Origin of the sequence: Alcanivorax xiamenensis, assembly GCF_009846745.1 — a bacterium.
GTDB lineage: Bacteria > Pseudomonadota > Gammaproteobacteria > Pseudomonadales > Alcanivoracaceae > Alloalcanivorax > Alloalcanivorax xiamenensis.
The window spans coordinates 1-50,227 of the sequence record NZ_AQPF01000029.1; the positions used below are offsets into that span (position 1 = coordinate 1).

Genomic DNA, 50,227 nt, shown 5'->3' on the forward strand with positions numbered 1-50,227 from the left:
CTCTTTCCGCACCCGCCCGCATCCCAATCTGCCCCAACCCCGCACACCGCCAAGCCACACCCCGAAAGGGTGTGGCTTTTTACGTTGCGCCCACGATCTTGATGTCACCAATCACGACCCTGCCCCAGCCCACCAAAGGGCCGACAAAGCCATCAAATGGCGCAAAGGGCCGATACCGGCAAAAGGGCTGACGGGAAGGGGCAAAGCGAAGGGCAAAGGCCCTATCCGAAAGGGCCGCAGCGCCGCCGGCGCTGCATGACAAAAGGCAATGGGCATCGATCTTCACTGCCCACCCCGCGCTCGGTCACCCCGCCAAACCACTGGACTCCGATTCGATAAAATCAACCATGTCTTTATCCAATCTCGCGGATTCCTCATTCACGACCCAGAAGACACTCCCGAAGACCATGATTGCCAATCCAAACAATGACACCAGCCCCTCACCCAAGGTAAAAATAACCCCGATCCCCAAAAATAAAATACCGAACAAACACCCAATACATCTTTGAACCCGAACTGCCCTTTCAATCCCTCTTTTAAAGTCAGTTTTGACATATGTCAAAGTGCAATTCCTGAAACACACATGCTTCCTGCGGTGCTGCATATACCGGATAATCTCAAGAAAATCATCCCTACGAATAAGAGCCAAAATATCGCCATATTTCATACGAACACGATGCAGACGCCAAAACATCATCACCACTGCATGCTTGTCCTCTCGTTCCAAGGCGCCCCTAAATACCTCAAAAAGATCAGATTGAATTTTTCTGCCTAGCCATAATCTATGGGGAGCAGCAACGATGCCAAGAATGATAGTGGACAGCACCCCTGCCAGCTTCAAAGCAATAATAAAATAATCTTCCATGAAACCAAACTCCAGATGTTGGTATAAATTACCACCCAATACTTACTCTATATGTTTCTAATACACTACCTTTTCCCCTCATTGTGCACGCTCTTAGGTTACTCGCTGCTTCATCATGGCAATGATGTTCTCCACTCTGCGCAACAGATCATCGTAGGTCATGATATCAATCATGTTGGCGTATTTTCGGCGGATTATTTCGAAGTCAAAACGCTGCTCGTTAGTAAAATCTTCGTCACGCCCTAGCAGGATCAGCCCCTTGGGGTTGGTGATCTTCAGGTCAATATTGGCAGGGAGTTCACTTTTACGCTTTTTGTATATTTCCTTCTCTCCGGTCCGACCCCACTTACTGAGGTGGAACAGATACTTTTCAGCCTGCATGACGGCTCCAGCCAGTTCGACCCTCGGTGTATGGTTGTTCCGATACTTGTGACGAGTTAGCAGTGCATTTGAGAATGGCTTCTTGACCTCGATAATATCGACGCTTCCGTTGGCATCAACCAGCATCAGATCTATATAGCGGTTGGTCGCCTTGTCCATATTTGAGTAAAAGTCCTTGATGTGGACGTTTTCCAGCACAGCAATGTACTTGGGAAAGATGAAAAGCAATAGATCCAGGACCCTCCTCTGCCAGCCCTTCTCTTGGTATTCGTCAGCCGTCCGCATCATCTCTTTCAGCTCGGCGTGGATATATTCGAACTTCTCCAACTCGAAGGTATTTAGAAAATCCCCCCGAGATGAGGTGCCCAGTCTCGACTTTTTCTCCAAGTATCTGTTGAGGTTCTGCTCTGCATCCGACAGGGTTCCGAAATAATCCTTCAGCACCCGGGCAATACGTGCTCCGGTGTAGTGGGTCAGCTCGGTGCTTGTCGGGAATGTCTTTATAAGTTGATCAAAATCGGCCAGCGGAATCGCGCTTTCATCAGCGCCACCTACCATGATGGGCTCATCGATCAACTCATCAATTTTGCGGAAAATCGAAATACCCCGGTAGGCAACAAAAGTGCGAGGTTCTAGCTTCATTGCCCGGTCGAGCCTCAAATCGTACTTCAACCCCAGAACATCTTTATTAACTTTATAGTAGTCACCCTCAGATACGCCCAGCACGAATACGCGTTCACCGTCGTCGTCGGTCTGGAGCGTCCCGTCTATCGAGGCGAGATCGCCGCTTGTGAAGGTGAAAGTCCGACGCAGAGTCACACTGCCTTCGACCTTGAGCCGTCTATCCACCCAGATGGGACTATCGTTGAATCCATCAGGCCGGTATGTCAGCAGCAAACGGACTTCGTCCTTTGAAATAGTGATCACCGTCTACCTCCTCATTCCGCATTCATGCCGGCACCTTAAAGAACTAGGCCCTCAACGCCCGACAACCCAAAATCCCAACACTGCCCCGTTCCTATTTCCCCTCCCTCCTGGACCGGCAAAAGACTACCGTCCGCCGCATGATGCGGACAACACTCCAACAGGTTCGGCGCTGGTTCCAGGCGCCCAATGACGCCACTGTACCTCAACGGCCTTCCAATGGCCGTTTCGAGGTACAGGGCGCGGAGGCGCTGTTGGCGCCGCACAACGGTCTGATCTCCACGCTGAAGGGCTTGGCCGGCGTCCCCGAGTCGCACTGGCAGCGGTTGTATCAGGCCCTGCTCGATCGCTTCGCGGCTTTGGTCCAGCTGCTCCCCGCCTCGGAAGCCCACCACCACGCTGGGCCAGGCGGTCTGCTGCGCCACGGCCTGGAAGTGGCCCACAACTCCCTTCTTCTCAGACGCGGTATCTTGCTGCCGCCAAACGCCAGTCCCGAGGATCAGGCCAGCCAACAGGATCTATGGACCTACGCCTGTTTTACGGGTGCCCTGCTCCATGACCTGGGTAAGCCGGTGGTGGACCAGGCGATCACGTTTTACCAGACCAATGGATCGGGCCACGCCTGGACGCCCGTATCTGGCCCCATGCCAGAGGGCAGCCAGTATCAAATGACCTTCCGGCACGGGCGCGTCCATCGCCAACACGAACGGATCGCCCCGCTGCTCGCCCCCATCCTGCTGCCGCAACACGGCCTGGACTGGCTGGCCTCGGCCCCCACCCTGCTGGACGCTTGGCTTGCGGCCATTCAAGGCGCGATGGAAGACGCCGGCCCCTTGGGCGCCATCATCGCCAAAGCCGACCGACGCTCCGTTGCGGAGAACCTGGCCGGTGGCGTCACTCCCCAGATGCCCACGACGCGGGTCAAGCCTTTGGCCGAACGCCTGCTCACCGGGCTGCGGCACCTCATCACTTCTGGAGAACTACCCCTCAATCGCCGCGGCGCGGCGGGCTTTACCGATGAGCACCACATCTGGCTGGTATCCAAACGCACCATCGATGCGCTGCTGGTGCATTTGATCGAGGAAGGCCAACCCGGCATCCCCACTCGCAACAGCCGCGTGATGGATGAGCTGCAACAGCATGGGATTGTGGTGCCGAATGAGGATCGGGCCATCTGGCTTTGTGACATCACCATTGATGACTGGCGCCAATCGTTAACCTGCCTGAAGATCGACCTCAGCCGGATCTGGCCCGATCCGGATCAGCGCCCTTCAGGCACCGGCGTCACCGTCCAACCCAGTACCACCAAACCCACGACGGATGTGAATTCCGATGAGGAAGCCGATCAGGAGCACCGCCCATCGGCACCAGACTCACAAACACCGCCGGTGCATGCCAATGAGCCGGACTTACCGCTACCCCCCATACCCGCGTCCACTGGCCATCCGGATAGCCATGACGGCAAAGACATCGCTGACGACCTGGCGTTGCCGCTACCAATGGATATCAACACCGACAGAGGCTCCAGCGAAGGGGTAACCGAGGACCCCGGCAAACAGGTTGAAGCGAACACGAGTTCGCCAACCAGTCCCAGACCTACCACGCCGGCGTCGCCCCCACCGTCACCTATAAAAAACGAAGCTGATCAGGCGTCAGGCGACCCAGGCAAGCAGTTTCTGGCTTGGTTACGCGATGGTCTGGCCACGGGCCGCTTGGCGATCAACACGCCCCAGGCCCGCATCCACGTCATCGAACAAGGCCTTGTGCTGGTCTCCCCCGGGATTTTCAAAGACTTCAGCGCGGCGCGCTGGAACCACGTCCAGAAGCGCTTCCAAAAACTGAAGCTGCACCAGCGCACCCACGACAACATGAACATTTGGACCTGCAAGGCCAGCGGCGCCCGGAAGCAGGCCCTGATGAAGGTGTATTTGATTTCAAAGACCGAGGTCAGCGAGTTGGGGCTGACACTGCCGCCGCCCAATCCGGCGGTCAGATTACTACTAATGACTTAGTCATTTTGTCATTTCAGCCACAAATGAAAAATCGATACCCTTTAGCCCGGGCACTCGGATGTGCCTGTTCACACACAATCCACTCACGGAGGAATACAAAATGCTCCCCTCAAGGATGACTTTTAACGATCTTTGCGCGGCTTATGTTCGCTTCAAGCTGCTGAAGCCCAACACCGTCCTCATGTACCGGACGTCCGTAAAAAGCTGGCTCAACAACTCCGACATCGAATACATCGATGAGGTGACAGAGGATGCGGTCATCGACTGGCGTAACCTGCGCCTACGGACTGTCCGGCGGACGACCTGGAATCTGCACCGCCGACACCTGCGCGCGCTCTTCAATTTCGCCATGCACCCCAAACGCGGCTGGGTCTCGTCCAACCCCTTCAAGGAAGTCCCCCCTGCCCCCGAACCGGGCCGGTTACCCAAGACCGTGGCGGTTCCCCTCCTCGACCAAGTCATGACCCTGCTGACACGTCATCGCGGCACATCAAAGGGCATGGCGCCGCGATGGTTCTGGGGGATCGTTGTCCGGACGTTTTTCTTTACGGGACTGCGGCGCTCTCAGCTTCCGGGGATCCGATGGAAAGACCTCCATCTCGACGAGAAATACCTTCTTCTGCGCTACGAGACCAGCAAAACATTACGGGAATGGCCGGTTCCCCTTCACGATGACTTGATTCAGGACTTTGAATATCTGGAGCGACGCACACGCGATGTATTGGGGCGCGCTCCGCTGCCCGATGAACAAGTCTTCAACGGTACTCTGTTTAATCCGCGGTACGAAGGCTCGGTGCTGACGCCGGATCACATTACCCGCTTTTTCCAGGATCTGACGAAAGAGTTGGGTACGCCCATTTCCGCCCACCGTCTCCGGCATACCATGGCCACACACCTGGCGCCGACAGGTCAGTTGAAGGGCCTTCAGGACGTGCTCGGGCACACCAATATCAAGACAACCATGGGGTATATCCACCCCGATGTCGCCCAGCTCGGCGGATTGGTCTCCCACCTCCCAAGCTTGCGCCCCATTGGTCGGTCATGTTAAAAGCATCCGTGTTGGGCTTTTCCAGCAGCTAACGGTATCCGGTAGGTTTCGTGTTTCGTTAGAGTTGACTGGGAGGAACCTCATCGCGAGGTTATCCAAGACACCATAGGCAAAAAAAAGCCGGGGACGGCATTCCCCGGCGGCTAATTGCCAAGATTTAGAGGTGTCTTGGCGCACCTACGAATCCTGGTGCGGGTAGCCGGACTCGAACCGGCACGACCTAACGGTCGAGAGATTTTAAGTCTCTTGTGTCTACCAATTTCACCATACCCGCTTGATCTCGGGGTGCTCGAGGTAGAGGACTTCCACTGAGAGGGATTGGAGGCGCGGGTCGGAATCGAACCGGCGTACACGGAGTTGCAGTCCGCTGCATAACCACTCTGCCACCGCGCCTGAAATCTTGAAAGAACAAAAAACCTCGGCTGTGCCGAGGTTGAAAATTGGAGCGGGAAACGAGATTCGAACTCGCGACCCCAACCTTGGCAAGGTTGTGCTCTACCAGCTGAGCTATTCCCGCTTTAGCGTCGATTGTTTGTCTCGACGCGGATCAGCATTCTACTCATACCCCTTGTTCTGTCAACCCATTTTCTCTGTTTTTTCAGGGTCTTGGGCGCGAACGCCGGAACTGCGGCGCCGCTGCCTTCAGATACAGGAACATCGACCACAAAGTAAGCAACATGGCTACGTAGAGACAAACATAACTCAACCAGAGGATGGGCGTCATCAGCATCCCCCCGCTGATGTCGTAGCCGGGCTGGACCGCCAGCAGCAAGGTGATGGCCACCATCTGGGTCACCGTCTTTATTTTACCGATGGCACTGACCGCCACCTTAGCGCGCATCCCCAACTCCGCCATCCACTCCCGTAGCGCCGATACGGTGATTTCCCGGCACACGATAACCATGGCCGGGGCGGTGAGCCAGAGCGTGGCATGCTGCTGCACCAGCATCAACAGCGCCACGGCGACGATCAGCTTGTCCGCCACCGGATCCAGAAAGGCGCCAAAAGGACTGGTTTGTCCCAGTTTGCGAGCCAGGTAGCCGTCCAGCCAGTCAGTCAGTCCGGCGGCCAGAAACAGCACGGCGGCCACCATATTGCTGCCTTTGAACGGGAGATAAAACGCCGCCACCAGCACCGGGATGGCGGCGACGCGAATCAGGGTCAGGATGTTCGGCAGATTCAAAATCGGAGAGTGCGCAGGCATGAACCACTTCAACCGGCTGAAAAAAAACCAGTATAGCGGAATCGTTCCGTCTTCTCATTGCCGGACTGCTTTTGTGGGAATGATAAATCGGCCCGGCCGGCCCGCCCGAAGCAGCCGGCCTAGCCGTGGAACCAGTCGTAGATGGTTTGCGCGGTCTGGGCGTTGACCCCCTCCACCCGGGCCAGTTCCTCCTTGGAGGCATTACGCAATTGCTTGAGGCCGCCGAAGTGACTGAGCAGCGCCTTTCGCCGCTTCGGCCCCACTCCGGGAATCTCCTCCAGGCCGGACCGGCGGGCCTTGGCCCGTCGAGCGCGGTGGCCGGTGATGGCGAACCGATGGGCCTCATCCCGGATCTGCTGCAGCAAGTGCAGTGCCGAATCGCCGCCGCCGGGCACCAGCTCGCGGCCGTCGGGCAGGTACAGGACTTCGAGTCCCGGTTTGCGGGTCGGACCCTTGCCTATCCCCATGACCAGAATACGATTATCCAGCTGCAACGACTGGATCACATCGAAGGCACGCCGCATCTGCCCTTTTCCCCCGTCGATCAACAGCAGGTCCGGCAAGCGCCCCTCCTCCTTGACCACGCGCTGATAGCGGCGACGAACCGCTTCCTCCAACGCCTGATAGTCGTCGCCGCCCTGGTCCGGAGTAACATTGAAGTGACGGTAATCGGTCTTGCGCGGCCCATGCTGGTCGAACACCACACAGGAGGCCACCGCCCGCTCTCCCTGGGTGTGGCTGATATCAAAGCACTCCACGTGGCGGATCGGCGCGTCCGCCTCCAACAGGGTCTCCAGGGCGTGGAAGCGACTCTCCAGATGTTCGCGGGCAGCCAGATCCCCGGCGATGGTCTGCTCGGCGTTGGTTCTGGCCATATTGAGCCAGGCGGACCGCCCTGCCCTGACCCGCCAGGCCAGCCGGATCTGCCGTTGATAGCGGCTGGACAGCGCTTCCTGCAAGGCATCGGCACCAGGCAACGCCATCGGCAGCAGGATTTCCTTTGGAATCGACTGTTCGTCCCGCTCTCCGAGATAGTACTGGGCCAGGAAGGCTTCCAGAATTTCCTCCTGATCGTCCTCGCCACGGGTATCCGGACGGAAGCTGCGGTGGCCAAGCACCCGGCCCTGGCGGACCATCAGCACCTCGATCACCGCCAGTCCATGGCGGGTGGCGATGGCCACCGCGTCCACATTGCCGCTGCCGGCTTCCACATTCTGTTTCTGCTGCACCGCCTGTACCGCGGCCAGTTGATCACGTAATTCCGCCGCACGCTCGAACTCCAGCCGCTCGGCGGCGGCTTCCATTTCCCGGGTCAGCCGGCGGGTCACCTCGCGGCTACGGCCAGAAAGAAAATCGATCGCCATGCGTACCTGGGTCGCGTAATGCTCCTCGGACACCAGATCCACGCAGGGCCCGGTACAGCGGTGGATCTGATACTGCAGACAGGGGCGGGAGCGGTTACGGAAGAAGCTGTCCCGGCAATTGCGGATCAGGAACACCTTTTCGATCAGCGCCAGCGTCTCACGGACACTGCCGGCGCTGGGATAAGGACCGAAGTACTGCGCGCCGGGGCGGCGGCTGCCACGGTGAAAGGTCACCCGGGGAAAGCGGTCCGAGGTGGTGATCTTGATGTAGGGATAGGATTTATCGTCCCGCAGCAGAATGTTATAGGGAGGCCGCAGCGTCTTGATCAACGACTGTTCCAACAACAGCGCTTCCGCCTCGCTGCCGGTGACGGTGCTCTCCACCGCTTCGATCTTGGCCACCAGCGCGCGGGTCTTGGCGGAATCCACCCGCTTCTGGAAATAGCTGGAGAGCCGGGCCCGCAAATCCCGCGCCTTGCCCACGTACAGGACCCCGCCTTTGCCATCCAGCATGCGGTACACCCCCGGGGTGCGCGGGCAATGGGCGAGGAAATGCTTGGCGTCGAAACTGGACAAGTTCACTCCGAATTGAGGCGCGACGGGAACAGGCGATAGCCGTTGATGACACGGGCCGGTCGCCCGGAACGCAAAACGCCCGTGCCGGAGCACGGGCGCCACCTAGTTTAGCAAAATCCGGGTTTAAGCAGCCTCTGAAAACGTCATGCCCGGATTCGATCCGGCATCTCCTTCCACGAAGCCACTCACCTTGCGGTGGGAGATCCCGGGTCAAGCCCGGGATGACGGGGTACTTTTTCAGAGGTTCCCTTTTTACAGGGCCACCGCTTCGTGGGCGTTGACCAGGCCATGACGCACCGCGATCAGCGCCATTTCCATGTCACTGGTAATACCGAGCTTGTCGAAAATCCGGTATCGGTAGGTGTTGACCGTTTTGGGTGACAAGCAGAGCTGATCGGCCACGTCCTGCACTTTGAAGCGGTTGACGATCATCGTCATGATCTGCAGTTCCCTTTCGGACAGCACATCCAGGGCCGCCGGCGTCGGCTTGTAGGCACGCAGCGCCATCGCCTGGGCGATGTCCGGGCTGATGTAACGCTGCCCGCTTTGCACCACCTTGATTGCCCGCACCATTTCTTCCAGATCCGCCCCCTTGGTCATATAACCAGCGGCGCCGGCTTCCATCACCCGGGAAGGAAACGGTTCTTCCTCGCACACGGTTACCGCGATGATGCGAATGCCGTCGTCCTGCTTCATCATCTTACGGGTGGCAACCAGTCCGCCCATGCCGGGCATCTTGATGTCCATCAGCACCACGTCCGGCTCCAGGTCGCGAGCCAGCTTCACCGCCTCCTCGCCGGAGGCGGCTTCCCCAATGACACGGATGCCATCCTGGTCACTCAGCATCCGGCTAATGCCGGTACGCACCAACTCGTGGTCGTCCACCACCATTACTTTGATCATCGTCGAATCTCCCCCACGTCGATCCTTGAAGTGTGGTTTTTGTTGTCGGAAGTCACCCCGGTTCCCCCCTGGCATGGCTTCCTCTCCATGACAATCAGACAGAGGCCGGACATCCGAAAAAGTCAGTTAAGCCTAACCCGCGACGGCCGCTCTGCCTAGAGAGCGCACCAACATTGAGCGCTTTGGACTTTGGTCGCATTGACCAGCTTCACACTTTGGAGTTAATTCTGTGGTGGACATGTCTTACCCGACTGCGCAGCGAATAAGGATTAATCATGAGCGCCATCGTCTTATTGATCCTCGGACTGGGCGGCATGGCCGCCGGCTATTTTCTCTATTCCCGTTTTATCGCCGATAAAATCTACAAGCTTGATCCGAATTTCGAAACGCCCGCCCATGCCATGGAAGACGGCGTGGATTTCGTACCCACTAACAAATTTGTCCTTTGGGGCCATCACTTCACTTCAGTGGCCGGCGCCGCGCCCATTGTCGGTCCGGCCATTGCCGTGATCTGGGGCTGGCTGCCCGCGTTTCTGTGGGTGGTGTTCGGCACCATTTTCTTCGCCGGGGTCCACGATTCCGGCGCGATCTGGGCCAGCGTCCGTAATCGGGCACAGTCGGTGGGCAGCCTCACCGGCGAAGTGGTGGGTCCACGTGCCCGCAGCGTGTTCATGATCGTTATTTTCCTGGTGCTATTGATGGTCAACGCGGTGTTCGGCGTGGTGATCGCCCGCCTGTTGATCAACAATCCCGGCGCCGTGGTACCAGTATGGGGCGCTATTGCCGTGGCCCTGGTGATCGGCCAGTTGATCTACCGCTGGAAATTGAATCTCGCCGTCGTTTCTCTGCTCGGCGTGGTGGCACTGTACGCTTTGATCTGGGTTGGCCCGTCGGTCCCCATCGCCTTGCCGGAGACCACCTTCGGCCTCTCCGCCAACGCCGCCTGGATCCTGATCCTGTTCGCCTACGCCGCCATTGCCTCGCTCTTGCCGGTTTGGGTATTGCTGCAACCCCGTGATTACATCAACGGACTGCAGCTCTTTGTTGGTCTGATCCTGCTTTATGGCGCCATGCTGATCGCCAATCCGACGGTGGTGGCGCCGGCCCTCAATGTGAACGTGCCGGATGGCACGCCGCCGTTACTGCCCTTGCTGTTCGTCACCATCGCCTGTGGCGCGATCTCCGGGTTCCATGGTCTGGTCGCCTCCGGCACCACGTCCAAGCAGTTGAACAAGGAAACCGACGCCCGATTCGTCGGCTATTTCGGCGCCATTGGTGAAGGGGCGCTGGCCCTGGCCGCGATCCTCGCCGCCACGGCGGGCTTTGCCTCACTGGCGGATTGGCAGGAGGTCTATTCCAAGTTCGGCGCCGGCAGCCTGAAGGCGTTCGTCGACGGCGGCGCCGCCATTCTCAGCGCCGGCACCGGCATTGACGCCTCGGTTTCGGCCACCATGCTGACGGTGATGGCCGCGTTGTTCGCCGGTACCACCATGGACACCGGCTTGCGGCTGCAGCGTTACATTTTCCAGGAATGGGGTGAGCTGTATAACATCCGCTGGATGCGCCGCCCTGCCCCCGCCACTCTGCTGGCGGTGGGTGCCTGTGTGCTGCTGGCGTTTGGCGCCGGGGGCGCGGACGGTTCCGGCGGCCTGTTGATCTGGCCATTGTTTGGCACCACCAACCAGTTGCTCGCCGGTCTCACCCTGCTGGTGGTCACGGTAATGCTGGTACGGCTTGGCCGCCCCACCCTCTATACCCTGGTACCGCTGGTATTCCTGCTGGTCATGACGCTGGCGGCGCTGTTGATCCAGCTACGCGGATTCTATGAGAAACAGGATTGGTTCCTGTTCAGCCTCGATCTGGTGGTTCTGGTGGCGGCGGTTCTGGTAACCCTGGAGTGCACCGCCAGCCTTCGCCGCCACAAGAAAGCCCGGGAAGCCGAGGTGAAAGGGTGAAAGCCGTGACGATTCTCGGCAACCTCAAGCGCTGGTATCGGCGCGCCGGAGAGCTGGGGGTGGAGTATTACAACGCCCCCTACCGGTCCGCCATTGCCCGCGCCCGCCGGGATGAAGATGATCTGTTCATGCTCATGGTCTTCTCCGAGACCATGGGCATTCCCAATCCGGCCAGTTGGTACACACTGGAGCTGCAGCCGTTGTTGATGGAGCGATTCCATGACTGGCACCGGCGCATGGGCATGCCCCATTCACCACTGGATAATTTCCGTTGTTGCTGAGCGCTGTCGCCGGTAAGTTCGTCAATGAGCCCCATCACCATGCCGGAACTCAATCTGCATGACCTTCTGAGCCAGCGCCGACAACTGATGGTCGGCGGCAAGGGCGGCGTGGGCAAAACCACGGTGGCTTCCGCGCTGGCCCTGGCCGCCGCCAATCTGGGCCGCCGCACGCTGCTGGTCTCCACCGATCCCGCCCACAGTCTGGCCGATGCTTTTGACCGCGAGATCGGTAACCGGGAACAGACCCTGGCGGTTAATCTCACCGCTCTGGAGGTGGATCCCGAACAGGAGGTCGAAGAGCATCTGCAGCGGGTACGCGCGCAAATGGCCCGCTTCGCCAGACCCGAGCAACGCTCGGCCATGGAACACCAGCTCAAGCTCAGCCGCCAGGCGCCCGGTGCTCAGGAGGCCGCGCTGCTGGAGCGTCTTACCACCATTATGGAAGAGGCTCGCGAGCGCTTTGATCTGGTTGTATTCGATACCGCGCCCACCGGTCACACCCTGCGCCTGCTGAGCTTGCCTGAGGTGATGGCGGCCTGGAGCGAGGGGCTGTTACGGCAACACCGCCGCTCCGAACAGTTGGGCAAGGTGCTATCCCACCTGACCCCCGGCCGCGATTTGGATAGCCCGGTCAATACGCCGGAAGAACATCAACTGGCCGGTCTGGATGACCGTACCCGCGACCTGGCGGCACCACTGATCGAACGGCAGCGCCGTTTCCAGAAAGCCCGCCGCTTGCTTTCCGCCCCCGAGCACAGCGCCTTTCTGTTCGTGCTGACACCGGAACGTCTGCCTATTCTGGAAACCGAACGGGCCGTGCACAGCCTGAAGGAAGCCGGCATTCCGGTGGCCGGCGCGGTGGTCAACCGGGTGCTGCCAGACGGCGCCGCAGGGGCCTTCTTCCAGGCGCGGCGCGAACGCGAGCAGAGAATGTTGGTGGACCTGGCGGAACGGCTGGACCCGCTGCCCCGGCGGCAGGTACCCTTATTCGTCGATGACATTCAGGGACTGTCCGCCCTGGAAGCCTTTGGTTCCCGTCTGCTGAGCACACCCTAGACGTATTCAGCGCGTTTTTTGCCCGTTAACGGATATCCCATGGCGCTGCACACCTGGTTCGCTTTCTTCGTGGCCTGCTGGCTGATCTGTCTGTCACCCGGCGCCGGTGCGGTGGCGTCCATGTCCGCGGGGCTACGCTACGGCGTATTACGTGGAGGTTGGAATATTCTGGGTCTGGAACTGGGTCTGGTGTTGCAACTCGCCATCGTCGCCGCCGGCGTCGGTGCCCTGCTCGCCACCTCGGCTCTGGCTTTCGCCCTGATCAAATGGTTCGGGGTCGCCTACCTGCTCTATCTGGCGGTCAAACAGTGGCGCGCGCCCACTCAGGACTACGACACCCTTGGTGACGATCATCAGGGCCGCCGCCGCGGTGTACTGCTACTTCGGGGTTTCCTGATCAACGCCAGCAACCCCAAGGCAGTGGTCTTCCTGCTCGCGGTCCTGCCTCAGTTTCTCGAACCCTCACGGCCCATGGCCCTGCAATACGCGATTATGGGCCTGACCCTGATCAGCGTGGATGTCGTGGTGATGCTCGGCTACACCGGGCTGGCCGCCCGTGCGCTCAAACTGCTGCGCAGTACCCGCCAACAGCGGCTGGTGAACCGCGGCTTCGCCGCCCTGTTCGCCGCCGCCGCCAGCCTGCTGGCCACCGCCCGCCGGGCGGCGGTCTGATCACGCTACTCGTTGCGCATCAGGAAAGAGCCACGGCCGGTAGCCAGCTTGCGGCCTTCCGCGTCAAGCACATCGGCGCTGCCAACCATGACCTTGCGGCCGGCCTTGATGATTTCACCACGGCAGACGATCTCCCCCTGTCCGGTGGGCCGCAGAAAGCTGACGTTGAGATCCACCGTGATCGGGCCGGCATCGCGCTGATGGTAGGCGCGCACGCAGGTGCCCAGCACGGTGTCGATCAGCACGCAGTAAATGCCGCCGTGCACCATGCCATACGCCTGTAGCAGCTCCGGAGTAACCGGCAAGGCAATTTCGGAACCGCCATCGTCGTTGACCCAGTTGATCTTGATGCCCAGATGACAACGGAAGGGGTTGTTATTGGTCCAGTTGATTTCGTCTTCGCGAGTCCAGCTCATTAACCTGCGATCTCCTGTCTGCTTTATAAAAAAGGAACAAAGGCCGTTGCGACCAGCACCTGGCCCGGCGCATTGTATACGGTATACAGTTGACGGGCCACGGCGTCCGTCGCCCCCCTTGCACGGGCCCGAGGCGGGCAAATCCTGTAAACTCCCGCCACTATTCGGGGACACTTTGTCTTAGCGTTTGAGAAACACACTATGCCGCGAACCCAAACCGATCCTTTCGCTCCCGTCCGCCGCCGTTCCATGGAAGAGGAGGTCTATGTGCGCATGCGCGAGGCTATCCTGCGCGGCGACATCGCCGGCGGCGAACGTCTGGTTCAGGAAGACCTGGCCAAACGTTTCGGCACCAGCCGCATCCCGGTCCGTGATGCTTTACGCCGGTTGGAGGCGGACGGTCTGGTGGAGACCGAGGGCCGGGGTGCCTATAGGGTCAGTTCCTTTGGCGTCGATGACGTCAAGGAGATCTACGCCCTGCGCGAGTTGCTGGAAGGCCACATGGTCGCCCAGGCCTGCCCGCAACTCGGTGAAGAGGAGCTGGACGAACTGGAGCAGCTGCAACAGGACATGGACCAGGCCGCCGATGCCGGCGACTCCGCCGCCTATGTAGCGCTCAATCAGCGTTTTCACCGGGTGCTCTACGATGCCGCCAATCAGCCGCGCACCCAGAAAATCATTCTCACTCTCTGGCAGGGAGTGCCACCGCTGACGCCGATCACCATCGAGAACCGCATGGCGGAATCCAGCCAGGAGCATTGGGCCATCGTCACGGCACTGCGCTCCGGCGACGCTGAAGCCGCCGCCGAAGCCATGCGCCGTCATATCGCCGCCGCCGGCGAGGGCTTGCTTGCCCACGTCTCCAACGGCGGCGCCGGGCTGCGCTGAACAGCTCCGGCCCGCCTGACGTAAGTCCCGCCGGTCAGGACACCCGGCGGGAACGGCCCTGCCAATAGGGCTCCCTCAACGCCTGCTTAAGCACCTTGCCGGCACCGGACAGCGGCAGGCCGTCGCGGAATTCCACTGATCGCGGGCACTTGTAGCCGGCCAGATCCGCGCGGCAGAAGTCGGACAGTTCGGCGGCGGACACCTCGACGCCGGATTGCGTCACCACCACCGCATGCACGCTTTCCCCCCAGGTGTCGTGGGGAATGCCGATCACCGCGCAACTGGCCACCGCCGGATGCCGGGCGAGCACGTTTTCCACCTCGGCGCAGTACACATTCTCGCCACCGCTGACGATCATGTCCTTCATCCGATCGACGATGTAGATGTAGCCGTCTTCGTCCATGTAACCGCCATCGCCGGTATGCAGCCAGCCACCGCGCAGGGTCTCCGCCGTGGCCTCCGGATTGTTCCAGTAACCCAGCATGATGTTGTCACCCCGCGCCACCACCTCGCCCACGGTACCCCTCGGCACTTCCCTGTCATTCTCGTCGACGATACGCACTTCCATGCCCCAGGTGGCTTTGCCGGCGGAACGAATACGGCCATTGGTGAGGGCCTCGCCACGGTGATTGCGCCAGGAATTCAGCGTGATCATCGGCGATGCTTCGGTCATGCCATAGGTATGGGTGAACTGGGCTTCCGGGAAGACCGTCAGGGCACGTTCCAGAACCGCCTGGGAAATCGGCGACGCCCCGTAAGCAACCCGTGTCAGGGAGCTCAGATCATGCTCGCCGACCGCGGGGTGATCCACCAGCATCTGAATCATGCTGGGCACCAGAATCACATCGGTGATCCTTTCCCGCTCAATGGCGGCCAGCACCTCCTCCACCCGGAAGGACGGCATCATCACCGCCGTACCACCCACCACGATCTGGGTGATGAACTTGGCGACGCCAGCGGTATGGAACAGTGGCGATGCCAACAGGGTGACGAACGGATCAGGCGGGTCGCTCTCCGCCAGCCGGGTAATGGCACAACTCCAGAGATTGTCGTGGGAAAGCATCACGCCCTTGGGAAAACCGGTGGTTCCGCCGGTGTAGAGCAGCACCGCCAGGTGGTCGCCACCAAAACGGCCATCGTCCACCGGTGTCGCCGAGGCCAGAAACTCCTCGTAATGAATCATGCCCGCCGCCCCCGGTGTCTGGACGGGTGGCGTATCTCCCAGATGCAGAACATGGCGCAGTCTCGGACACTGCGTCTTGAGCGTGTCCACCATTGGCAGGAAGGCGTCGCTGACCAGCAGTATCTCCGCTTCGCTGTCGTTGAGAGAGTACGCCATCTCCTTCACATTCCAGCGGGTATTCACGGCATTGGCCACCGCGCCCATCCACCACAAGCCAAGAAAATACTCAGCATGGTAATCACAGTTGGCGGCCAGTATCGCCACCCGGTCCCCGGCCCGTACCCCCAGGCCGGTGAGCCCACCTGCGAGCCGGGCGCAACGGTCAGCCAGCTCCCGATAGCTGCGGCGACGTTCGCCATCCACCGTGGCCAGGCGTTGCGGTGCTTGCTGCACGGCGCGATGCAAGCCCTGAGTCAGATACATGGTCGAGACTCCCCTGCCCGGCAACGGGCATGAACAACAATATCGTGGTCGGACATGATTCACCTGTGAGACGGAATAAACGGCCAAAGCCCTTGGAACAAGGGCTTGAAGCGGGCGGTGTTATCCACCCGCGGGAATAAAAAGCACGCACGACGGTTGGCCCCCCGCCATGCGTGGAGAGCGAACTTTTAAGTGTTAACGCACCGCACGCAGCATGTTGCGCGCGATCACGATCTGCTGAATCTGGGTGGTGCCTTCATAGATACGGAACAGCCGCACATCACGGTAAAACCGCTCGATCCCGTACTCGGACATATAGCCGGCGCCACCGTGAATCTGCACCGCGCGATCCGCCACGCGACCGCACATTTCCGAGGCGTACATCTTGCAGCAAGCGGCCTCGGTGCTGACGTTTTCACCATTATCCCGACGCCTGGCCGCGTCCATCACCATGCATCGGGAGGCATAAATCTCCGCCTTGCTGTCTGCCAGCATTGCCTGCACCAATTGGAATTCACCGATGGCCTGGCCGAACTGCTCGCGCTCGGCGGCGTAACGCAGCGCATCGTCGAGCATCCGTTCCGCCACGCCGACACAGATGGCGGCAATGTGAATCCTTCCCTTATCCAGCACTTTCATGGCGGTCTTGAAACCGACACCGGGCTTGCCGCCAATAATGTTAGCCGCCGGTACCCGGCAGTCCTCGAACACCACGTCACAGGTATGGGCGCCTTTCTGGCCCATCTTGCTGTCCGGTTTGCCCAGGGAAATGCCCGGAGTGCTGGCGTCGACAATAAACGCGGAAATGCCGCCCGCGCCTTTCACATCCGGATCGGTACGAGCCATCAAGGTAAAGATACCGGCCTGGGGCGCGTTGGTGATAAAGCGCTTGGTCCCGTTCACCACATAATGATCACCGTCCTTCACCGCGCTGGTCCGCAGGGAAGCGGCATCGGAACCCGCGCCTGGTTCGGTCAGCGCGAACGACGCCATCACCTCGCCGGTGGCCAGCGATGGCAGCCACCGTTGTTTTTGTTCGTCGGTGCCGTCCATCAGAATGCCCTGGGAACCGATCCCCACGGTGGTGCCGAACAACGAGCGAAATGCCGGTGAGGTGCGCCCCATCTCGAACATCACCAGCACTTCCTCCTCCATGGTCAGACCGAGGCCACCGAATTGTTCCGGGATGGTCAGTCCGAACAGGCCGATGTCCTTCATCTCCCTGACAATGTCCTCGGGAATGGCGTCATGTTCCGCCACCCATTCCTCGTTGGGCACCAGCCGCTCTCGCACAAAGCGACTGATGGTATCCAACAGCGTATTCATGGTTTCCTGATCACGTATCATGCTGGCCTCCCGGCGGCGTCGCCGCCCTGAATAAAGGGCGCCTCACAGCGCCTCGGCAGTACCCAGAATGGCGGTGGACTGGCTGGACAGCGTGCCGCCGTTACCGTGCACGATGGCCGTTCGCGCACCGGCCACCTGGCTATCGCCCGCCTTGCCACGCAACTGACGCACGCCCTCGATGGCGGCGAAAATGCCGTACATTCCCGGGTGGCCCCACGACAGACCGCCACCGTTGGTGTTCACCGGCAGGCTGCCGCCAGGGGCGATGTGCCCATCCTCCACGAAGGCCCCGGCCTCTCCTTTGGCACAGAAGCCCAGGTCCTCCAGGAACAACAAGGTGTTGATGGTGAAGGCGTCGTAGAGCTCCGCCACATCGATATCCTTCGGCCCCATTCCCGCCATGGCGTAGGCGTCACGGCCGGACTGCGTGGCGGCGGTAACGGTAAGATCCGCCATGCTGGAGATTTGCCGATTCCACACCGCCGTGCCCTGGCCCAGCACATACACTGGCGGCTGTGGCAGATCGCGGGCGCGATCCGCGCGCACCAACACATAGGCACCGCCGCCATCGGTAACCAGACAAGCGTCACGCACGGTCAACGGGTCGGAAACCATGCGCGAGTTGAGAACCTCTTCCACGGTGAGTGGATCGCGCATGAACGCATCCGGATTCTTCCGCGCCCATTGACGCGCCGACACCGCCACTTGCGCCAATTGACGACGCGTGGTGCCAAACTCATGCATGTGACGGGAAGCCGCCAGCGCGTACGCGGACATCGGCAGCATCGGTTGATAAGGATGCTCGTAAGGCTGCGGGTCCATCAGCAGGCGGGCCTTGCCGATCTCCTTGCGGCTTAATGTGGAGGTGCGCTGGGCGCTGCCGTAGGCCACCAGTACCGCGTCGCATTGACCGGACTCCAGCGCTTGCATCGCCGGCATCAGGTGTGCAATGAAACTGGAACCGCCGACCATCGTTGCGTCAAGGAAACGGGGCCGGATACCCAGATACTCCACCACCGGCATCGACCACATGGTGGAAGAGGCACTGGCGGTACACAGACCGTCAATGTCCTTCATGGTCAGACCGGCATCGGCCACGGCCAGACGCGCGGCCTGGGCCAGCAGCTCCATGTCGGTATAGCCCGGCGCCTCACCGCAACCAAAGGTAGCCACGCCGGCAATGGCGAACTTGCCGCGCAAATGATTCAGATCTCCGCTCATTGGGCCTCTCCTTCCGCCGCGTCGAATACCAACAGACCCGCACCGTCGTTCACCGCCACCCGGGCTTTCACCGTCATACCGATTTTCACCTCATCCGGCGCCGTGTTTTCAATGCGGCTCATCAACCGGACGTTTTCTTCCAGATCAATCAGAGAAACGTTGTAATCGCCACCGGCCTCGGGCTTGCGCCGCACCGTGGTCACCGCGTAGACAGTGCCTTTGCCGCTGGGTTTGAACCACGACAGATCACCGCTGCCGCAACCCGGGCACAATTCACGCGGAAAGAACACCGCGTCACCACAGTCATTACAGCGCTGGATCTCGAAACGTCCCTGATCCAGGGCCGCCTGATAGATGGCCTGTACACCACCTTCTTGGTTAACCATGTTTGCTCTCCTCGTAATTACCGCCAGCCGTCGGCGACAGGGGCCCGGCGAAACAACCGTCACCCGTTCCCCGCCGCCACCGCATCGCCGCCCTCAAGCAACGACCGCTGTTCATCCTGCAGTTGACGCCAGAGAATCTTGCCAGCGCCTGACTTGGGTAAGGCGTCGACGAATTCCACCCGTCGGGGGGCTTTGTACACCGCCATCTTTTCCCGCGCCCAGTCGATCACCTGCTCTTCGGTGACCTGGCCCCGGTAACGGTCCTTGACGACCAGAATCGCCATGACCACTTCACCGCGACGGCTATCCGGCACGCCGATGACACAGGCCTCCTGAACCGCCGGATGGTCATACATGAAATTTTCCACTTCCGCCGGCCAGACCTTATAGCCGGACACATTGATCATGCGCTTGAGCCGGTCCTTCATGAAGAAGTAACCGTCCTCGTCGATGCAGGCCAGATCGCCGGTACGGAAAAAACGACGCCCATCGCGTTCAACAAAGGCGTCGCGATTGGCCTCGTCATTGTGCCAATACCCTTCCATGACTTGCGGCCCGCTGGTGATCAATTCACCAACTTCTCCTCGTGGCAGCGGCTCCAGGGTTTCCGGATCGACCACCCGGGACTCCACGCCAAAGGTAGGCACCCCCAGACACTGACGTTTGTTACGGTGCACGGGATTGGCGTGCAGGAACGCGGAAGTTTCGGTCAAACCATAGGATTCATTGAACGCGATGCCGTGGTCTTCCTTCAGGGTGCGCGACACCGCTTCCGGCATCGCCGCACCGCCGCCGAAAATCAGACTCAGGCGCGACAAGTCGTAGTCGGCGATATCCGGCTTGGCGAAAAAGTCGATGATCATCGCCGGCGGCGCGCCCCATACACTGACACCCCAGCGGTCGATCAGCCGCGCCGCCATGTCGCGGTCCCAGCGCGGCAGAATCACCGTGGTGGCCCCGAGCAGAATCGGCATGTTCATGCCGCTTTGCAGCCCCAGCATGTGAAACATCGGCGCCACTGACAGAAACACGGATTCGGCATTGAGCGCGCGCCACAACGACGAAGAATAAATGGCGTATCCCAGAGTACGGTGAGTGTGAATGCAGCCCTTTGGATGACCGGTGGTACCGGAGGTGTAAGGCAGAACACACATCTGGTCGGCGTCGAAGGCCGCCGGCATCGGGATCTGCTCCGTGGCCAGGGCATCGGCCCAGGTCACCACCGCCGGATCCGTTACTTGTTCCTGCGCCACCGCGATCCAGCCAGGAACCAGCGGATCTTGCGGATCGCTCAGGTAATCCCGGTACTGATGCAGAATCACCCGGGTAACCAGACCGCTGTCCACACAGGGACGCAGATTGCCATAGAGGTCGGCGGCGCAGAACGCCAGACGGGCGCCGCTATTTTCGAAATAGTAGGCCAGTTCCTCGTGGGTGCTCATGGCGTTTACCGGCACCACCGCCGCTCCCAGCGACATCACCGCATAGAAGGCCACGGTGAACTGCGGGCAGTTCTGAGTGTAGAGCAATACGCGATCGCCCTTGGCGACGCCGCACTCCTGTTGCAGATAGCCGGCCATGCGCCGGACATCCCGCTCCAGATCGTGATAGCTCAGCTCACCGTTATAAAACACCAGTGCCGGACGCTCGGGGTAACGCTGGGCGGAGATGCGCAGGTTATCCACCAGAGTGGTTCGCGGAGCGCGAATCCGCTCAGGCAACCCCTTCGGGTAGAAGGCCAGATGAGGTGATGTCATCGATCCACTCCCATCATTGATCCATGGAACGGGCGATGATTTCCTTCATGATCTCGTTGGCACCGCCATAGATCTTGCCGACCCGGGCATCGGTGTACATTCGTGAGATCGGGTACTCTTCCATATAGCCGTAGCCGCCGTGCAGCTGCAGGCATTCATCGATGATCTGGCAGTTTAATTGCGTGGTCCACCACTTCGCCATGGCGGCGGTGGGCACGTCCAGCTCTCCACGCAGGACCTTGTGGACACAGTCATCAACGAAACAACGGGCCACCGTTGCCTGGGTCTGACACTCCGCCAATTTGAAGCGGGTGTTTTGCATATCCATAAGACGCTGGCCGAACACCTTGCGATCCTTCACATAAGCCGTGGTCTCATCGATGGCCTTCTGCATGGTGGCCACCGCGCCCACGGCGATGAACATGCGCTCGCGCGGCAGTTGCTCCATCAATTGCACGAAGCCCTTGCCCTCGGCGCCGCCCAGAACATTTTCCGCTGGCACGCGCACGTCATCGAAAAACAACTCAGCGGTGTCCTGCCCTTTCTGGCCGATTTTTTCCAGGATGCGTCCCCGGCGGAAGCCGCTGACTTTTTCCGTCTCCACCATCACCAACGAAATACCCCGGCTGCCCTTTGCCTGCGTGTCGGTTTTCGCCACCACGCAGATCAACTCAGCGTGATAACCGTTGGTGATAAAGGTCTTGGACCCATTGATGACATACTCGTCACCGTCCCGAACCGCGGTGGTGCGTACCGCCTGCAAATCGGAACCGGCTCCCGGCTCGCTCATGGCAATGGCGGCGACTCGTTGTCCACTGGCCAATTGCGGCAGCCATTTCTTGCGCTGCTCCTCGGTGCCGTAGTTGAGAATATAGTGAGAGACAATGCCGCTGTGCACGCTGATGCTGAAGCTGCTCACCTGGGCACGAGCCTGCTCCATGCAAATAACCGCCTCATGAGCAAAAGTGCCACCACCACCGCCGTACTCGGAAGGAATGCTGGCGCACAGCAAACCCAGCTCTCCGAGCTTCGGCCAGACCTCACGATCCGGATGGCGCTGCTTGCGCCATTTTTCCTCCTGGGGAATGAATTCACGCTCGAAGATTTTCCGCACGGAATCCTGGAAAATGGTCAGATCGTCATCGATCCAGGCGGACTGCCACTGTGTCATTGATATTCTCCTCGGCAGGGGGCGGCGCGCATGTCACCGAAAAACCGTCTTGCCGTTGGCTGTTTTTGTTGTGCTCAGAATGCCCAACGGTCGCGACACGACCAATGGCCATCACCATCAAAACCATTGGCCATTTCGTTCCCCTGAATGCTCACACAAGGGCTCCGGCGATGGATTTGGCCAAGTCTTTTCATCATTGCATGTTCAGATAGGGGCGGGCCGCTCTCAGCCGGGTATAGCGGTACTCTCCCGGCGGCAGGCCAGTCCATTTCTTGAACGCGCGATGAAAGGTGCTGAGCTCGGAAAATCCCAATTTGGATGCCACGTCCACCAGATTCAGATCCGGACGCGACAGATACTCGATCGCCGCGTCACAACGCAGGTTGTCCTTCAGTCCCTGATAGCACTGCCCTTCATCACGCAGGCGCCGGCGCACCGTTTGTGGTGTCATCCCCAGCACCGACCCGACCTCTTCCAAGGTTGGCAATCCGGAACTCAGATGGCGCCGAAGCAAACGCCGGATCCGCTCACTACAAGAGGTTTCGTCCCTATAACGCACCAGCAAATTGGCCGGCGCCTGGCGCAGGAACGAGGTCAGACTCAGGCGGTTCTGCACCACCGGTAATTCCAGCCAGCGCGATTCGAAAGTAAAGCCGAAGCAGTTGTCGTTGGCTTTCAGGGGCGCATCGAAGATCAGATGAATACGATTGCTTTTGCCATCACCCATGTCCTGGTAGCTGACCTGTTGCAAGGGAATCCGGCGTGCCGCCAGCCAGGAAGACACGCCCCAGGTGAAGAACATGAACATCCGTTTGGCGTAACTGAGGCAGCCCGGTTCGCCGGCCTGGTCGCGGACGCAGACGTGAGCGGTTTCACCTTTCACCACCAGTCGCGGCACGAAGTCCTTCAGCAGCAGGTGATAGAATGTGAAACCACGCCGCAGCGCATCCCCCAGGGTCTCGCACTGAATCAGGTCCTGACACATGTGGGCGAAAGCGCCCAACGGGACCGGATGGCTGCACAGGCCGAAAAACTCATCACGAAGATCCCGCCGCAGCAGATACATCAATCGCGCGTACTGGTCCTGGGACACCCGGGACAAGGGTGATTTCAGCAAACGCACCGGGATCCCCGCGCGTTGCATCACCGGCTCCGGGTCCAGGCCGTGTCGGCACGCGCCCGCCAGCATTTGCTCCACATGATGAATGGAAATGGTATGACTGGTGGTCATCGCCGAGCCGTCAAACCGGATATTCATCACTGTCCTCCGCGGTGGAACCAGACCGGGCCGGTCCACCATTGGTATTTGTTGTTAGCGCCTGCCTTGCTTGGCCGAATCCGACACTGACGGGGAGCCGCCGGCGCGTCTCTGTACTTTTCCGCCAAACCCGCCGTGATCAGGAAACGGCAAGCTCGCTTTTCTGTTGCGCGATCAATGTATACTGTATACCGTATACAAAATCAAATCGGTTCCACCGCCCAATGCGCTCCCGTCACAGGACCCGCAGGCGGTTCGATTTCTTTTTATATGCCTGTTCATACCTATATGCGGAGCCTGCGCATGGCCTTGGATAACGCGAACAATTGGCTGGGCAAGGAGCAGGTCCAGGACGATAGCCTGGATCTTCACGCTCTCGCCCGGGTCACCGCCACACTTGGCGGTACTACCCTGAATACCGGAGATCCCCTTCCCTGTCTGTGGCAATGGGCGTTCTTTCAACCGGTTTCCGGCATGGACACTCTGGGGCCCGACGGCCATCCCCTCCCCGGCGATTTCCTGCCGCCGATTCGTGACTGCCAACGCATGTGGGCCGGCGGAGAAGTGCGTTTCAACAACCCGCTGCGTGCCGGTGTGCCGGCACAACGACACAGCCGAATCGAGGACATCAAGGAAAAGCACGGCCGCAGTGGTTCACTGACCTTCATCACCGTACGGCACCGCTACCTTCAGGACGGTGAGGAGAAAGTGAGCGAACGGCAGGACATTGTTTACCGTGAACCGGTCCCGCTGAAAGCCTCCAGCGGCGAGCCGATGCCGGAACTGCAGTGGGCCGAGACCATTGAGCCGGAAGCCACCCTGCTGTTCCGCTATTCCGCGGTGACGTTCAATTCCCACCGCATCCATTACGACTGGCCCTACACCACCGGTGAGGAGGGTTATCCAGGGTTGGTGGTTCATGGCCCCCTGATCGCCACGCTGGTAATGCGCGCGTTTCATCAGGCCAACCCGGACAAGATCGCCAGGGTATTCCGCTACCGGGGCATGCGCCCGTTGATCGCCCCTGAACCCTTTCAGGTCGGCGGTGTTATTGAGTCCCCCGGGGTTGCCCGGGTCATGGCCGGCAACGAACAGGGCCAGGCCCATGCCGGTGAAGTTGAGTTCGAGGAGATCGGTTAATGATTCAGTACGATAAAGAAGCCCTGGACGCCATTCGTGATGGTGTACGCGGCCTGTGCGCCGGGTTCGACGACGCCTATTGGCGTGGCGTCGATGAACGCCAGGATTTTCCAGAGGAGTTCGTCACCGCGCTGACCCAGGCCGGATGGCTGGCGGCGATGATTCCGGAGGAGTATGGCGGTTCCGGCCTGGGTCTGGCGGAAGCCTCGGTGATTCTGGAAGAAGTAAATCGCTGCGGCGGCAACTCCGGCACCGTGCATGGTCAGATGTACAACATGTTCACGCTGCTGCGTAACGGTTCCGCCGAACAGAAAGATCATTATCTGCCGCGCATCGCCCGCGGCGAGCTGCGCCTGCAATCCATGGGCGTCACCGAACCGACCACCGGCACCGACACCACCAAGATCAAAACCACCGCTGTGCGCAAGGGCGATCGCTACGTGATCAATGGTCAGAAGGTGTGGATATCCCGCATCCAGCATTCCGACCTGATGATCCTGCTGGCACGCACCACTCCACTGGATCAGGTAAAGAAGAAAACCGACGGCATGTCCATCTTCCTGGTGGACTTGCATCAGGCCATCGGCAATGGCATGACGGTTCAACCGATCGCCAACATGGTGCATCACGTTACCAATGAGCTGTTCTTCGACAATCTGGAAATTCCCGCTGACGCCTTGATCGGTGAGGAAGGCAAAGGGTTCCGCTACATTCTTGATGGCCTCAATGCCGAGCGCACGTTGATCGCCGCCGAGTGCATCGGCGACGGCCGCTGGTTCATCGACAAGGCCAGCCGCTATGCCCGCGACCGGGAAGTGTTCGGTCGCCCGATCGGCAAAAACCAGGGCATTCAATTCCCGATCGCCGAAGCGCACATCGAAGTGGAAGCCGCCGACCTGATGCGCTGGCGGGCCTGCGAGCAATACGATTCCGGCCTCAACGCCGGCGCCGCCGCCAACATGGCCAAATACCTGGCCGCCAAGGCGTCCTGGGAAGCCGCCAACGTGTGCTTGCAAACCCATGGCGGCTTCGGCTTCGCCTGCGAATACGACGTGGAGCGGAAGTTCCGTGAAACCCGCCTGTATCAGGTGGCGCCGATTTCCACCAACCTGATTCTCTCTTACGTGGCCGAGCATCTGCTCGAACTGCCGCGCTCATTCTAAACACACGGTCTTTGCAAGGAGCGAACATGAGCGACGCAACCCGGGCCCTGGCCTCGTTTCTCGCCGAACTACGCTATGAGGATCTGCCGGAAGCGGTGGTGGCCCGCGCCGAGGATCTGTTCCTCGACTGGCTCGCGTCCCTGATCGCTGGCGGCGGTCAGCATCCGATCCCTCTGTTCGCCGGTTATGCGCGGCGCATGGGGCCTGCTTCCGGTCCTGCCCAGAACCTGGTGGACGGCACCGACACTTCCGCGTACTTCGCCGCGCTGGTCAACGGCGCCGCGTCTCATGTGGTGGAACAGGATGATCTGCACAACAGTTCGGTACTACACCCGGCCACCGTGGTGTTCCCCGCCGCCCTGGCCATGGCTCAGGAACAGGGCAAAAGCGGCCGCGACCTGATCGTTGCCTCGGTGGCCGGCTACGAGGCAGGCATTCGCATCGGCGAATTCCTGGGGCGCTCCCACTACCGTATTTTCCATACCACCGGCACCGTCGGCACACTGGCGGCGCCGGAAAAATTCTGGAACTGGACCAGGACGGGTTCATCAATCTTCTCGGCAGCGCGGGCACCCAGGCCTCGGGCCTATGGGAATTCCTGCGCGACGCCGCCGACTCCAAACAACTGCACACCGCCAAGGCAGCGGCGGACGGCGTGCTGGCCGCCTGTCTCACCGCCGACGGGCTGACCGGAGCACGCAATATCCTTGAAGGCGATCAGGGGCTTGCCGCCGGCTTTTCCCGGGATGCCGATGCCCGTTTTCTCAATGACCGCCTCGGAGAGCGCTGGGCGCTGGCGGAAACCTCGTTCAAGTTCCACGCCTCCTGCCGCCATACTCACCCGGCGGCGGATGCCCTGCTGGCGGTGATGCGGGAACACGATCTCAAGGCGAACGACATCGAATCCGTCACCGCCCGGGTACACCAGGGCGCCATCGATGTGCTCGGCCGCGTGGACGTTCCCGCCACCATCCACCAGGCCAAGTTTTCCATGGGAACGGTGCTTGGCCTGATTGCGTTGCACGGCCACGCCGGGCTTACGGAGTTCCACCGGATTCCGCTGGACGATGCCGCGGTCGCAGCCTTTCGTGACAAGGTCACGATGCAGTTGGATGCGGAAGTGGATGGGGCCTATCCGGCGCGCTGGCTCGGCCGGGTGGATGTGGTCACCCGGGATGGCCGCACCCTGCATGGCAGTATCGATGAGCCCAAAGGCGACCCTGGCAACACCCTCAGCCGGCCGGAACTGGAAGATAAATTCCGCCGACTGGCGCGTTTCGCCGGTGGCCTTTCCGAGGACGCCATGGGCACCGCCATCGAACGGGTCTGGACGCTGCACGACGCCGACAGCGTTACCCCTTTGATCTGAACCATGAGGATGCGGAATACACGCCGCATCCCGAGGCAGCTGGCCGGCTTCGCCAGAGCCAGCGCCCATTGCAGCTAGCTGTAGGAGCAACAAGAATGAGTATTGCCGCTTCTCCCCGGCCCCTGGACGGTATCACCGTGGTCAGTCTGGAACATGCCATCGCCGCGCCATTCTGCACCCGCCAACTGGCGGACATGGGCGCACGGGTGATCAAAGTGGAGCGTCCCGGCGTCGGTGATTTTGCCCGTGGCTATGATGAGCGGGTCCATGGTCTGGCTTCCCACTTTGTCTGGACCAACCGTTCCAAGGAAAGCCTCACGCTGGACCTGAAGCACGATACCGCCACGCCGGTATTGGAGCGCCTGCTTGAGCAGGCCGACGTCCTGGTGCAGAACCTGGCTCCCGGCGCCGCCGCCCGCCTTGGCCTGTCGTTCGAAGCACTCCATGAGCGCTTCCCCAAACTGATCGTCTGCGACATCTCCGGTTACGGCGAAGGCGGCCCTTACCAGGATAAAAAAGCCTACGATCTTTTGATCCAGAGCGAGGGCGGTTTTCTGTCCGTCACCGGCACCCCGGACGACATGGCCAAGGCCGGTTGTTCCATCGCCGACATTTCCGCCGGTATGTACGCTTACACTCATATTCTCAACGCCCTGCTGCTGCGTCAGAACACCGGTAAGGGCAGTCGCATCGACGTTTCCATGTTGGAGAGCCTGGTGGAATGGATGAACTATCCGCTCTACTACGCCTTCGAAGGCGCTGAACCACCGCCGCGCACCGGCGCCGCCCACGCCACCATCTACCCTTATGGTCCATTCGACACTGGCGATGGTGGCACCGTGATGCTGGGGCTGCAGAATGAACGAGAATGGCGAGTATTCTGCGAGCAGGTCCTGCTGCAAACGGAACTGGCCGACGATGAACGTTTCGCTTCCAACTCTCAGCGAGTGCATAACCGGGCCGCGCTGAAATCGCTGATCCTCGGGGTGTTCGCGGAACTGGACGCGGAGGAAGTAATCCGCCGCCTGGACCAGGCCCGCATCGCCAACGCCCACGTCAACGACATGCACGGCGTCTGGCATCATCCGCAACTGGCCGCCCGACAACGCTGGACCGAGATCGGCAGTCCCAAGGGGCCCTTGCCGGCATTGCTTCCTCCCGGAGCCAGCAATGCATTCCAGCCGCGTATGGACGCCGTCCCGGACCTGGGCGAACACAGCGCGGCCATCCTCACCGAACTCGGTTACGGTGACGCCGATATTCAACAGTTCCAACAAACGGGAGTGATTTGAATGGCCTCGAGAGCGTCCCGCGATGCCCGCACCATGCTGTTCGTGCCCGCCACCCGCCTTGAGCGGGTGGCCAAAGCTCAGGCCAGCGGCGCGGACCTGGTGATCATCGATCTTGAAGACGCCGTGGCGGAAACGGATAAAGCCGAGGCACGCCGCGCCCTGGCCGATTTCCTCGAACATGCCTCGGCCCCCTTGTTCGTGCGTACGAACGGCGCCGGTACGGACCACTTCGAGGCGGATCTTGCCCTGTGTTCCCACGCCGACGCGGTAACGGGAATCATGCTGCCGAAAGCCGAAAACGCCGAGGATGTTCAGCGCGCCCGCGTTGACGGCAAAGCACTGTGGCCGTTGGTGGAGAGCGTGCGCGGCGTGAGCAACATTCCAAGCATCGCCACCTGCGACGGCATTGAACGTCTCACTTTCGGCGCCCTGGATCTGAGTCTGGATCTGGGTGCCGAAGCCGGCAGCGACGGCGCTGTCACCGTCCTGGACCAATGCCGCGCGCAGCTGATTCTACACAGCCGCCTTAATCGTCTTGCCGGCCCGGTTGAAAGCGTGGAGCCGGATTTCCGCAACACGGAAAAGGTCGCGGCGGTGGCGCTGCGGGCGGCACAAATGGGGTTCACCGGGATGCTTTGCATCCATCCCGGGCAGATCGAACCGGTACGGCGGGCGTTTTCTCCCACCGATGAACAACTGGCATGGGCCCGCCGGGTGGTGAACGGCGTCGCCGAGCACGGCGCCACCTTCCAGTTGGACGGGCAGATGGTGGATGAACCGGTGATTCAACGGGCCCGCCGCTTGATCGCCGCTGCGGAATAAAATCATCAAGGCGTCCGATCTGTGGGAGCTTGTTTGCAAGCGAATCTTGGGGCCCGGAAGCCCATTCGCTTGCAAGCAAGCTCCCACAGCGGCGTTGTAGTGACCTCCTAAGTTTATTTCTCCTCTTCACCAGCTCCCCTCCGCCAGAACAACAGCTTCGTCGCTTCCGACGATGCCGCCCCCTACCGAGACACTGCTACTCTGTTGACTCTTAACCGGGCTGACTCATAACCAGAACAGCGGTGGGTGCGGAATGAAGGACTGGCAATCGCTCGTCGATCTGCGGGCACTGAACACCTGGATGGAACGGCAAGGTCTGGGCAAAGGCGAGATCGAGAATCCGCAACCGCTGGCCGGCGGCACCCAGAACTTACTGCTACGCTTCCAACGCGACGGCAACGACTATGTGCTGCGCCGCCCTCCCCGTCATTTGCGTGCCAACTCCAACGACACCATGCGCCGGGAAATGCGCCTGCTCGCGGCCCTGGCCGACACCAAGGTGCCTCATCCGCGCCTGCTGGCGGCCTGCCCCGAGGAAGACGTCATCGGCGTTGCGTTCTATTTGATGGAACCCATCGACGGTTTTAACGCCACCTGCGACTTTCCGGAATCCCACGGTGCCAGCGCCGATTGGGTTCACCGCATGGGGCTGTCCCTGGTGGAAGGGATTACCGCGCTCGGCGCGGTGGACTATGAACAGGTGGGATTAACCGGTTTCGGCAAGCCCGAAGGCTTTCTCGAACGCCAGGTACCGCGTTGGCGCGCGCAACTGGAGAGCTATCGGGCGTTTGCGGAATGGCCAGGCCCCGGTGGCATTCCCGGCGTGGATCGCGTTGCCCAATGGCTTGAGCATCATCGACCCGCCACTTTCGAACCGGGCATCCTTCATGGTGACTACCATCTGGCCAACGTGCTGTATCGCCACGATTCGCCGGAACTGGCCGCCATCGTCGATTGGGAACTGACCACCATCGGCGACCCGCTTATGGATCTGGGCTGGCTGCTGGCCACCACGCCGGATCATCTGGATCTGCGGATCAATCAGGAAAACGATCCACTGGGCAAGGCTTTTCCCGATCGCGAAACCATGATCGATCACTATCGGGTCCACAGTGATCGCGACCTTGGTCATATTGAATGGTATGGCGTACTGGCCTGCTACAAGCTCGGTCTGATTCTGGAAGGCACCTACGCCCGCGCCTGCGCCGGCAAGGCACCGGTGGAAACCGGCGAGCGTCTGCACGCCCGCACCATAACGCTGTTCGAACGCGCCCTCGGCTGGATCGCCTGACTCTCACCTGACCCGGAAACCCGGTTTCCAGACGCATTAAGGAGCATGATATGAACGACCTGGATTTCAGCGGCAAAACCGTTCTGGTGGTGGGCGGCTCCAGCGGCATTGGTAATGGTATAGCCCAGGCGTTCCGCCAGCGCGGCGCCGACGTTCACATCTGGGGCAGCCGGGCCAACGCCAGCGATTATTCCAGTGACGAAGGGTCCGACCTCAGCGGTTTGAGTTACGCGCGGGTGGACGTCTCCGATATGGACGCCATCGAACAGCACCGCGCCGGATTTTCAAGACTGGACGTGCTGATTCAATGCCAGGGCACGGTGGTCTATCGCCGTGGCGAATTCGAGCGGGCTGGCTGGGATAAAGTGATCGCGGTCAATCTCGACAGCCTGCGCGCCTGTGCCGTGAAGTTTCACCCGCTGCTTCAGGAAAGCCGTGGAAGCATGATTGTGGTCAGCTCCACCGCCGCCTTCCACGCCACCCGGGGTAACCCCGCCTATAACGCGTCCAAGGCCGGCGCCGTGGCACTGGTGCGCACGTTGGGGGAAGCCTGGGCTTCGGACGGCATTTCCGTGAATGGCATCGCGCCGGGTCTGGTGGCCACCAAACTGACCACCGTGACCACCGAAAATCCCAAGCGTCTGGAGGCCTCCCTGGCCAACATTCCCGCCGGTCGCCTCGGTACTCCGGCGGACATGGCCGGCGCCGCGTTGTTTCTGGCTTCGCCTCTGGCCGACTACATTCGCGGCCAGACCCTGGTGGTGGACGGCGGGCTGATCCTGTCCTGACGAACGGGACCCGCTTTTCCCAATGGCTTTTCCCGAAAAAAAAGGGCGTTTCTTATGAATTTCGACCACTCCGAACAAACCCTGGAATTGCTGGCGCGATTGCAACGCTTCATGGACACCCATATCGCTCCGCGGGAACAAGAGCAGCATGACTGGGTCACCGACCCCGCCAGGGTCTGGCAACCCTGGCCCGGTCTCGAAGAGCTGAAGGAAAAAGCGCGTTCCGAAGGTCTTTGGAATCTGTTCCTGCCAAGGGAGTACGGTGATCTCAGCCCCGGACTCAGTAATCTGGAATACGCGCCGCTGTGCGAAATCATGGGGCGAATCCCCTGGTCCGCCGAGGTGTTCAATTGTTCCGCTCCAGATACCGGCAATATGGAAGTGCTGGCCAAATACGGCAACGCCGAACAACAAGAGCAATGGCTCAAGCCGCTGATGAACGGAGAAATTCGTTCCGCCTATCTGATGACGGAGCCGCAGGTGGCCTCCTCCGACGCCACCAACATCGAAACCGAGATCAAGGCCGATGGTGATGACTACATCATCAACGGCCGCAAGTGGTGGATCTCCGGCATCATGGATCCGCGCTGTAAAGTGCTGCTGTTGATGGGTAAAACAGACCCCAACGCCCCCCGCCACCAACAACAATCCACCGTGATCATTCCCCGTGACACGCCGGGAATTCACATCGTCCGGAATCTGACGGTGTTCGGCAGTCTCAATTCACCAGGCGGTGAAGCGGAGCTGCGCCTGGAGAATGTGCGCATTCCCAAACGCAATCTGATTCTGGGCGAAGGGCGTGGCTTCGAAATCGCCCAGGGCCGGCTCGGCCCGGGCCGCATTCATCACTGTATGCGCTCCATCGGCCAGGCTCAGCGCAGCCTCGAAATCATGGCCCGCCGGGTGGAGAACCGCGTGGCGTTCGGGCGTAAACTGTCCGAGCAAAGCAGTATTCGCCAGGACATCGCCCGTTCATTCTGTGATATCGAGCAGGCCCGGCTGCTGACACTCAAAGCCGCCGACCGCATGGACAAGTACGGCAACAAGGACGCCAAGGATCTGATCGCGGCAATCAAGGTGGTCGCGCCACAGATGGCGCAGAATGTGACCGACCGCGCCATCCAGGCCCACGGCGGCATGGGGGTCAGCGACGACACTCCGATCGCGCACTTCTTTACTCTGAATCGCTTCGTGCGCATCGCCGACGGCCCCGATGAGGTGCACATGTCGCAACTGGGAAAAATGAAGATTCAGGAATACAACGATTAACCCTCTAGGGCCTGCTCACAGCGGGAACGGTGCCGCCTGCACCGTTCCCGGTTTCATCATTGAAATAAACCAGCATGCGCAGATGATGATGTTCATCCACGATCAGCATCTCGTGCCGTAATGATTGCACCCGGCCGCCCTTTCCTGCCAGGCGGCTGATGCCACGTTGATACCCCTGCCGATCCGGCTCCGCCCACCAATTCCGGAATGACTCCGACAGCCGTCGCATTTCATCGACGAACGCCAGCATGGTCGGATCCTCCGGCGCCACCGCCAGATCGCAGCGAAAGTTCGCCAGCAACCTTCGCGCATCATGCTCCCAATCCGGCATTCGCCCGCGCAGGCCGGCGTCACGAAACACCAGCCGCAACAGATTGCGTTCCGCGTCGGCGCGGTCACTCAACCTGAACCAACGGTCGGCGGCCCCGTTCCAAGCCACCAGATCCCAACGCAAATTCATTACGTAGGCGGGACAAGGGTCAAGTTGGTCCAGAACGGCTTGTGTCAGTGGCGAAACACCGGAGGCCTGGCGGGCCTCATAGGTCGGCGGCCGTTGCTGTGCCAGCAGAAACAAATGACAGCACTCCTCGTCATCCAGCTTCAACACCCGGGACAGACTCAACAGAAAGGTTTCCGAAACATTGATGTCCCTGCCTTGCTCGAACCAGGTGTACCAGGTAATACCAACACCGGCGAGGGCCGCCACCTCCTCCCGACGCAAGCCGGGGGTGCGCCGGCGAGACCCGGAAGGCAACCCCACTTCCGCCGGGGTCACACGTTCGCGGCGTTGCCGCACGAACTCAGAAAGCTCGTGACGGGTACGGTTCAATGACTTTACCGGGCTCATCCTGTTAGTCCTGCTAATAGCATAAATGCTTAAATTGTACGGTTAGTGAATCATCCCAAAAATAGCGCTTCTTTCACAGGAGAAGCGAGATGACCTCTTACCGCGAACACCTGGTCCCTTCATCATCGACGGACCGCGCCGGTCCACGTCAATGGGCCGGCCTTGCTGTTCTGGCGTTGCCAACGCTGCTATTGGGCCTGGACGTGACGTTACTGTATCTGGCTTTCCCCGCGCTGGCCGCGGAGCTGAAACCGGATAGTACCCAGGCGCTGTGGATCATGGACATCTACGGCTTCTTTATCAGTGGCTTCCTGATCACCATGGGCACCCTCGGCGATCGTATCGGACGCCGTAAACTGCTAATGCTGGGCGCCGGCGGTTTCGCCCTGGCCTCGGTGCTCGCCGCCTTCTCCACCACCGCCACTCAGTTGATCGTGGCACGAGCACTGCTCGGGTTTACCGGCGCCGCTCTGATGCCCTCCACACTGGCGCTCATCAGCAACTTGTTTCGCGATCCACCACAGCGGGCACTGGCGATCGGGATCTGGGCCACCATGTTCGCCCTCGGCATGGCCGCCGGCCCGCTGGTAGGCGGCGTGTTGCTGGATCATTTCTGGTGGGGGTCGGCTTTTCTGGTGGCTTTGCCGGTGGTGGCGATTCTGTGGTTGAGTGCGCCCTGGTTGCTACCCGAATACCGCGACGAGGCCAGCGGGCGTCTGGACCTGGGCAGCGTGGTTCTGTCCCTTGTGGCGCTACTACCGCTGATCTACGGCGTTAAGCAGTTCGCCAGACATGGCCTGGATTGGACGGCGCTCATCGCACTGTTGATCGGTGCCCTCGGCGTGATTCTGTTCATCAAACGACAGCACCGCCTGGCGGACCCCTTACTGGATCTGAGTCTGTTTCGCAGCCGCTCGTTCACCGCCGCCCTGCTGATCCTGCTGGTGGGTTTGATGGGCGTCGGCGGAGCCATGCTGCTGGTTACTCAGTACCTGCAGTTGGTCAGCGGCCTGACTCCCCGGGTTGCCGGCGCCTGGATGGGACCGCCGGCCCTGGCCATGCTGGTGGCGGCGATCAGCGCACCACTGCTTGCTCGGCGTTTTCCGGTCGGACAGATAGTGGCCGGGGCATTGCTGCTCTCGGTGCTTGGGTATCTGACGCTGGCCGGGGTGGACGCGGAAGCGCGAACAATCCAGGTCGTCAGTGGCTTCGCCCTGGTCTATCTGGGGCTGGGCGCCATCGCCGCGCTCGGTACTGATCTGGTGGTGGCCGCGGCCCCGGCGGACAAAGCAGGCTCCGCGGCCTCTTTGTCGGAGACGGTACAGGAGTTGGGGGTGGCCTTGGGCGTCGCCATGCTGGGCAGTCTCAGCAGTGGACTCTATCGCATCGGGGCGGCCGAACACTTCGCCGGGACGGCTTCGGCAGCGGTCAAGGAAAGCCTGTGGCAGGCGGTATCGAGCGCGGACCGGCTTCCAGCGGGCGTGCTCGATCAGGCGCGGGACATTTTCACCCAAGGACTCAACCTCACTGCCCTGATCACCGCCGTGGGCATCGGCGTTCTCGCCATGGTGCCGATAATCGCGCTGCGCGGCGGACGTTGATCGATCGTGGCGGATGTGGCCCGGCGCCGCCGTGCCACATCCGCAAGAGCCTGTCAGGTCAGTTGGAACAATTTCACATCCGGGCGTCCCGCCAGCAGATCCTTGAGACCGCCACCAAGCCCCTTCATATTTTCGCGGTGTGCTTCCAGCGCCGCCTGATCCGTATATTGCTCATAAATCATCACCACATCCTTGTCGTCCAGGGACTGGTGAACATTATAAGCGTGGTTGCCTTCTTCCTTGCGCACTTCCGCCGCGATCTTATTCATTTCGGCGGCCAGTGCGTCCCCTTTGCCCGCCTGCGCCTGCAGCACAGCTACGATTCCAAGCATGTTGTTTTCCTTACGTTGTAAATGATTAACCATCGGCATGCTGGCACAAGCGCTGGGCGGACGAGAGCTCCTGACACTATTGGTTACGTTTTCTGTCCAGAAGGACACCAGCCCAGCCACTGGCAATCAGTGTCCGGCTCCTTCCCTCAAGACGCTGAAGACGGCTTTCCGGCGGCGGCCTTGCGCCGGCGAGGCGCCTTGCTGGCCGCCGAGGACTTCGCCTTGGCTTTCTTTTTCGCTGGTACGGTTTCGTTCACCTTGACTTCACTGGCGGAGGCTTCGGCCGCGGCTGCCTCTTCCGGCAGCGCCTCGATCTTGCGCAGAGCCTGCTCCAATCGCTCCAGCAACTCATAAGCCTCATCTTGCGGCAGCATCCTGCGACAGGCGGTAATGCCAAATTCGAGCTGCCCTGCATAGCTGTGCAAGGTGATATTCAAACCGCTACCGTGGTAGGGAATCGAAACAGGGTAATAATGCTGCATTCTTGCCCCCGCGATATACAGCGGCATCGGCGGTCCAGGCACGTTGGAGATCAGCACATTGCCCACCGCCGGCATCTGGTTGAGCAGGCGGCTGCGCCCGATCAACGATGCCAGGCCGGTCATGAACCAGGGCGCGCCCATTACCGGCAGGTCCACGGCGAGCACTTCCTTTAATTCCCTGACCACCGATTTGCCGGCCTCGGACGAATCATGTATCGCATGGAACCGTTCTCTCAGGTCTTCAATATCGGTGGCAAGGTCCACACGAATCATGGTCACCTGATTATTCATGGTATCGTCGTCGGCGGATCTGAGACTGGCCGGGACCATGGCGACCAGGGACTCTTTGGGCAGCAGGCCCCGGTCCTTGAGAAAGCCACGCAAAGCTTCGCTGCACATGGTCATGATAACGGTGTTGATGGTCCCACCGGCCCGCTTGCCCAGAGCCTTGACCTCGCCCATCGACAATGTCATTCGCGCGAAGGAACGCTGATTGGTAATCGATTCATTAAAAATAGTGCGCGGCGCCATCCCGAGATTGAGCGGGCGCTCTCCGGATCTCATCGATTGGCTGGCCATGATATTGGCGGCCTTGCCCCACAGATTAGCGGTAACCGGCATCATACCCGCGAGCTTCCGGTACTGGTGTGCCGTATTGGTAAAACCAGCCCGCAGCAGTTCAGCGAAACCCAATTGGTAAGCACCGCCACGGGAACGACGAGGCGGTATCACCTTGCGGATTTCCTCCGTGGTGTCATAAAGCACCTTGGCAAATTCCATCCCCGCCTTACCATCGATTCCGCTGTGGTGAAGCTTGGCATAGATGCCGACCTGCCCTGATTCCAGGCCGTCAATCACATAGATTTCCCATAAGGGGCGGCTGCGATCGAGCAGCATGGAGTGCAAACGACCGATCAGCTGATCGAACTCCTGCATGGTTCCCGGCTTTCGAACCGTCATATGGCGGATGTGGTAATCCAGATCAATGTCGTGATCCTCGATCCACACCGGCTCGGCCAGTTCAAAAGGCATGGGCGCCAGTTTGCGTGTCAGCACACCCGACAAGTGCATCCGGTCGCCGACCAGCTTCTTGACTTTGTTATAGAAATCCGTGATGTCGCCCTCTGGGGCGTCGACCAAGGCCAGACTTGCCACGTGCATTGGCGTTTCAGGGGTTTCCAGATGCAAGAACGAGGCATCAATACTGCTGAGATGTTCCATGCTGTTATCTCCCGGAAGACATCGATTCTTTCACGTCACCCGCGAACCTCGGCGAACAAAGAGCACGCGGGCAAACGGATGCGCGCAGTCAGACGGCGGTAATGCCGCCGTCGACAGCCAGAATTTGTCCGGTGATGAAAGCGCCGGCCCTGGTGGCGAACAGCGCCGTCACCCCTTTTAAATCCTCGGAGCCTCCGACTCTGTCCATCACTGACATTTTGGACGTTTCGCTTTCACTCAGTTGAGCGGTCATCTTGGTGGGGAAGTAACCCGGTGCAATGGCATTGACGTTGATACCGAGCGGCGCCCATTCATTGGCCAGGGTCCGTGTCATGTTCACCACGGCGCCCTTGCTGGCGTTATAGCCCAATGTTGGTATGCCTTCGGGATAGAGGCCTGCCAGCCCCTGGATGGAAGCAATATTGATAACCTTGCCACTCTTGCGCGGCACCATGCAGCGCCGCCCTACTTCCTGGGTGATTACGAAGATGGCTGTCACATTCAGGTTGATGACTTTCTGCCATCCGTCCAGGCTGTGATCGACGGTGCTTGCTCCCCAGGAAGTCCCGGCGTTATTGACCAGGACATCGATCGGCCCCAGAGCGTCCACCACCGTACCCACCATGGAGGGAATGGCATCAAGGTTGGACATGTCACAGACAATCGGAAAGGTCTCGACGCCCAGCGACCTGAGATGCTCCGCCGCCGCCGTCAGTTCGTGCATTTTACGGGCGGTGATCGCCACCTTGGCACCCAGTTCACCGAGGACTTCAGCCATCTGCAAACCAAGTCCGCGCGAGCCCCCCGTGACCAAAGCGACACAGCCATCGAGGTTCTGTAATTCGGATAAGCTCATTCCCGTCTCCCATGCTTATTATTCTTTACGGTATTCTTCTAACCGGAGCCCGGGCGCAAGCTTGACACCCGGGCGTCTGACAAGGCCGGTTATTTTTTTGGTTGAATCAGATTCTGCAGATTACTCATATTTTCCTGCAGGCGCTCCTGAAGTACTTTCCAGGCATCGCTGTGTGCTTTGACTTCCAATTCAGCCAACTCACGCACATTGCTCATCGCTTTCTTGAGCCGCTCGCGGGCCGCTTCACCCTGCTTGCTCAGACCTTCGCCCGACGCGCTGGCTTCCTTTACTGCCACCTGCCATTCCTGAAGAGTTTCTTCAAGGATTTCTCCACGCCGTTTGACCAGCGTACTGATGCCTTCCGAAGCCTGACGGCTGGCTTCATTCAAGGCCTCGAGCTCCTTCTTCTGCCATTCCGCTATAGCCTCCAGATCGACGCCCGGCAACTTGTATTTCTCAAACAAACCTTTCACTTGATCCGCCCATTGGGTGGCGGGGTTGTCGGTTTTTTCCGCTGATTCTTTGGCGCTTTTTACTGCCATGCTTCTGCCTCTCCTGCTCTGCCTGGTTATAAAATGATTTGGACATGGATCCGTACTGGATCAGCCAAACGGTTGCCAATGACAACGTTAACAAGGCCTCCTAACCCCAGCGAGGTTTGCAGTGACAGCCAAACCGGTCATTTTGGGACACGAGTAATGCTGGTCCATCGATGCCTGTAACTTACTTTTCCTCCCCTCGCCATTTGGAAAACAACGATTGCCATTGCTCCGTTCCCGGAGCCACCGGCAACCAGGTTTTGACCAACTCCTTTGGATCAAGCTTCTTGAAATAGGCCTGCACCCGGTCCTCCGCGCCCTTCATCATGCGATCCTGCATGGGCTTCCAGTTCGGAAGGCCCAGAAGAACACGGGCTTCTTCCGGAGTGCACTCCACATTGATGGTCACTTTCATCGCTGCTCCTTATTATTCGTTTTCTTCAGGAAAGCGCATCGGTGACACCATAGGCACCGAGCACCCCCTGGAATCCCCGGACGTCATGCCCCATGACAAGAAGGTCATGCTTTTTGCCCCGCAGATCTCTCACGTGATCCCGGAGAATACCCTCTGGACGGAATCCCAATCCCTCGAATACCGCTATCGCTCCTTTTTGGTCCGGTGTCATTCGTACCACGATCCTTTCCATACCCAGATTCAGTGCGGCGGCGAAGGCTTCCTGCACCAGCACCGTTCCCAGCCCCGTGCCACGCGCATCAACGCTGACCAGGACGCGAAGCTCTCCCACATGGGGTGACCAGGGCTCATCGGAAGGGATAACCGTGGCGGTACCCATAAATCGGCTACCGCTCTCCGCCACCAGCCCCATCATCCGACCGGATTCCACCTCATCGAGCCATTTTCGAATCACCGCCGGCTGCGTAATGTCCCGCATCAGAAATAGCAAATCGTGGTCAGGTAGATTGAAGGCGAAACGGAGCATCGGCTCCTGGTCGGATTTCGTCATCAACCGCAGCACTACGGACTCACCTGCAAGGACTTGCTCACGTGGCAGACGCTCTGCACTCTCACTACTCATAACGAACGCTCCGACAACCATCCATCGATTCTGGGCCATAGACGTTTGATCGCATTACGCCCGGCAACCAGACTGACGTGTCCACCCTCAATGACCTCCTCGATGCGATCTTCCGACGTCACCCTGTTTACCAGGCATTTGGCGGATTCATAAGGAACGATATGGTCGTACTTGGCGACGACATGCATAAAGGGCATCGTTATCTTTCCGAGATCGACCTTACGGCCATTGAGTTGGAGGTGCCCCTCCACGAGGCGGTTTTCCTGAAGCAGCTCTTTCACCGTCTGACGAAAACATTCACCGGCAAAAGGAATCTGATCGTTACTCCATCGGTCCAGACGGCGATAGGCGGTGACGAACTCATCATTCCACATGTTTTCCCACAGCCGGATCTGGGAAAAAAAGCGGGATGCCGGCCGCAGCATGTCAAAGGATGCGAGAATCATCTCGGCGGGCACATTGCCTAACCGGTCGACGATATCGTCAACGTCAAAATGGCGCTTGTCCGTCCATGCCCTTTGCAACGTCATTCCCGAGAAATCAACTGGCGTGGTCAGGCACAGCAGATTCTTTAACGGGCCATCCGGATACTGCGTGGCGTATAACACCGACAACAGACCGCCGAAACAATAACCCAGAATCGAAACATCCTGTTCGCCGCTGTATTCCTGGACACGTGCGATACAGGTCGGTAGGAAGTCCAGAACATAGTCCTCGAGACGCAAGTCCTTGTCCTCGTCCCGTGGCGCGCCCCAGTCGATCAGATAGACATCAAACCCCCTTTGAACCAGATACTCGACCAGGCTCTGTCCAGGAGCCAAATCCATGATGTACGGCTTGTTGATCAAGGACATCACCAACAGAACCGGTACGCGATATACTTCCTCGGTCTGCGGCAAATAGTGATAAAGCACCAGGGTTCCCTGCCGGTAAAGTTCCTCTTTCGGTGTCTTGCCCGCGTCGATGCCACTGCGGTTCAGATACTCCATCCCCTTTATTTGGCGCTGAATCACCCTTTCCACCTCACGCTGGACGATATCAGCAACCTGGCCAGAAAATGAGGAGGTATCGGCTTCAACCTTGCTGGTCATAAGGAGCCCCCCCGTCTAATCCGTATTTATGCTTGGACTGCGTGTCCGTTTCGGTTTCGCGGCCGTGGACCGGCTGGCGCTGCGGGATTTACCGGCAACGGCAGCACTTTTTTCCAAACGACTCAGGCTTTCCTCAATGGCATCCAGGCGCTCGGCGATTGCCGTTATGTCATCCCGGGTAGCCAGATTCACCGTCTCGAGATAACGCCGTGTCATTTTCTGGAAGGTATTCTGGGATTGTAGAAGTGCCTTCAAGACGCCCTGACTCGCCGCAGTGTATTGAGGTGTGGCCATTGCTTTGCTGAGGCTCTCGTTGATATTCCTTTCCGCCTCGGTCAGAAAGCTGCGCCATGCCTCAAAGGGATCTTGAGAAGTACTATCGTCCCGCTTATTGCTCATGTCTTATCCTTTCGGCCTTTCGTACCACTACCTCTAGCGCACTTTTCGTCGCTCCGTGCTGCTACCGGGGCCTCATGACCGATGTCATTTCGCGGTGCCGGCAGCACTCTTTCTCCAATAAATATAGTGCTCCGCACGAGGCGTCGGAAAAGGTGCTCAGCGTCCTTTCGTCCGGTGATTTACGGACAGACAAGGCCGGATGATCAGCAGCATGGGACCATCCCACACCGCTGCGGATAAGACTGCTTTCAAGGAGGAAAAAAAGTACCTGGAAATGGAGATTGGAGCCCCGCTCAATCGCCGTTTGGATCCATTCCCCGGTATTCGGACGGAGAGCATCCCGTCCAGCGTTTGAAGGCATGGCGGAAGTTGGCCGCGTCCGAATAGCCCAATCGACAGGAAATCTCTTCGTTGGTCAGTTCGGTTTTGCGCAAGTACTCCACCGCCAGCCTCATCCGTACATCCCGTAGCAACTCCCTGAAGGAGGTGTCCTCATTGGTAAGTCTGCGACGCAGCGCTCTCGGATGCATACCCAACTCCGTCGCCACCCCCTCAAGGTCAGGAAAATGGCCAACGTACTCCACCAGCAGCTCGCGCACATCAGCGGCGATCCCACCCGAGACGTTGAGTTCGCTCAGGAGTTTTTCGCAGATTTCCAACACCATGGCATTGGTGCGAGCATCGGCAAAGGGTAAGGGATCCTGCATGCCTGGCGCTTCAAAGCGATAAATATTCTCTTCTTGATCAAAGGATACCGGGCATTCCAGGATTTCTTCATAAGCGTGGCCATAGAGGGGGCGGGGGTAAGCCAGCTCCACGCGCGAAAACCGGAATCTGCCGCCGGTCACATCCCGGCAAACCGACAGATGAGCGGCCAACGCGAACTCCACCGAGAATCGATAGGCCATATCCGCGGGATCAGCCCATTGCCTTGGTGTGAGAGTGCAGTAGCCACCGTTGTCTTGCAGAATCATGGGGGCCTGGCAAAACGGACTGCCGGAAAGGATGTATTTGTTGTTGACCATCGACACATCAATGAAATTGGCACTGCTCAGTAAAGCGTAGCCATACATTCCATAACTGGTCACATGCATCCTCCGACCTGCCCGCAGGGCCACATCCGTGTCGTGCATCAGGTTCAAGGTATTACGGACCACTCTCTCAAGGTGTTGACAGGAAGTGCGCGTGGTGTGCCTGGTCAGCATCGGCACCTCAAGACCCGTCCCATCCAGTATCCTTTGCGCGGCGCCCGTTTGTGATTCGACTTGTTGGATGATAGCGGTGATGGAGTGAGTAAAATTGACACATCTTTCGGAAGCAGGAACAAAGTCGTCTACCATAACGGGTATTACCGGATCGCGTTCATTTAGTTGTTTTAATGCGGGCATCGTCTTTCTCCCGGTGCAACACCCTAATAATTAGCGGCTGAACGCATCGCCGGTCAAGCATTTAATTATCTGGTTCCTGGTAAAATCTTAAGGGAATGGAATTATTTTTGAGATGAAAAAGCCGCTACTCATGGACACATCCATCCATGAGTAAAAAAGCGGTGACACCAGCACTCCTGGTACCAATTGAAGTACCGGCGACACCGAGAACCAGCGCCTGTCACGGCGCCAGTCGACCCTATGTTACGATGCGATATCGGCGTACCGCGCCGGTTCCGGGAACCAGCCCCGATAGGCTTCCCCGCCCTTGAAGGGACGCCAGCCACCCTCCTTCTGCGCCAGCCGATCAGCGATCACATAATAGGCAAGAGGATTATGCCCCAGGCCGCAATGGCTGCCTCTGATCTCGATATTCTCGCGTTTTTCCCCTTCTTCCTCGATGGAACATTCCCATGCCACTATGCCATCGGTGCGGCTATACACTGAACTGAAGGGTACATCCGGCGGCACCTCAACATGCAGGGATTCCCGCACCTTGTCCACGGAGTGACCAGACAAGGATTCATAAAGGCGCCAGGCGTTACTGGCTCTGGGGTTTCCCTTGAACGGCGATCCCAGGGTGATCACCTGGCGCACCAGATCCGGCGCCTGCTTGGCCAGCTCACGGGCATAAAGTCCCCCCAGGCTCCATCCGATCAGACTTACCTTTTGGCCATGCCGCTCGTGGATTTCCTTTAATCGTTCGATCTGCCGTTCGCGCATACCAGAGCGATAGCCCACATTACGTCCCAGATTCCAGCCGTAAGGTTCGTAGCCGCGATTACGCAGGAACATTCGTAACGCCACGGTGCTGGAATCATCAGCGCTGAGTCCTGGTAATACCAATACCGGATGGCCGTCCCCCTTGGGCAGGGTTCCGAGCCACGGAAGGGATAAAGTCAGACTTCCAAACTCTAAGGCAGCCCGCCATTCCGCCCAGAACAGGAATAAGGACGGTGCTTTGATCTCGCTGGAAACAGCCTGCATATTCGAGCTCCTTTCATTCGTTGTTGTTACTTGAGTCTCGTCGGCACAAACCTGAATGGTTATTTTCTGCTCACTTGTTCCACCATGGTCCCTATGAGCAACGCTCAATCAGCAAATCTGCCGTGTGCTGTTAACACAATAAAAGATGGACACAGCGGCGCTAGGTCTGAATTGACCGACCGGCCAGTCCGTTCAGAACCCCCGGGGACGCCGATTTCGATTTTATCTCTTTGGAATGGCTTGGAATGGGCCGGCATGCAGTAAGCCCGCGCCAGCGACGCGTCAAGGGGGAAAGCTCCCCCACGGTTTGATTGTCGGCAATCATCCGGAGCTAGCGTTCCCGCAGGGCCTCTCCAGCGTGGTCGATCGGCTTCATCAGATACTCGAAAATGGTCTTCTCGCCGGTGCGGATATCCACTTTGGCGATCATCCCCGGTACGATCGGGAACCGGCTACCCGCATCATTGATCAGAGCATCCGTTTTGGTACGGATGAACACGCGGTAGTAAAATATCTCCGGCTTGACCTCGTCCTGAATGGTATCCGGCGAAATCATCGCCACTTCACCATCCAGGTCGCCATAAACGGTGTAGTCATAGGCAGTGATCTTTACCTTGGCGGGTTGCCCGGGATGAATAAAGGCAATATCTCTCGGGGAAATCCGTGCTTCCACCAGCAACTGATCATCCAACGGCACGATTTCCATGAGACGGCCATTGGGAGGAATTACCCCGCCCCGGGTGCTCACTTCAATGTCCTTCACCACCCCACGCACCGGCGAACGCAGTGTCAGTCTCGACAGAGCATCCGAGCGCCCTCTTACCACCGAGGACAGCGCCCTGGCCTCCGCCTCGGCTCGGGCCAGCTCCTCCCGCGCCAGAATCAGGTATTCAGAGCGGATCTCACTGGCTTTGAGCTCCAGCTCCGACAGTTGGCGCCGTAGGCGCAGCACTTCCACGTTACTGGCGGCACCGATTTCCAGCAGCGATTCGGTCAATTGCAACTCTTCGCGCACGATACGCTGGGACTTATGGACCCCGGCCAGGGACGATCGCAGCCCCCGTCGCCGTGTTTCATACAACTCGGTCTCGGCGGCGATGAGCTCGGGATAGGCTTGTAGCGCCTCGGGGAAGATCAACGGCGTCTCGTTGACTTCCGCTTCCAGTCTGGCAACGGTCCCCAGTGCCGCGCGATAACGGGCCGCGCTTTCTTCCACACTGGACTCGGTCTTGGTCAGATCCAACTGAGCCAGCACTTGCCCGGCATCGACGATGTCCCCTTCCCTGACCCTCAGGTCCATCAGGATTCCGCCCTCCAGAGACTGGATGACCTTTTCCCGGGAAGATGGGATTACACGGCCATCGCCGGTGGAGACCTCCACCACTTTGGCAAAATAGGACCACACCAGTAACGCCACCATGACCAGGCAAACCAGCCACACAATACGGGTTGAACGAACCACCGTGGCATCGTCCACCTCGTCGTTGTAGTGGCGATGATCATTGTCGTAGTCCAGCAAAGAGGCCGCCCCTCCAGCGGCGTTCATCGACAACCCCGTGGCTTCCGCCGGGTGGGGCGTGGTGGCTTTCCTTTTGTCCTTCATGACCGGTTCCCCTCCTCGCTCTTTTTCGCGGATTGAACCGGTGCCTTTTTCGATAGAATGGGAAGGACTTTGGCTCGCGTATCGTCGAGTAGAATCCGCCCATTTTCCAATACAATGATACGGTCCACCAGATTGAGCATACTCATCCGGTGTGTCGCCACCACCAGGGTTCGGTTGTCCAGCCAGTCACTCATTCTCTGAATGAATTTCTTCTCCGCCGTCTCATCCAGTGAGGCGGTAGGTTCATCCAGCAGTAGAATATTGGGTTGTCGCAACAACAAACGGGAGAGCAACAGAGACTGGCGCTGGCCACCGGAAAGGCCAAGCCCGCCTTCAAGAATCGGATGGTCAAGCCCGTCGGGCAGCGCTCTCAGATAATCGCTGGCGCCGGTCATTTCCATGGTTGCGAGTAACTCCTGGTCGGACACATGGGGCGCGCCCAGCATCAGATTATCCCGTAAGGTGCCGTGGAACAGCCGCGCGTTCTGGCTGAGGAGACCGACATCCCGGCGAACATCCGCCGGGTCGATATGGGTAAGATTCACGCCGTCCAGGAGAACCTGTCCGGATCCGGCTTCGATGGCGCCGGCCAGGGCCTGCAACAGAGTGGACTTGCCCGCGCCGTTGCGCCCCAGCACACCAATACGCTCTCCAGGTTTTATCGCCAGTGTTTTCACCGCCAAAGCGGCGGTGGGGGCCTCCGGGTATTGGAACACCGCTTGCTTGAACTGATAGTGGCCGGTAACGAACGGCCGGTGAACGCGCTTCTCTTGCTCGGGATGGTCCACTGGACGTTCCATGATCTGATCCAGGCTGCTCATCGCCACCTTGGCGTGCTGCCATTTGCTCATCACATGGGTGATCTGAGACATCGGTGCCATCATGCGCGAGGCCAGGATAGACGCTGCCACCAGCGACCCCACCGACAACTCCGCTTCCATCACCATCGGCGCACCGAACAGGACTATGACCGCGAACACCCCACTCTGTACCGTATGACTCCACACCACCAGGGTATTGGCGATATTGCGCAGCTTCAGATTCACGTCGGCGGTGACCGCGTTGTAGTGATTCCATTGCTGCTGGAAGCGCCCTTCCGCTTGCAACGCCTTGACATCCTCCAGCCCCTGGATGGTCTCCACCAGCATGGCATTACGTAAAGATGATTCGCGCATGGCCTCATTGGCCAGAACATGTAAGCGTCTCTGCACCAACAGGCCAGGGATGATCATCAGAACCACCGCCGCCAATGGCACCAGCACCAGTGGCCCGGCGATATACCAGAGCACGAAGCAGAACAGGAAAAAGAAAGGCATATCCGCGAAGGCGGTTACCGTACTGGAAGTAAGCAGCTCCCGAATATGCTCCAGCTCGCGAATCTGGGCGATGAAGGATCCGGTGGATCTGGGTTTTTCCGAGTTTTTTATGCGTAACGCGTGGCCAAAAACCCGATCCGACACCCGCATGTCGGCTCGTTTCCCCAGCAGGTCGGTGATATGAACACGGCTCCTGCGCAGGATGAAGTCAAACACCATTGCCACCAGCACACCGGAGAACAGCACATACAAAGTGGCGTAGGATTCCGCCGGGACCACCCGATCATAGACCTGGCGGGAGAACAGAATGCCGGCCAGCGCCAATAAATTGGCGGCCAGCGATGCCAACATCACATGGCCGTAGGGTTTCAGATCACGAAGAATGATACGTCGGAACCAACTCGATTGATAAGGCCGCACATAGTCGTCCACCCTGGCGTCGGGGGCTGACCGGGCCGGTCTCAGGATCAGAGTGAGAACCACATTGTCGATCAGTTCCTGACGAGAAAGCTGACTCCTCAGGCCCTGATCACCACTATAGGACAGAGTGATCGTCCCATCACCACCAATGCTTTCGGCCACCGCCACCTGACCGTCCTTGAATTGCACCACCAGGGGAAACCGCCAAGGGGTCAGTGGCATCCGATCCAACTCGTCAATTTTGCAGGCCAGGCCCAATTGGCGAGCCATGGCCTTCAGCACGTCGCCCGAGCTCTGCCCCATGCTCCAGGCAGCGGTCAGATGAACATTCTCCTCGGAATATTCCAAACGGTAATGCCGGGCCACCGCCAACATGGCCTCGGTCCAAGGTCCGTAGTCGGGAGCCGGCGAGACTTCGACAGGGGGTTCTTCCGCATCCTGGGTATTCATGGCTGAATCGGCACTCCCTGTACGGCGGCGCTGCTCAAACCAAACGCCGCGCGAATTTCCGCCACGTTGTAAAGACAGTCGATTTGCAAGCGGCGCAGATCAAATCGGGTATTCTGTTGTTCGATGCGGGACTGATGGATTTCCTGTTCCGTGTTGAGGATGTCCAGCAATGAACGCGTTCCCAAGGACAAGTACTGCTGCCGATACAGCTTCTGTGTCTCGGCGATGCTGTTATAACGGTTGTTCAGTAATTCGAGGCGCCCTGACAGACTCAGTGTCTGTACCTTTGCCTCCCGTAACCCCAGGGACACTTCCCGGTAAGCGGCGTCCCGGGCAGCATTCGCCGCCTCAAGGGCGTAGTCCGCCGCGCGTCGGCGGGCCTTTAACGCGCCGCCTTGAAACAACTTGCTGCTTACCCCCACGGAAACGAAAACGTCATTGTCACGATCCATGGCTTCCAGTTCCGCGGGGCGATCGTTCAGATAGTGCTCGAAATCCGCGGAGATCGAGAAGGTTGGCAACATCTGCGCCCGCGCCTGCCGGATCAGGGAACGGGCCTCCTCCCGCTCCGCTTCCGCCCGCATGATTCGGGGCACATTGTCGAAGTTCTCCTCCACGAGCAGACAGGCATCAGCCAGATGATTAGGAAACGCTGGAGATACCCTAACCGGCCCGGGGGCATTCAGCAGACTTTGCAGATTGCGCTGCCATGCATCGCTTTGCGCCTGGAACTGCAGAACCGTGGCTTGTGCCGCCTCTTTTCGGGACAGCGCCTGAATTTCGTCCGACCGGGTAGCCGCGCCCTTGGCGGCCCGCTGAGACGCCAGTTCCTGCAACTCTCCGATGGCGTCAACCTGCTCCTCGGCGATTGCCAGCAGCGTTTGATAGCGCTGAACCTCGATCACCGCCAGCGCGGTCTGTTGAGCTAGCTGGTCCACTGCCAAAAGTACATTGGCCCGGTCTCGCTCCACCCCATGGGAGGCCGCCGCAACGGAACTGGAGACCTTGCCAAAGTCATACAACATCTGGGAAGCCGAAGCAGTCAGCGCCTCTTCGGAGCGTCCGGTGGAGTCTCGATAACCACGGCTCAGACCGGCGCTGAGCTCGGGATAATAGCCCGCGCGGGCCACCGCCACCTGCTCGTTTTGCTGAAACAGGCGGCCTATGGATTCAGCGATAACAGGATGGCTATCCACCGCCCGCTGAACCGCGCTGACAATATCGAGTTCCGCTTCGCTTCCGTATGCCGCAACGTCCTTGGTAGGTTTTTGCCTGGCACCGTTATCGAAACCGGTTTCCCCTGCCCGGGCCTCGCCAAGGCAAACGCACAGCATCACGATCATTAACAGGTATGGACGATGAACGCCCTTGCTTCCATGAGACCGCATTTAGATCCCTGACTGCCGTTTTCCCCAAGAAGGCACCGGACCTCTTGGCCCGGTGCCGGTGCGCGTCGCCGGCGGACTAAATCACCGAGATGCCGCTTTGAACCCACAGTTCACTGGGATTGCCCTCCTGGCTGTAGACCACGTAATCGGTGCCGTCCACGGTGGAGGTACCGGTACTCTGCCAATCTCCGATCAGTTCCACCGTATCGTCCTGATCACCGTCTATGAACAGCACATTGTTGGCATCGGTCATTGCGATCAACGACGCCAGGTCGATGGATATCTCGTTGGCGCCGGTGCCGCTGATCGACAGATGCTCGATATTGTTGATCGTCGCCGGGTCGACATAGTCGCCCGCGAGGCTGTCAACGAAGTCGAGAGAAATGCCATCACCAGTCAACAGCAATGTATCCTCGCCGGCACCGCCGTCGAAAGTATCGTTACCCAGGCCTTCGTAGACCAGGGTATCGTTACCGTCCCCGCCATTGAGGGTGTCGTTGCCGTTGCCACCGCGCAGCCAGTCATCTCCGGCGTTGCCGTTGAGTACATCGTCACCATCGTAACCATAGAGACGATCACCACCCGCCGTCCCTTCCAGGGTGTCGGCACCCGAGGTGCCATCAGTCACCGGATTATTCGCCGCGTTCAACAGGCTGAGCTCGGCCAGATCGGTAACGCTGTCGGTAGCGGTCTGCCCGTCGAGGTCCTCCCCTGTAATGGTATAGCTTGGCAGCAATCCGAGATCGGTTCCGAGCAAGGCATCCGCCAGATAGATCGAAGCCAAAAACTCGTTGATCGCGAGATTATCGATGGCGCCGCCGTCCGCCGCGGTAATCGTCAGTGTCGGTGTGAGATTGAGAGGGAAAAGATTGTAGTCGCTGAACTGGATATCCAGTCCCAATTCATCAGCCAGCGCCTGAGACCAGTTCAAAGTCTGGTTCCCTGCTCCCAACAGCCCCAGAATCTGGTTGATGCTCAACAGCGAAGACATCTCGATAGTGACCGACGCCAGATTGTTATTCGGGTCGTAGGCAGAGAACATCTGATGGTTGAGATCAAGGAGCCCGATCGCTTCCACACCAATCAATCCCAGCAGACTGCCGCCATCGACATTCACTACCGGACCGGAAGCATCGACGTCAAAGCCGACCGAATTGGAATCCGGCGAGACGTTGCCCGCCGCATCGGTGATCGTGGCGGTAGCGGTGTAGGTACCGTCATCCAGCCATTGGGCCACATCCACATTGGCCGTACCCGCGGTTACCTCATCCGTGGTTACGGTGTGTTCAGCAGTGTAGACCGCGCCGCCGTCTCCGGTGAAAGTCAGAATGATGACATCACCCGCCTCGGCGCCGGCAGGCAGGCCTACCTCGGCCTGTACCCCGTCCACCATTTCGTTGCTGTCGACGATACCGTCGGCGGCATCGGCGATGCTCAAGGTCGGCGCATCCGGAGCAACGGTGTCCACTGTCACATCAAAGAAGGTACTCGGATCCGAGGTGTTGCCCGCTTCGTCCGTGGCCGTGGCCGTGAAGCCATAAGTACCATCGGCCAGTGCGGCCGGGACGACAAAACTCCAGTTACCGCTGGCATCGGTCTGCACCGTGCCCACGGAAACACCATCCTGGAAAATCTCCACGGTGCTGTTGGCTTCCGCCATACCCCTCAGAGTAGGCGTATCATCGTTAGTGCTGCCGCCGGGCAGTATCGGGCCGGTGCCGGGATCCACATCGTCCAGCGCATCTTCGATGGTCGGCGCGGCTGGAGCCAGGGCATCCACACCGATCGTAGCTGGAGCACTGGTAT

The 50,227-nt window shown here is 59.4% G+C and carries 44 protein-coding genes, 3 tRNA genes and 1 pseudogene; 17 read left to right on the forward strand and 31 right to left on the reverse strand.

The features are described 5' to 3' along the window. Nucleotides 1–304: 304 nt before the first annotated feature. Together A6D6_RS15075 and A6D6_RS15080 are read right to left on the reverse strand one after the other, a co-directional pair. A complete protein-coding gene (locus tag A6D6_RS15075; protein WP_116028224.1) occupies nucleotides 305–865 on the reverse strand; it encodes a hypothetical protein in 561 nt (186 codons plus the stop codon). A 93-nt stretch (nucleotides 866–958) separates the two neighbouring features. Beyond that, the gene (locus tag A6D6_RS15080; protein ID WP_116028225.1) at nucleotides 959–2,173 is read right to left on the reverse strand and encodes a Shedu immune nuclease family protein; all 1,215 of its coding nucleotides are present in this window, start codon (nucleotides 2,171–2,173) and stop codon (nucleotides 959–961) included. 137 nt (nucleotides 2,174–2,310) lie between these two features. Here A6D6_RS15080 and mobH point away from each other — a divergent pair, with 137 nt between their 5' ends. Next, nucleotides 2,311–4,182, forward strand: coding sequence for a MobH family relaxase (gene mobH / locus A6D6_RS15085; protein ID WP_116028226.1), 1,872 nt, complete (start codon nucleotides 2,311–2,313; stop codon nucleotides 4,180–4,182). Between the two features lie 100 nt (nucleotides 4,183–4,282). After that, a complete protein-coding gene (locus A6D6_RS15090) occupies nucleotides 4,283–5,230 on the forward strand; it encodes a tyrosine-type recombinase/integrase (protein WP_158549048.1) in 948 nt (315 codons plus the stop codon). 187 nt (nucleotides 5,231–5,417) lie between these two features. Here A6D6_RS15090 and A6D6_RS15095 read toward each other — a convergent pair. The 6 genes from A6D6_RS15095 to uvrY form a co-directional block, all read right to left on the reverse strand. Beyond that, nucleotides 5,418–5,504: transfer RNA gene (locus A6D6_RS15095), tRNA-Leu, on the reverse strand. Between the two features lie 45 nt (nucleotides 5,505–5,549). Further along, nucleotides 5,550–5,623: transfer RNA gene (locus A6D6_RS15100), tRNA-Cys, on the reverse strand. A 48-nt stretch (nucleotides 5,624–5,671) separates the two neighbouring features. Then, nucleotides 5,672–5,747: transfer RNA gene (locus A6D6_RS15105), tRNA-Gly, on the reverse strand. An 81-nt stretch (nucleotides 5,748–5,828) separates the two neighbouring features. Beyond that, a complete protein-coding gene (pgsA, locus tag A6D6_RS15110; protein ID WP_133490735.1) occupies nucleotides 5,829–6,434 on the reverse strand; it encodes a CDP-diacylglycerol--glycerol-3-phosphate 3-phosphatidyltransferase in 606 nt (201 codons plus the stop codon). A 119-nt stretch (nucleotides 6,435–6,553) separates the two neighbouring features. After that, nucleotides 6,554–8,374 carry an excinuclease ABC subunit UvrC gene (uvrC, locus tag A6D6_RS15115; protein ID WP_133490734.1) on the reverse strand — a complete coding sequence of 607 codons (1,821 nt, stop codon included), beginning with the start codon at nucleotides 8,372–8,374 and terminating at the stop codon, nucleotides 6,554–6,556. 252 nt (nucleotides 8,375–8,626) lie between these two features. Further along, complete coding sequence (uvrY, locus tag A6D6_RS15120) at nucleotides 8,627–9,277, reverse strand: UvrY/SirA/GacA family response regulator transcription factor (protein WP_014994378.1); 651 nt, start codon at nucleotides 9,275–9,277, stop codon at nucleotides 8,627–8,629. Nucleotides 9,278–9,552: 275 nt separating this feature from the next. Between uvrY and A6D6_RS15125 the strand changes: the two genes are divergently transcribed. Genes A6D6_RS15125 through A6D6_RS15140 form a run of 4 tightly spaced genes read left to right on the forward strand, consistent with a single transcriptional unit; the run spans nucleotide 9,553 to nucleotide 13,241 of the window. Continuing rightward, nucleotides 9,553–11,232, forward strand: coding sequence for a carbon starvation CstA family protein (locus tag A6D6_RS15125; RefSeq protein ID WP_133490733.1), 1,680 nt, complete (start codon nucleotides 9,553–9,555; stop codon nucleotides 11,230–11,232). A gap of 5 nt (nucleotides 11,233–11,237) precedes the next feature. After that, nucleotides 11,238–11,513 (forward strand): cory-CC-star protein, encoded by a 276-nt coding sequence (locus tag A6D6_RS15130; protein ID WP_439647239.1) that lies wholly within the window; start codon nucleotides 11,238–11,240, stop codon nucleotides 11,511–11,513. A gap of 24 nt (nucleotides 11,514–11,537) precedes the next feature. Continuing rightward, on the forward strand, nucleotides 11,538–12,569 hold the full coding sequence (locus tag A6D6_RS15135) for an ArsA family ATPase (protein ID WP_159661182.1): 1,032 nt from the start codon (nucleotides 11,538–11,540) through the stop codon (nucleotides 12,567–12,569). Between the two features lie 39 nt (nucleotides 12,570–12,608). Then, the gene (locus A6D6_RS15140) at nucleotides 12,609–13,241 is read left to right on the forward strand and encodes a LysE family transporter (RefSeq protein WP_133490730.1); all 633 of its coding nucleotides are present in this window, start codon (nucleotides 12,609–12,611) and stop codon (nucleotides 13,239–13,241) included. Nucleotides 13,242–13,246: 5 nt separating this feature from the next. Here the strand turns inward: A6D6_RS15140 and A6D6_RS15145 are convergent, their stop codons facing one another. Beyond that, complete coding sequence (locus A6D6_RS15145; RefSeq protein WP_014994373.1) at nucleotides 13,247–13,657, reverse strand: PaaI family thioesterase; 411 nt, start codon at nucleotides 13,655–13,657, stop codon at nucleotides 13,247–13,249. Nucleotides 13,658–13,858: 201 nt separating this feature from the next. On the opposite strand from A6D6_RS15145, the gene A6D6_RS15150 reads away from it, so the two are divergent. After that, the gene (locus A6D6_RS15150) at nucleotides 13,859–14,545 is read left to right on the forward strand and encodes a GntR family transcriptional regulator (protein ID WP_236564116.1); all 687 of its coding nucleotides are present in this window, start codon (nucleotides 13,859–13,861) and stop codon (nucleotides 14,543–14,545) included. 34 nt (nucleotides 14,546–14,579) lie between these two features. Here the strand turns inward: A6D6_RS15150 and A6D6_RS15155 are convergent, their stop codons facing one another. The 7 genes from A6D6_RS15155 to A6D6_RS15185 form a co-directional block, all read right to left on the reverse strand. Continuing rightward, nucleotides 14,580–16,151, reverse strand: coding sequence for a long-chain-fatty-acid--CoA ligase (locus A6D6_RS15155; protein ID WP_159661183.1), 1,572 nt, complete (start codon nucleotides 16,149–16,151; stop codon nucleotides 14,580–14,582). A gap of 195 nt (nucleotides 16,152–16,346) precedes the next feature. Next, complete coding sequence (locus A6D6_RS15160; protein WP_133490728.1) at nucleotides 16,347–17,498, reverse strand: acyl-CoA dehydrogenase family protein; 1,152 nt, start codon at nucleotides 17,496–17,498, stop codon at nucleotides 16,347–16,349. Between the two features lie 42 nt (nucleotides 17,499–17,540). Next, nucleotides 17,541–18,719 (reverse strand): thiolase family protein, encoded by a 1,179-nt coding sequence (locus tag A6D6_RS15165; RefSeq protein WP_133490727.1) that lies wholly within the window; start codon nucleotides 18,717–18,719, stop codon nucleotides 17,541–17,543. After that, entirely contained in the window at nucleotides 18,716–19,105 is a 390-nt protein-coding gene (locus A6D6_RS15170) for a Zn-ribbon domain-containing OB-fold protein (protein WP_133490726.1), read from the reverse strand. Before A6D6_RS15170 ends, A6D6_RS15165 begins: the two co-directional genes overlap by 4 nt. A 59-nt stretch (nucleotides 19,106–19,164) precedes the next feature. Further along, nucleotides 19,165–20,862: a long-chain-fatty-acid--CoA ligase gene (locus tag A6D6_RS15175; protein WP_159661184.1), complete on the reverse strand. Its 1,698-nt coding sequence runs from the start codon at nucleotides 20,860–20,862 to the stop codon at nucleotides 19,165–19,167. A 13-nt stretch (nucleotides 20,863–20,875) separates the two neighbouring features. Continuing rightward, complete coding sequence (locus A6D6_RS15180) at nucleotides 20,876–22,033, reverse strand: acyl-CoA dehydrogenase family protein (RefSeq protein WP_133490724.1); 1,158 nt, start codon at nucleotides 22,031–22,033, stop codon at nucleotides 20,876–20,878. A gap of 193 nt (nucleotides 22,034–22,226) precedes the next feature. Further along, nucleotides 22,227–23,291: an AraC family transcriptional regulator gene (locus A6D6_RS15185; protein ID WP_133490723.1), complete on the reverse strand. Its 1,065-nt coding sequence runs from the start codon at nucleotides 23,289–23,291 to the stop codon at nucleotides 22,227–22,229. A gap of 303 nt (nucleotides 23,292–23,594) precedes the next feature. On the opposite strand from A6D6_RS15185, the gene A6D6_RS15190 reads away from it, so the two are divergent. The 9 genes and pseudogenes from A6D6_RS15190 (at nucleotide 23,595) to A6D6_RS15225 (ending at nucleotide 32,425) form a co-directional block, all read left to right on the forward strand. Next, complete coding sequence (locus tag A6D6_RS15190; RefSeq protein WP_133490722.1) at nucleotides 23,595–24,431, forward strand: HTD2 family dehydratase; 837 nt, start codon at nucleotides 23,595–23,597, stop codon at nucleotides 24,429–24,431. Beyond that, entirely contained in the window at nucleotides 24,431–25,594 is a 1,164-nt protein-coding gene (locus A6D6_RS15195; protein ID WP_201303804.1) for an acyl-CoA dehydrogenase family protein, read from the forward strand. The genes A6D6_RS15190 and A6D6_RS15195 overlap by 1 nt, the downstream gene beginning before the upstream one ends. A gap of 26 nt (nucleotides 25,595–25,620) precedes the next feature. After that, a pseudogene (locus A6D6_RS21905) lies at nucleotides 25,621–26,297 on the forward strand (MmgE/PrpD family protein); the annotation flags it as partial. Between the two features lie 165 nt (nucleotides 26,298–26,462). Next, nucleotides 26,463–26,963, forward strand: coding sequence for an MmgE/PrpD family protein (locus A6D6_RS21910; protein ID WP_236564122.1), 501 nt, complete (start codon nucleotides 26,463–26,465; stop codon nucleotides 26,961–26,963). Nucleotides 26,964–27,058: 95 nt separating this feature from the next. Continuing rightward, nucleotides 27,059–28,255 (forward strand): CaiB/BaiF CoA transferase family protein, encoded by a 1,197-nt coding sequence (locus tag A6D6_RS15205; RefSeq protein WP_133490720.1) that lies wholly within the window; start codon nucleotides 27,059–27,061, stop codon nucleotides 28,253–28,255. Beyond that, nucleotides 28,256–29,077 (forward strand): HpcH/HpaI aldolase/citrate lyase family protein, encoded by an 822-nt coding sequence (locus A6D6_RS15210; RefSeq protein ID WP_159661185.1) that lies wholly within the window; start codon nucleotides 28,256–28,258, stop codon nucleotides 29,075–29,077. A gap of 253 nt (nucleotides 29,078–29,330) precedes the next feature. Then, nucleotides 29,331–30,368 (forward strand): phosphotransferase family protein, encoded by a 1,038-nt coding sequence (locus tag A6D6_RS15215; protein WP_133490718.1) that lies wholly within the window; start codon nucleotides 29,331–29,333, stop codon nucleotides 30,366–30,368. A 50-nt stretch (nucleotides 30,369–30,418) separates the two neighbouring features. Continuing rightward, nucleotides 30,419–31,156 (forward strand): SDR family NAD(P)-dependent oxidoreductase, encoded by a 738-nt coding sequence (locus tag A6D6_RS15220; RefSeq protein ID WP_133490717.1) that lies wholly within the window; start codon nucleotides 30,419–30,421, stop codon nucleotides 31,154–31,156. Nucleotides 31,157–31,210: 54 nt separating this feature from the next. Beyond that, nucleotides 31,211–32,425, forward strand: coding sequence for an acyl-CoA dehydrogenase family protein (locus tag A6D6_RS15225; RefSeq protein WP_133490716.1), 1,215 nt, complete (start codon nucleotides 31,211–31,213; stop codon nucleotides 32,423–32,425). Nucleotides 32,426–32,429: 4 nt separating this feature from the next. On the opposite strand, the gene A6D6_RS15230 is transcribed toward A6D6_RS15225, so the two are convergent. Further along, nucleotides 32,430–33,272: a helix-turn-helix transcriptional regulator gene (locus A6D6_RS15230; RefSeq protein ID WP_159661186.1), complete on the reverse strand. Its 843-nt coding sequence runs from the start codon at nucleotides 33,270–33,272 to the stop codon at nucleotides 32,430–32,432. An 89-nt stretch (nucleotides 33,273–33,361) separates the two neighbouring features. On the opposite strand from A6D6_RS15230, the gene A6D6_RS15235 reads away from it, so the two are divergent. Continuing rightward, on the forward strand, nucleotides 33,362–34,873 hold the full coding sequence (locus A6D6_RS15235) for an MFS transporter (RefSeq protein WP_133490714.1): 1,512 nt from the start codon (nucleotides 33,362–33,364) through the stop codon (nucleotides 34,871–34,873). 53 nt (nucleotides 34,874–34,926) lie between these two features. Here the strand turns inward: A6D6_RS15235 and A6D6_RS15240 are convergent, their stop codons facing one another. From A6D6_RS15240 to A6D6_RS15305, 14 genes are all read right to left on the reverse strand, one after another. Next, nucleotides 34,927–35,244, reverse strand: a complete 318-nt coding sequence (locus A6D6_RS15240; protein WP_236564117.1) for a putative quinol monooxygenase — start codon at nucleotides 35,242–35,244, stop codon at nucleotides 34,927–34,929. A gap of 107 nt (nucleotides 35,245–35,351) precedes the next feature. After that, a complete protein-coding gene (locus A6D6_RS15245; protein WP_159661187.1) occupies nucleotides 35,352–36,908 on the reverse strand; it encodes a WS/DGAT/MGAT family O-acyltransferase in 1,557 nt (518 codons plus the stop codon). 88 nt (nucleotides 36,909–36,996) lie between these two features. Further along, nucleotides 36,997–37,764 carry an SDR family oxidoreductase gene (locus A6D6_RS15250; protein WP_159661188.1) on the reverse strand — a complete coding sequence of 256 codons (768 nt, stop codon included), beginning with the start codon at nucleotides 37,762–37,764 and terminating at the stop codon, nucleotides 36,997–36,999. A gap of 89 nt (nucleotides 37,765–37,853) precedes the next feature. Beyond that, nucleotides 37,854–38,306: a TIGR01841 family phasin gene (gene phaP / locus A6D6_RS15255; protein ID WP_159661189.1), complete on the reverse strand. Its 453-nt coding sequence runs from the start codon at nucleotides 38,304–38,306 to the stop codon at nucleotides 37,854–37,856. A 181-nt stretch (nucleotides 38,307–38,487) separates the two neighbouring features. Continuing rightward, on the reverse strand, nucleotides 38,488–38,718 hold the full coding sequence (locus tag A6D6_RS15260; protein ID WP_159661190.1) for a DUF6489 family protein: 231 nt from the start codon (nucleotides 38,716–38,718) through the stop codon (nucleotides 38,488–38,490). 25 nt (nucleotides 38,719–38,743) lie between these two features. After that, nucleotides 38,744–39,340: a GNAT family N-acetyltransferase gene (locus A6D6_RS15265; protein ID WP_159661191.1), complete on the reverse strand. Its 597-nt coding sequence runs from the start codon at nucleotides 39,338–39,340 to the stop codon at nucleotides 38,744–38,746. Further along, nucleotides 39,337–40,431: a PHA/PHB synthase family protein gene (locus tag A6D6_RS15270; protein ID WP_159661192.1), complete on the reverse strand. Its 1,095-nt coding sequence runs from the start codon at nucleotides 40,429–40,431 to the stop codon at nucleotides 39,337–39,339. The genes A6D6_RS15265 and A6D6_RS15270 overlap by 4 nt, the downstream gene beginning before the upstream one ends. A gap of 15 nt (nucleotides 40,432–40,446) precedes the next feature. After that, a complete protein-coding gene (locus tag A6D6_RS15275; RefSeq protein ID WP_159661193.1) occupies nucleotides 40,447–40,830 on the reverse strand; it encodes a hypothetical protein in 384 nt (127 codons plus the stop codon). A gap of 293 nt (nucleotides 40,831–41,123) precedes the next feature. After that, on the reverse strand, nucleotides 41,124–42,218 hold the full coding sequence (locus A6D6_RS15280; RefSeq protein WP_159661194.1) for an AraC family transcriptional regulator: 1,095 nt from the start codon (nucleotides 42,216–42,218) through the stop codon (nucleotides 41,124–41,126). 243 nt (nucleotides 42,219–42,461) lie between these two features. Continuing rightward, nucleotides 42,462–43,244, reverse strand: coding sequence for an esterase/lipase family protein (locus A6D6_RS15285; RefSeq protein WP_159661195.1), 783 nt, complete (start codon nucleotides 43,242–43,244; stop codon nucleotides 42,462–42,464). A 331-nt stretch (nucleotides 43,245–43,575) separates the two neighbouring features. Then, nucleotides 43,576–44,847, reverse strand: coding sequence for an HlyD family type I secretion periplasmic adaptor subunit (locus A6D6_RS15290; protein ID WP_236564118.1), 1,272 nt, complete (start codon nucleotides 44,845–44,847; stop codon nucleotides 43,576–43,578). Beyond that, complete coding sequence (locus A6D6_RS15295; protein WP_159661196.1) at nucleotides 44,844–47,033, reverse strand: type I secretion system permease/ATPase; 2,190 nt, start codon at nucleotides 47,031–47,033, stop codon at nucleotides 44,844–44,846. The genes A6D6_RS15290 and A6D6_RS15295 overlap by 4 nt, the downstream gene beginning before the upstream one ends. Further along, a complete protein-coding gene (locus tag A6D6_RS15300; protein WP_236564119.1) occupies nucleotides 47,030–48,421 on the reverse strand; it encodes a TolC family outer membrane protein in 1,392 nt (463 codons plus the stop codon). Before A6D6_RS15300 ends, A6D6_RS15295 begins: the two co-directional genes overlap by 4 nt. A gap of 76 nt (nucleotides 48,422–48,497) precedes the next feature. Further along, nucleotides 48,498–50,227 (reverse strand): calcium-binding protein (locus A6D6_RS15305; protein ID WP_201303805.1); only part of this gene is annotated, 1,730 nt, incomplete at its 5' end.

What these genes read in the sequence shown, in the direction of transcription:
- A6D6_RS15075 (WP_116028224.1), bottom strand. Translation starts at nt 865, where the DNA reads ATGGAAGATTATTTTATTATTGCTTTGAAGCTGGCAGGGGTGCTGTCC.
- mobH (WP_116028226.1), top strand. Translation starts at nt 2,311, where the DNA reads ATGATGCGGACAACACTCCAACAGGTTCGGCGCTGGTTCCAGGCGCCC.
- A6D6_RS15090 (WP_158549048.1), top strand. Translation starts at nt 4,283, where the DNA reads ATGCTCCCCTCAAGGATGACTTTTAACGATCTTTGCGCGGCTTATGTT.
- pgsA (WP_133490735.1), bottom strand. Translation starts at nt 6,434, where the DNA reads ATGCCTGCGCACTCTCCGATTTTGAATCTGCCGAACATCCTGACCCTG.
- uvrY (WP_014994378.1), bottom strand. Translation starts at nt 9,277, where the DNA reads ATGATCAAAGTAATGGTGGTGGACGACCACGAGTTGGTGCGTACCGGC.
- A6D6_RS15125 (WP_133490733.1), top strand. Translation starts at nt 9,553, where the DNA reads ATGAGCGCCATCGTCTTATTGATCCTCGGACTGGGCGGCATGGCCGCC.
- A6D6_RS15135 (WP_159661182.1), top strand. Translation starts at nt 11,538, where the DNA reads ATGAGCCCCATCACCATGCCGGAACTCAATCTGCATGACCTTCTGAGC.
- A6D6_RS15140 (WP_133490730.1), top strand. Translation starts at nt 12,609, where the DNA reads ATGGCGCTGCACACCTGGTTCGCTTTCTTCGTGGCCTGCTGGCTGATC.
- A6D6_RS15145 (WP_014994373.1), bottom strand. Translation starts at nt 13,657, where the DNA reads ATGAGCTGGACTCGCGAAGACGAAATCAACTGGACCAATAACAACCCC.
- A6D6_RS15150 (WP_236564116.1), top strand. Translation starts at nt 13,859, where the DNA reads ATGCCGCGAACCCAAACCGATCCTTTCGCTCCCGTCCGCCGCCGTTCC.
- A6D6_RS15155 (WP_159661183.1), bottom strand. Translation starts at nt 16,151, where the DNA reads ATGTATCTGACTCAGGGCTTGCATCGCGCCGTGCAGCAAGCACCGCAA.
- A6D6_RS15160 (WP_133490728.1), bottom strand. Translation starts at nt 17,498, where the DNA reads ATGATACGTGATCAGGAAACCATGAATACGCTGTTGGATACCATCAGT.
- A6D6_RS15165 (WP_133490727.1), bottom strand. Translation starts at nt 18,719, where the DNA reads ATGAGCGGAGATCTGAATCATTTGCGCGGCAAGTTCGCCATTGCCGGC.
- A6D6_RS15170 (WP_133490726.1), bottom strand. Translation starts at nt 19,105, where the DNA reads ATGGTTAACCAAGAAGGTGGTGTACAGGCCATCTATCAGGCGGCCCTG.
- A6D6_RS15175 (WP_159661184.1), bottom strand. Translation starts at nt 20,862, where the DNA reads ATGACATCACCTCATCTGGCCTTCTACCCGAAGGGGTTGCCTGAGCGG.
- A6D6_RS15180 (WP_133490724.1), bottom strand. Translation starts at nt 22,033, where the DNA reads ATGACACAGTGGCAGTCCGCCTGGATCGATGACGATCTGACCATTTTC.
- A6D6_RS15185 (WP_133490723.1), bottom strand. Translation starts at nt 23,291, where the DNA reads ATGAATATCCGGTTTGACGGCTCGGCGATGACCACCAGTCATACCATT.
- A6D6_RS15190 (WP_133490722.1), top strand. Translation starts at nt 23,595, where the DNA reads ATGGCCTTGGATAACGCGAACAATTGGCTGGGCAAGGAGCAGGTCCAG.
- A6D6_RS15195 (WP_201303804.1), top strand. Translation starts at nt 24,431, where the DNA reads ATGATTCAGTACGATAAAGAAGCCCTGGACGCCATTCGTGATGGTGTA.
- A6D6_RS21910 (WP_236564122.1), top strand. Translation starts at nt 26,463, where the DNA reads ATGCGGGAACACGATCTCAAGGCGAACGACATCGAATCCGTCACCGCC.
- A6D6_RS15205 (WP_133490720.1), top strand. Translation starts at nt 27,059, where the DNA reads ATGAGTATTGCCGCTTCTCCCCGGCCCCTGGACGGTATCACCGTGGTC.
- A6D6_RS15210 (WP_159661185.1), top strand. Translation starts at nt 28,256, where the DNA reads ATGGCCTCGAGAGCGTCCCGCGATGCCCGCACCATGCTGTTCGTGCCC.
- A6D6_RS15215 (WP_133490718.1), top strand. Translation starts at nt 29,331, where the DNA reads ATGAAGGACTGGCAATCGCTCGTCGATCTGCGGGCACTGAACACCTGG.
- A6D6_RS15220 (WP_133490717.1), top strand. Translation starts at nt 30,419, where the DNA reads ATGAACGACCTGGATTTCAGCGGCAAAACCGTTCTGGTGGTGGGCGGC.
- A6D6_RS15225 (WP_133490716.1), top strand. Translation starts at nt 31,211, where the DNA reads ATGAATTTCGACCACTCCGAACAAACCCTGGAATTGCTGGCGCGATTG.
- A6D6_RS15230 (WP_159661186.1), bottom strand. Translation starts at nt 33,272, where the DNA reads ATGAGCCCGGTAAAGTCATTGAACCGTACCCGTCACGAGCTTTCTGAG.
- A6D6_RS15235 (WP_133490714.1), top strand. Translation starts at nt 33,362, where the DNA reads ATGACCTCTTACCGCGAACACCTGGTCCCTTCATCATCGACGGACCGC.
- A6D6_RS15240 (WP_236564117.1), bottom strand. Translation starts at nt 35,244, where the DNA reads ATGCCGATGGTTAATCATTTACAACGTAAGGAAAACAACATGCTTGGA.
- A6D6_RS15245 (WP_159661187.1), bottom strand. Translation starts at nt 36,908, where the DNA reads ATGGAACATCTCAGCAGTATTGATGCCTCGTTCTTGCATCTGGAAACC.
- A6D6_RS15250 (WP_159661188.1), bottom strand. Translation starts at nt 37,764, where the DNA reads ATGAGCTTATCCGAATTACAGAACCTCGATGGCTGTGTCGCTTTGGTC.
- phaP (WP_159661189.1), bottom strand. Translation starts at nt 38,306, where the DNA reads ATGGCAGTAAAAAGCGCCAAAGAATCAGCGGAAAAAACCGACAACCCC.
- A6D6_RS15260 (WP_159661190.1), bottom strand. Translation starts at nt 38,718, where the DNA reads ATGAAAGTGACCATCAATGTGGAGTGCACTCCGGAAGAAGCCCGTGTT.
- A6D6_RS15265 (WP_159661191.1), bottom strand. Translation starts at nt 39,340, where the DNA reads ATGAGTAGTGAGAGTGCAGAGCGTCTGCCACGTGAGCAAGTCCTTGCA.
- A6D6_RS15270 (WP_159661192.1), bottom strand. Translation starts at nt 40,431, where the DNA reads ATGACCAGCAAGGTTGAAGCCGATACCTCCTCATTTTCTGGCCAGGTT.
- A6D6_RS15275 (WP_159661193.1), bottom strand. Translation starts at nt 40,830, where the DNA reads ATGAGCAATAAGCGGGACGATAGTACTTCTCAAGATCCCTTTGAGGCA.
- A6D6_RS15280 (WP_159661194.1), bottom strand. Translation starts at nt 42,218, where the DNA reads ATGCCCGCATTAAAACAACTAAATGAACGCGATCCGGTAATACCCGTT.
- A6D6_RS15285 (WP_159661195.1), bottom strand. Translation starts at nt 43,244, where the DNA reads ATGCAGGCTGTTTCCAGCGAGATCAAAGCACCGTCCTTATTCCTGTTC.
- A6D6_RS15290 (WP_236564118.1), bottom strand. Translation starts at nt 44,847, where the DNA reads ATGAAGGACAAAAGGAAAGCCACCACGCCCCACCCGGCGGAAGCCACG.
- A6D6_RS15295 (WP_159661196.1), bottom strand. Translation starts at nt 47,033, where the DNA reads ATGAATACCCAGGATGCGGAAGAACCCCCTGTCGAAGTCTCGCCGGCT.
- A6D6_RS15300 (WP_236564119.1), bottom strand. Translation starts at nt 48,421, where the DNA reads ATGCGGTCTCATGGAAGCAAGGGCGTTCATCGTCCATACCTGTTAATG.